General features: G+C 41.4%; 42 protein-coding genes (1 of these 42 only partly in view). 22 read left to right on the top strand and 20 right to left on the bottom strand.

Going from position 1 to position 57,671, the window contains the following annotated elements; all coding sequences use genetic code 11:
- The 5 genes from uppS to rpsB form a co-directional block, all read right to left on the bottom strand.
- Positions 1–417: the 5' portion of a polyprenyl diphosphate synthase gene (uppS, locus tag L2735_RS09830; protein WP_248984534.1), read on the bottom strand. Its footprint begins 408 nt before the window's first position; the window shows 417 of its 825 coding nt (coding positions 1–417); the start codon lies at positions 415–417; its stop codon lies off the left edge, out of view.
- A gap of 83 nt (positions 418–500) precedes the next feature.
- A complete protein-coding gene (gene frr / locus L2735_RS09825) occupies positions 501–1,058 on the bottom strand; it encodes a ribosome recycling factor (RefSeq protein ID WP_248984533.1) in 558 nt (185 codons plus the stop codon).
- 135 nt (positions 1,059–1,193) lie between these two features.
- Positions 1,194–1,919, bottom strand: coding sequence for a UMP kinase (pyrH, locus tag L2735_RS09820; protein WP_248984532.1), 726 nt, complete (start codon positions 1,917–1,919; stop codon positions 1,194–1,196).
- A gap of 67 nt (positions 1,920–1,986) precedes the next feature.
- Positions 1,987–2,838, bottom strand: coding sequence for a translation elongation factor Ts (gene tsf, locus L2735_RS09815; RefSeq protein WP_248984531.1), 852 nt, complete (start codon positions 2,836–2,838; stop codon positions 1,987–1,989).
- 115 nt (positions 2,839–2,953) lie between these two features.
- The gene (rpsB, locus tag L2735_RS09810) at positions 2,954–3,682 is read right to left on the bottom strand and encodes a 30S ribosomal protein S2 (protein WP_248984530.1); all 729 of its coding nucleotides are present in this window, start codon (positions 3,680–3,682) and stop codon (positions 2,954–2,956) included.
- 336 nt (positions 3,683–4,018) lie between these two features.
- Between rpsB and map the strand changes: the two genes are divergently transcribed.
- The 3 genes from map to dapD are packed head-to-tail and all read left to right on the top strand — an operon-like array spanning position 4,019 to position 8,274.
- Positions 4,019–4,810, top strand: a complete 792-nt coding sequence (gene map / locus L2735_RS09805; protein WP_248984529.1) for a type I methionyl aminopeptidase — start codon at positions 4,019–4,021, stop codon at positions 4,808–4,810.
- 39 nt (positions 4,811–4,849) lie between these two features.
- Positions 4,850–7,429: a bifunctional uridylyltransferase/uridylyl-removing protein GlnD gene (glnD, locus tag L2735_RS09800; protein ID WP_248984528.1), complete on the top strand. Its 2,580-nt coding sequence runs from the start codon at positions 4,850–4,852 to the stop codon at positions 7,427–7,429.
- Positions 7,430–7,449: 20 nt separating this feature from the next.
- Positions 7,450–8,274 (top strand): 2,3,4,5-tetrahydropyridine-2,6-dicarboxylate N-succinyltransferase, encoded by an 825-nt coding sequence (gene dapD, locus L2735_RS09795; RefSeq protein WP_248984527.1) that lies wholly within the window; start codon positions 7,450–7,452, stop codon positions 8,272–8,274.
- A 140-nt stretch (positions 8,275–8,414) separates the two neighbouring features.
- Here the strand turns inward: dapD and purU are convergent, their stop codons facing one another.
- From purU to L2735_RS09780, 3 genes are all read right to left on the bottom strand, one after another.
- On the bottom strand, positions 8,415–9,296 hold the full coding sequence (gene purU / locus L2735_RS09790; protein ID WP_248984526.1) for a formyltetrahydrofolate deformylase: 882 nt from the start codon (positions 9,294–9,296) through the stop codon (positions 8,415–8,417).
- 245 nt (positions 9,297–9,541) lie between these two features.
- The gene (locus L2735_RS09785; RefSeq protein ID WP_248984525.1) at positions 9,542–11,011 is read right to left on the bottom strand and encodes a PTS transporter subunit EIIC; all 1,470 of its coding nucleotides are present in this window, start codon (positions 11,009–11,011) and stop codon (positions 9,542–9,544) included.
- Positions 10,966–11,427: a flavodoxin gene (locus L2735_RS09780; RefSeq protein ID WP_248984524.1), complete on the bottom strand. Its 462-nt coding sequence runs from the start codon at positions 11,425–11,427 to the stop codon at positions 10,966–10,968. Before L2735_RS09780 ends, L2735_RS09785 begins: the two co-directional genes overlap by 46 nt.
- A 157-nt stretch (positions 11,428–11,584) precedes the next feature.
- Here L2735_RS09780 and L2735_RS09775 point away from each other — a divergent pair, with 157 nt between their 5' ends.
- The gene (locus L2735_RS09775; RefSeq protein ID WP_248984523.1) at positions 11,585–11,767 is read left to right on the top strand and encodes a hypothetical protein; all 183 of its coding nucleotides are present in this window, start codon (positions 11,585–11,587) and stop codon (positions 11,765–11,767) included.
- A 159-nt stretch (positions 11,768–11,926) separates the two neighbouring features.
- Here the strand turns inward: L2735_RS09775 and truC are convergent, their stop codons facing one another.
- Both truC and L2735_RS09765 read right to left on the bottom strand, forming a co-directional pair.
- Positions 11,927–12,781, bottom strand: a complete 855-nt coding sequence (gene truC, locus L2735_RS09770; protein WP_248984522.1) for a tRNA pseudouridine(65) synthase TruC — start codon at positions 12,779–12,781, stop codon at positions 11,927–11,929.
- A gap of 11 nt (positions 12,782–12,792) precedes the next feature.
- Positions 12,793–13,110: a YqcC family protein gene (locus L2735_RS09765; RefSeq protein ID WP_248984521.1), complete on the bottom strand. Its 318-nt coding sequence runs from the start codon at positions 13,108–13,110 to the stop codon at positions 12,793–12,795.
- Between the two features lie 120 nt (positions 13,111–13,230).
- Between L2735_RS09765 and L2735_RS09760 the strand changes: the two genes are divergently transcribed.
- Positions 13,231–14,256, top strand: a complete 1,026-nt coding sequence (locus L2735_RS09760; RefSeq protein ID WP_248984520.1) for a DUF3549 family protein — start codon at positions 13,231–13,233, stop codon at positions 14,254–14,256.
- Positions 14,253–14,639 carry a DUF3301 domain-containing protein gene (locus L2735_RS09755; protein WP_248984519.1) on the top strand — a complete coding sequence of 129 codons (387 nt, stop codon included), beginning with the start codon at positions 14,253–14,255 and terminating at the stop codon, positions 14,637–14,639. Before L2735_RS09760 ends, L2735_RS09755 begins: the two co-directional genes overlap by 4 nt.
- Before the next feature lie 1,803 nt (positions 14,640–16,442).
- Here the strand turns inward: L2735_RS09755 and L2735_RS09750 are convergent.
- Both L2735_RS09750 and L2735_RS09745 read right to left on the bottom strand, forming a co-directional pair.
- Positions 16,443–16,766: an Mpo1-like protein gene (locus L2735_RS09750; protein ID WP_248984518.1), complete on the bottom strand. Its 324-nt coding sequence runs from the start codon at positions 16,764–16,766 to the stop codon at positions 16,443–16,445.
- An 87-nt stretch (positions 16,767–16,853) separates the two neighbouring features.
- The gene (locus L2735_RS09745) at positions 16,854–17,483 is read right to left on the bottom strand and encodes a GNAT family N-acetyltransferase (protein ID WP_248984517.1); all 630 of its coding nucleotides are present in this window, start codon (positions 17,481–17,483) and stop codon (positions 16,854–16,856) included.
- 130 nt (positions 17,484–17,613) lie between these two features.
- Between L2735_RS09745 and L2735_RS09740 the strand changes: the two genes are divergently transcribed.
- A complete protein-coding gene (locus L2735_RS09740) occupies positions 17,614–17,844 on the top strand; it encodes a DUF2789 domain-containing protein (RefSeq protein WP_248984516.1) in 231 nt (76 codons plus the stop codon).
- Positions 17,845–17,924: 80 nt separating this feature from the next.
- Here the strand turns inward: L2735_RS09740 and L2735_RS09735 are convergent, their stop codons facing one another.
- A complete protein-coding gene (locus tag L2735_RS09735) occupies positions 17,925–18,311 on the bottom strand; it encodes a DUF3192 domain-containing protein (RefSeq protein WP_248984515.1) in 387 nt (128 codons plus the stop codon).
- A 194-nt stretch (positions 18,312–18,505) separates the two neighbouring features.
- Here L2735_RS09735 and L2735_RS09730 point away from each other — a divergent pair, with 194 nt between their 5' ends.
- Both L2735_RS09730 and L2735_RS09725 read left to right on the top strand, forming a co-directional pair.
- A complete protein-coding gene (locus tag L2735_RS09730) occupies positions 18,506–18,838 on the top strand; it encodes a hypothetical protein (RefSeq protein WP_248984514.1) in 333 nt (110 codons plus the stop codon).
- A 129-nt stretch (positions 18,839–18,967) separates the two neighbouring features.
- Complete coding sequence (locus L2735_RS09725; protein ID WP_248984513.1) at positions 18,968–19,741, top strand: Zn-ribbon-containing protein; 774 nt, start codon at positions 18,968–18,970, stop codon at positions 19,739–19,741.
- Positions 19,742–19,818: 77 nt separating this feature from the next.
- On the opposite strand, the gene syd is transcribed toward L2735_RS09725, so the two are convergent.
- A complete protein-coding gene (gene syd / locus L2735_RS09720) occupies positions 19,819–20,472 on the bottom strand; it encodes a SecY-interacting protein (protein ID WP_248984512.1) in 654 nt (217 codons plus the stop codon).
- 59 nt (positions 20,473–20,531) lie between these two features.
- On the opposite strand from syd, the gene queF reads away from it, so the two are divergent.
- Positions 20,532–21,386 (top strand): NADPH-dependent 7-cyano-7-deazaguanine reductase QueF, encoded by an 855-nt coding sequence (queF, locus tag L2735_RS09715; RefSeq protein WP_248984511.1) that lies wholly within the window; start codon positions 20,532–20,534, stop codon positions 21,384–21,386.
- A gap of 68 nt (positions 21,387–21,454) precedes the next feature.
- Here queF and L2735_RS09710 read toward each other — a convergent pair whose 3' ends face one another.
- Entirely contained in the window at positions 21,455–22,165 is a 711-nt protein-coding gene (locus L2735_RS09710; RefSeq protein WP_248984510.1) for an HAD family hydrolase, read from the bottom strand.
- Between the two features lie 326 nt (positions 22,166–22,491).
- Between L2735_RS09710 and L2735_RS09705 the strand changes: the two genes are divergently transcribed.
- The gene (locus L2735_RS09705) at positions 22,492–23,133 is read left to right on the top strand and encodes a pseudouridine synthase (protein ID WP_248984509.1); all 642 of its coding nucleotides are present in this window, start codon (positions 22,492–22,494) and stop codon (positions 23,131–23,133) included.
- On the opposite strand, the gene L2735_RS09700 is transcribed toward L2735_RS09705, so the two are convergent.
- Complete coding sequence (locus tag L2735_RS09700) at positions 23,130–24,113, bottom strand: LysR family transcriptional regulator (RefSeq protein WP_248984508.1); 984 nt, start codon at positions 24,111–24,113, stop codon at positions 23,130–23,132. The two genes, L2735_RS09705 and L2735_RS09700, sit on opposite strands and share 4 nt — an antisense overlap.
- 179 nt (positions 24,114–24,292) lie before the next feature.
- On the opposite strand from L2735_RS09700, the gene L2735_RS09695 reads away from it, so the two are divergent.
- Positions 24,293–26,287 (top strand): alkyl/aryl-sulfatase, encoded by a 1,995-nt coding sequence (locus tag L2735_RS09695; protein ID WP_248984507.1) that lies wholly within the window; start codon positions 24,293–24,295, stop codon positions 26,285–26,287.
- Positions 26,288–26,351: 64 nt separating this feature from the next.
- Here the strand turns inward: L2735_RS09695 and L2735_RS09690 are convergent, their stop codons facing one another.
- On the bottom strand, positions 26,352–27,224 hold the full coding sequence (locus L2735_RS09690) for a 4'-phosphopantetheinyl transferase family protein (protein WP_283104595.1): 873 nt from the start codon (positions 27,222–27,224) through the stop codon (positions 26,352–26,354).
- A 209-nt stretch (positions 27,225–27,433) separates the two neighbouring features.
- Positions 27,434–29,473, bottom strand: a complete 2,040-nt coding sequence (gene fusA / locus L2735_RS09685) for an elongation factor G (protein WP_248984506.1) — start codon at positions 29,471–29,473, stop codon at positions 27,434–27,436.
- A 387-nt stretch (positions 29,474–29,860) separates the two neighbouring features.
- Here fusA and L2735_RS09680 point away from each other — a divergent pair, with 387 nt between their 5' ends.
- The 6 genes from L2735_RS09680 to L2735_RS09655 all read left to right on the top strand — a co-directional run bounded on the left by L2735_RS09680 (position 29,861) and on the right by L2735_RS09655 (position 49,552).
- Positions 29,861–30,733 (top strand): transcriptional regulator, encoded by an 873-nt coding sequence (locus L2735_RS09680; protein ID WP_248984505.1) that lies wholly within the window; start codon positions 29,861–29,863, stop codon positions 30,731–30,733.
- On the top strand, positions 30,730–39,186 hold the full coding sequence (locus tag L2735_RS09675) for a type I polyketide synthase (RefSeq protein ID WP_248984504.1): 8,457 nt from the start codon (positions 30,730–30,732) through the stop codon (positions 39,184–39,186). Before L2735_RS09680 ends, L2735_RS09675 begins: the two co-directional genes overlap by 4 nt.
- A complete protein-coding gene (locus L2735_RS09670) occupies positions 39,183–41,444 on the top strand; it encodes a PfaB family protein (RefSeq protein WP_248984503.1) in 2,262 nt (753 codons plus the stop codon). Before L2735_RS09675 ends, L2735_RS09670 begins: the two co-directional genes overlap by 4 nt.
- Positions 41,441–47,530 carry a hotdog fold thioesterase gene (locus L2735_RS09665; RefSeq protein ID WP_248984502.1) on the top strand — a complete coding sequence of 2,030 codons (6,090 nt, stop codon included), beginning with the start codon at positions 41,441–41,443 and terminating at the stop codon, positions 47,528–47,530. The genes L2735_RS09670 and L2735_RS09665 overlap by 4 nt, the downstream gene beginning before the upstream one ends.
- Before the next feature lie 10 nt (positions 47,531–47,540).
- Positions 47,541–49,169 (top strand): eicosapentaenoate synthase subunit PfaD, encoded by a 1,629-nt coding sequence (gene pfaD, locus L2735_RS09660; protein WP_248984501.1) that lies wholly within the window; start codon positions 47,541–47,543, stop codon positions 49,167–49,169.
- Positions 49,170–49,294: 125 nt separating this feature from the next.
- Positions 49,295–49,552 (top strand): hypothetical protein, encoded by a 258-nt coding sequence (locus L2735_RS09655; protein WP_248984500.1) that lies wholly within the window; start codon positions 49,295–49,297, stop codon positions 49,550–49,552.
- Between the two features lie 104 nt (positions 49,553–49,656).
- Here the strand turns inward: L2735_RS09655 and L2735_RS09650 are convergent, their stop codons facing one another.
- A complete protein-coding gene (locus L2735_RS09650; RefSeq protein ID WP_248984499.1) occupies positions 49,657–50,427 on the bottom strand; it encodes a sterol desaturase family protein in 771 nt (256 codons plus the stop codon).
- A gap of 162 nt (positions 50,428–50,589) precedes the next feature.
- On the opposite strand from L2735_RS09650, the gene L2735_RS09645 reads away from it, so the two are divergent.
- From L2735_RS09645 to yghU, 3 genes are all read left to right on the top strand, one after another.
- Entirely contained in the window at positions 50,590–52,539 is a 1,950-nt protein-coding gene (locus L2735_RS09645; RefSeq protein ID WP_248984498.1) for a winged helix-turn-helix domain-containing protein, read from the top strand.
- Between the two features lie 171 nt (positions 52,540–52,710).
- Positions 52,711–54,288: a methyl-accepting chemotaxis protein gene (locus L2735_RS09640; RefSeq protein ID WP_248984497.1), complete on the top strand. Its 1,578-nt coding sequence runs from the start codon at positions 52,711–52,713 to the stop codon at positions 54,286–54,288.
- Between the two features lie 401 nt (positions 54,289–54,689).
- Positions 54,690–55,553, top strand: a complete 864-nt coding sequence (yghU, locus tag L2735_RS09635; RefSeq protein ID WP_248984496.1) for a glutathione-dependent disulfide-bond oxidoreductase — start codon at positions 54,690–54,692, stop codon at positions 55,551–55,553.
- Between the two features lie 444 nt (positions 55,554–55,997).
- Here yghU and L2735_RS09630 read toward each other — a convergent pair whose 3' ends face one another.
- Entirely contained in the window at positions 55,998–56,672 is a 675-nt protein-coding gene (locus tag L2735_RS09630) for a flagellar brake protein (protein WP_248984495.1), read from the bottom strand.
- A gap of 286 nt (positions 56,673–56,958) precedes the next feature.
- Here L2735_RS09630 and L2735_RS09625 point away from each other — a divergent pair, with 286 nt between their 5' ends.
- Positions 56,959–57,519: a CBS domain-containing protein gene (locus tag L2735_RS09625; protein WP_248984494.1), complete on the top strand. Its 561-nt coding sequence runs from the start codon at positions 56,959–56,961 to the stop codon at positions 57,517–57,519.
- Positions 57,520–57,671: the final 152 nt, after the last annotated feature.

The raw sequence follows: 57,671 nt of genomic DNA, 5'->3' as shown, positions 1-57,671 counted from the left end.
TTGTAAACGAGCAGAAAAACGACTGATATCACCAATGATATTTAATCGAACTTGATTATTGTGCAATAGCTTTATTTCTCTTTGTAAAACTGAGAAAAATAATTCCATCAATAAGCTGACTTCTTTATCAGGTCTACGCCAGTTTTCACTTGAAAAAGCAAATAAAGTTAATGACTCAATACCTAATTGACTAGCGACACTCACAGCACGACGTACTGCTTTCACACCCGCCTTATGACCAAACACTCTTGGCTTTCCTTGTTGCTGAGCCCAGCGACCATTACCATCCATAATAATAGCGACATGCTTAGGTAGCGACTGCTTAACAACATCAGAAAGTTGGCCTGGCAAAATTTCCGAAGTTTCTATATCAGCATTCGATTGTGTTTCTGGCTCATATCCAACAGTGGATGACATCTATTACAACCCTTTCAAATAGACAAACGCCGTGTAGTATAACCTTACACGGCGCTTTAACTCTAGCTTTGCTAGGACGAGAATTAGACTTCCATCAATTCTTTTTCTTTAGCAGCTAAAATTCCATCAATATTCTTGATACTAGCGTCGGTGAACTTCTGAACTTCATCTTCACTACGACGAACATCATCTTCAGTACACTCTTTTGCTTTTTCAAGTTTTTTAACTTCGCTGATCGCGTCACGGCGAACGTTACGGACCGCAACACGGCCATTTTCAGCTTCAGCGCGTACAACTTTAATGAAATCTTTACGACGTTCTTCAGTTAACGCAGGTAATGGAATACGCATTGAACTACCAGCAGTCATTGGGTTAAGACCTAAATCTGAACTCATGATTGCTTTTTCAACAGCTTGAACCATAGTAGCATCAAATACTGTTACGTTTAAGGTACGTGAATCTTCGATACCAATGTTAGCAACTTGCTTAAGTGGCGTCATAGCGCCGTAATATGACACTTGAATAGAATCAAGTAAGCTTGGGTGAGCACGACCAGTACGTACTTTTGCCATTTGGTTTTTAGTAGCTTCAACACACTTAGTCATGCGCTCTTGAGCATCTTCTTTAATTGTATCAATCACGATAAATATCCTTTTGGTCACAAAGACTTATTACTTGAACGATTATCTGAGAATGGCACATAGAATTTTCTATGTCGATACTCGTTCAAATGAAAATTTTCAGCTAAAAAACAAACTAACCAATAAAAGGGTTAATTAATTTTTGATATGTGTGCCTTCTTCTTCACCCATGATAACACGACGTAAAGCACCAGGTTTATTCATGTTGAACACTAAGATAGGCATGTCATGGTCACGGGCTAGCGTGAATGCCGCTAAATCCATCACCTTAAATTCATTTTCTAATACTTCATCATAAGTTAATGAGTCGTATTTTACCGCTTCAGGGTCTTTCATAGGATCGGCTGAGAAAACACCGTCAACCTTAGTTCCTTTTAAAACCACTTCAGCTTCGATTTCAATACCACGTAAACACGCAGCAGAATCAGTTGTACAAAATGGGTTACCAGTACCAGCAGCAAAAATAACTACTCGACCAGATTTTAATAAACTAATTGCCTCAGCCCAGTTGTAATCGTCACACACACCTTTCAATGGAATTGCAGACATTAAACGAGCATTTACATAGGCGCGGTGCAGTGCATCACGCATCGCTAGGCCATTCATCACAGTTGCAAGCATACCCATATGGTCACCAACAACACGATTCATACCAGCTTCAGCTAAGCCTTCACCACGGAATAGATTACCACCACCAATTACAACCCCAACTTGAATGCCAAGTTCCACTAACTCTTTTACTTCTTGCGCCATACGGTCAAGAACTTTAGGGTCAATACCGAAGCCTTCTTCGCCCATTAACGCTTCGCCACTTAACTTTAAAAGAACGCGTCTATATGCAGGTTTTGGATTGGTGCTCATAATTTTTTCCTAGTTATAACAAAACCGCAGCGGTTGCTGCGGCTTTAGGGTATGAAGAGATGTTTAATTACGCTTTTTTAGTAGCAGCAATTTGTGCAGCAACTTCTGCAGCAAAATCTTCTTCTTTCTTCTCGATACCTTCACCAACTTCTAAACGAATGAAGTTAGTTACTGTAGCGCCTTTCTCTTTAAGGATATCGCCAACAGTTTTCTTTGGTTCCATGATGTAAGCTTGGCCAGTAAGAGAGATCTCACCAGTAAACTTCTTCATACGACCGATAACCATTTTCTCAGCGATTTCTTGAGGCTTACCTTCGTTCATCGCGATTTCTACTTGAAGCGCTTGCTCACGAGCAACAACATCAGCAGGAACGTCAGTTGGGTTAACGAATTCAGGCTTAGAAGCAGCAACATGCATAGCAATGTGCTTCAGAGTTTCAGCGTCAGCTTCACCAGTTACAACAACACCGATACGGTCGCCGTGACGGTAAGAAGCTTGGTCAGCACCATCGATGTATTCAACGCGACGAACGTTGATGTTTTCACCGATTTTAGCAACTAGCGCAACACGAGTTTCTTCGAATTGTGCTTTTAAATCTTCAATCGTCACTTTAGAAGCTGCAGCTACTTTTAGTACTTCGTTAGCAAATGCTAGGAAGTTACTATCTTTAGCAACGAAGTCAGTTTGACAGTTAACTTCTAACAATGCTGTGAAACCTTCACCGCTTTGAATAAGGATAGTACCTTCAGCAGCAATGTTACCTGCTTTTTTAGCAGCTTTAGCAGCACCACTTTTACGCATGTTATCGATAGCAAGCTCGATATCACCGTTAGTTTCAGTCAATGCTTTTTTACAGTCCATCATGCCAGCGCCAGTGCGGTCACGAAGTTCTTTAACTTGGGCAGCAGTAATTGCCATTGTTAAATCCTCTATTTAAATTCGTCTAATTTTGCATTTAAAAACAGGGGCCATAAGGCCCCTGCTCACCAATTTCTTATTGGTCAATAAGGGAGATGGAAACCATCACACCTTATTAAACAGTTTCTACGAAACCGTCTTGCTCAGCTTGAACAGCTAAATCTTGACCGCGGCCTGAGTTAGCAGCTGCAGCAACAGAAGAAGTGTACAAACGGATAGAACGCATAGCATCATCGTTACCAGGAACGATGTAGTTAACGCCGTCTGGAGCAGAGTTAGTATCAACAACAGCAACAACTGGGATACCTAAGTTGTTAGCTTCTTTAATAGCAATATGCTCATGGTCAGCACCGATAACGAATAATACGTCAGGTAAACCGCCCATGTTTTTGATACCGCCTAAAGATTTTTCTAACTTCTCTAGTTCGCGAGTACGCATTAATGCTTCTTTCTTAGTAAGCTTGTCGAAAGTACCGTCAACTGACTGGCTTTCAAGCTCTTTAAGACGTTTGATTGACTGACGAACAGTTTTCCAGTTAGTTAACATGCCGCCTAACCAGCGGTGATCAACGTAGTACTGGTCACAAGAAATTGCAGATTCTTTGATAGCTTCGCCAGCAGCGCGCTTAGTACCAACAAAAAGGATTTTACCTTTTTTAGAAGCAACGTTGCTGATGAACGCTAATGCTTCGTTGAACATTGGCACAGTGTGCTCAAGGTTGATAATGTGAACACCATTACGAGCACCGAAGATGAAAGGCTTCATCTTAGGATTCCAGTAACGAGTTTGGTGACCGAAGTGAACACCAGCTTGAAGCATGTCGCGCATTGAAACAGTAGTCATTGTATATACCTTAATTTGGGGGGTTAGACCTCCACGGATCCCATACCTTCGACTCTTGCTTGCTAAAATAGCGCACTAAGAGCACCCCGAAGAATGTGTCGATACGTGTGTGATTTAGTATTTAGTTAAATTGCCATCTATAACATGTATAATGGCCGCCATATTTTACGCTTAGTGGAACAGTAAGTGAAGAAAGTATTTATACTTTATTCAAATTACAGCTTCATTAAGACTTAAACACAACGGCGCGCTTTATACCATAACTAGGTAAAAAGCACAAATTTTGTCAAATTTATTTGCGCCTTTTTTGACTGATACAAGGGTAAGAGAATATTCATGAGCATAGTCATCAAGACAGCAGAACAAATCGAAAAAATGCGTGCAGCGGGCAAATTAGCTGCTGTAGTACTAGAAATGATCGCACCTCATGTCAAGGTCGGCGTAACCACAGATGAGCTAAATGACATTTGTGCAAAATTTACCGAAGAACATGACGCGATTTCAGCGCCGCTAAATTACCATGGCTTCCCAAAATCAATTTGTACTTCGGTAAATGAAGTGGTTTGTCACGGCATTCCGTGTGGTTACAAATTGAAAGACGGCGATATTTTAAATATCGACATCACAGTAATTAAAGATGGTTTCCACGGTGACACATCTAAGATGTTTTTAATTGGCGATGTCAGTCCTAAAGACAGAAGACTGGCTAGAATTGCCCAAGAAAGCCTTTATCTTGCGATTAAAAAAGTACGTCCAGGTGTTAAATTAGGTGAAATCGGCACTGCAATTGAAAAGTTCATTAAAGCCAGCAAATCTGGTTTAGATAAATATTCCATCGTGAAAGATTACTGTGGTCACGGTATTGGCGAAGGCTTCCACGAAGAGCCACAAGTGGTGCATTACAAAAATAATGACAACACAGTATTAAAAGCTGGCATGTGTTTCACCATTGAGCCAATGATTAATGCAGGACGTTATACAACTGTTTTAGATAAAGAAGATAACTGGACAGTCACCACTTCAGATGGTAAAAAATCAGCTCAGTGGGAACACACATTATTAGTCACTGAAACGGGTGTTGAAGTACTGACATTACGTGACGAAGAAGACTTTCCTAGATCAATATAAATAATTACGTAAAATAAAACTTCGTAAATAAGGACATCAATGAACACTGCGCTGGTAGCTAAAAACACGCTTATAGAGTTTAACCAGCGTTTATTGGAGCAGTTCACTGCGAATAAACCAATAACGGAACTTGTTCAGCAGCGCTGTCAATTTGTTGATGACCTTTTAAAAGAAAGCTGGCTTAAATTTGATTTAAACAATCATCACATTAGCCTTATTGCCGTGGGCGGTTATGGTCGCGGCGAACTTCACCCTCACTCAGATATTGACCTGCTACTTTTATCCCAATCTGATATTGCAAGTCAGCAAGCTAAAGATGCCATTAGCCAATTTATCACATACTTATGGGATTCAGGTCTAGAGTTGGGTCATAGTGTCCGTACTATTGAAGAAACATTAGTTCAAGGTGAGCAAGATATCACCACAGCCACCAACCTGCTTGAAGCAAGGCTGCTCATTGGACATGAATCCTTATTCGATGAACTTTACAATGCGATTAGACAAGAAGGTTTTTGGCCGTCAGATACTTTTTTCCTCGGAAAAATAGAAGAACAACACCAACGCCACCTTAAAGCAAACGCTTTTGACTTAGAGCCGAATCTCAAGTCTTGTCCTGGCGGACTTCGTGATATCCAAACTGTCGCTTGGGTGGCAATGCGCCATTTTGATGCTGCCTCGTTGTCTGAACTCGTCGACCATGACTTTCTTGAGCCTGTTGAGTTAAAAGAGCTATTAGAGTGTCAGGACTTCTTGTGGCAATTACGATTCAGTTTGCACATGATTTCAGGCCGCAACGAAAACCGCTTGTTATTTGATTTACAAAGACAAGTGGCTAGCATGATGGGCTACCAGGATGATACTCAACTTGCAGTAGAACAAATGATGAAGCGCTACTACCGCACAGTGCGACGTGTGATGGAGCTTAATGAAATGCTGTTGCAGCTATTTAAGCGTGCCACATTAAGCTTGTCTTCATCGTTAACCATTTACCCTATCAATGATAATTACCAACGCCGTGGTCGTTACATTGAAGTCTTAGATGATCAACTTTTTGAGCAACACCCTGAACAAATTCTTAATTTATTTTTCTTGGTCGCTAAAAACTCAAATGTTAGGCGTATTTATGCCCCTACTTTACGTTTACTGAGACAAGCTAGAAGACGTTTAAAAGCGCCACTGCAAGATAGCCCTGAATGCCGAAAGTATTTTATGGCAATTTTAAAACATCCTCGTGGCATAGCTGCTTTATCATTAATGCATAAGCATGGCATTTTATCTTCATACTTACCGGCATGGCGTAATATCGAAGGTCAGATGCAGTTTGATCTATTTCATGCGTACACAGTTGATGAACATACCCACCGTTTATTGCTTAATATCGAGCGCTTTGCTCAGCCCGATCAAAAAGATGAATTTCCACTGGGTGCGATTATAATTAATCAGTTGCCGAAAAAAGGCTTGTTAGTTCTCGGGGCTATTTTCCATGATATTGCTAAAGGTAGAGGCGGCGATCACAGCAAGTTAGGTGCCACCGATGCTTTGGATTTTTGTAAACTCCATGGATTAAGCGATCATGATGGACGACTTGTGGCGTGGTTAGTTGAAAACCACCTGGTTATGTCTGTTACCGCTCAGCGCCGCGACATATCTGACCCAGAAGTTGTGGCAACTTTTGCAGACCGAGTACAAGATGCGGTGCATTTAAGCTATTTATACTGCCTGACTGTTGCCGATATTTGTGCAACGAACCACAAAGCATGGAATAACTGGAAAGGCTCACTGTTAAGGGATTTATATTTCTCCACCCAGCGCGTGTTATCTCGTGGCAAAGAAAAGCCAATCGATGTCGCTGACAGAGTACTTGAAACTCAACAGAAAGCCCAAAAAGAGCTATTAAGACGTGGAGTGAAACAAAAAGCGATAAATGAGCTTTGGAGTAGATTTAAAGATGACTACTTCTTACGTCATCAACCTAACCAAGTTTCTTGGCACACTGAGGCGCTACTCAAACACGATAAACAAAAACCATTAGTACTTATTTCCAAGCACACTACCCGTGGAGGCAGTGAGTTATTTGTTTACGCCAAAGATAAACCCAAATTGTTCGCGACTGTTATGACAGTGTTGGATAGCAAAAACATTAACGTTCATGATGCTAACATCATGACATCAAATGACGACTACGCATTAGATACATTCGTTATTTTAGAGCAAGACGGCGAACCAATCAGCCAACTTTCTCGCATTCAGTCGATAAAAAAATCACTAGAAAAGCAATTGGCAGCACAAAAACCTAAACCTTCAAAGTTTAGAAAGATGTCACGAATCATGAAACCTTTTAACGTTCGCACTCATGTGAGTTTCTTACCGGGTGCGAAGCATGATACAAGTATGATGGAGCTTATTGCATTAGACAGCCCAGGGTTGTTAGCAAAAGTAGGTGACGTACTTTACCGCTGCGATATCACATTATTATCAGCCAAAATTACCACCATTGGAGAGCGAGCTGAAGATTTCTTTATTTTACAAACTGCTCTCGGCCAAGCACTCAGCGAAGCACAACAAACACAATTATCTGAAGCGCTTTCTGAAGCGCTGACTCAACCTTTACATCAATAAATACAATTTGGGAGAAAGTAATGGAGGCATTACGCCAACGCATAGAAGCTGCATTTGAGGCTCGTCAGGACATCACACCTAGCACGGTAGAGCCAAGTGTTCGTGCAGATATCGAAACTGTTATTAGCATGCTTGATAAAGGTCAAGCTCGCGTAGCAGAGAAGATTGATGGCGAATGGCATGTACATCAGTGGTTAAAGAAAGCAGTTTTACTTTCTTTTCGTATTTTCGACAACGAAGTTGTTGATGGTGGTGACACTAAGTACTTTGATAAAGTGCCACAAAAATTCTCAGACTACACTGCTGAGCGCTTTAAAGAAGAAGCCATTCGTGTGGTTCCACCAGCAACCGTTCGTAAAGGTTCATTTATCGGTAAGAACACCGTATTAATGCCTTCGTACGTTAACCTTGGCGCATTCGTTGATGAAGGCACTATGGTTGATACTTGGGCAACAGTTGGGTCTTGTGCTCAAATCGGTAAAAACGTTCATTTATCTGGTGGTGTTGGCATTGGTGGCGTACTTGAGCCATTACAAGCTGGCCCAACCATCATTGAAGATAACTGTTTCATTGGCGCACGTAGTGAAATTGTAGAAGGCGTTGTTGTTGAAGAAGGCAGCGTAATCTCAATGGGCGTATACATTGGCCAAAGCACACGTATTTTTGACCGTGAAACTGGCGAAGTTCATTACGGCCGTGTACCTGCAGGTTCAGTGGTTGTATCCGGTAACTTACCTTCTAAATGTGGAACTTACAGCCTATACGCTGCAATCATCGTTAAGAAAGTAGATGCTAAAACTCGTGGTAAAGTGGGTATTAACGAAGTTTTACGTATCGTTGATTAAATCACTTTATTAAGAATGTGTAGGTGTTAACTTACTTATTCTAAAAATGAAAAGGCCCAGTATTCGTACTGAGCCTTTTTTATTAATGTTTTGTCGGTATTGACGGTATTATTGTCAATATCGATAGAATCGTCTTAGCTTCAGAATACGACTGTTTTATTGCCGTAAACCACCACTTGCTCTTCAAGCACTAACTGCAACGCCTTACTCAATACGCTTTTTTCCACATCCCGGCCGTTATGGGCCATTTCTTCAGCGCTAAAACTATGATCGACATTAATCACATCTTGTTTAATGATCGGCCCTTCATCTAAGCAGTTATTCACAAAATGCGCCGTCGCGCCGATGATCTTAACTCCCCTCTCCCATGCTTGGCGATAAGGAGAAGCGCCGATAAAGGCAGGCAAAAATGAGTGATGAATATTAATAATTTTATTAGGAAACTCAGCGACAAAATCAGGAGTTAAAATACGCATAAACTTCGCAAGAACAATATAGTCTGGCGAGTATAAGTTTATTTTTTCAAGTATCGCCTGCTCATGTGCTTGTCTATCTAACCCTTGATGACTGACATAATGAAACGGAGTATCAAACTTTTCCGTTAAGCCAGCTAGCGTATCGTAATTACCGATTACCGCTGCAATCTCTACATCTAAACCGCCATAATAGGATTTCATCAAAATATCACCTAGGCAGTGCGCTTCTTTAGTCACTAATACTACAATGCGTTTTTTACCAGCATCAGTTAATTTCATATGGTTTTGTTCAGGCAAAACTTTACGTAAGTCAGCGAGTAATATTTCATCGTTAATTTCACCTTCAAGCACTGTGCGCATAAAGAAGCGGCCTTGCTGATGATCGACAAATTCGGTGTTCTTGATAATATTAAGCTGATGAGCAAAACACACACCAGTGATTTTAGCGATTAACCCTTGGGCATCTTCACAATCTGTGATTAAAATTTTGCGAGGCAATGATGTGAATTCGGTATCACTTTGTTGGCTAATCTGTGTTTTATTCATAAATAAATTACTCATATAGATAAAATAAACGCTGGTACAAAATCATTAATACCACAGCTTTTAAAAAAGTAACGGACACTGGGCTTTTTATTTTGATAGGAAGTGAATAAAGTGGCTTTCTTTAAGGCATTAATAAAAATAAATGCCTTAAGGTGATAATTCTATAATTTAGGAGGCGGTTAACTTAATGCTTATAAGGTTTGATGGGTCAATAAGAGCAAACTAAGAGTGCAACGTTGGATTAATCAAACTCGAGTATCTAAATACTTTTGTAATAGTTTACGCAGACTTTCAGCTTTGGTACCAAATACCACTTGTACGCCCTTACCGACCTTTATGACTCCTTTAGCACCTAAACGCATCAATCTAGGTTTATCTACCTGTTTAGGGTCAACAACTGCGATTCTTAATCGGGTGAGACAGGCATTTAACTCAACAATATTATCTGGCCCACCTAACGCACTGATCATCGACCTTAGGCTTTCTTTATTACCATCATCTTCTATCGCTAAACGACCTGGCGTTTTCAAATTAAACGCTATGATACTGACTCTAAAAATAAGGTAATACACAAAAGCAGTTAACGGCCCTAAGAACCAAAACCAGCTAGTATTAGAGGACTGAGCAAACAATAAACTGAAATCAATTAACCCATGAGAAAACACCACGCTATGGTTAACATCAAGCAAAATACAGACGGTATAAGCAAGCCCAGTTAATATGGCATGAATAACAAACAATACCGGTGCCACAAACATAAAAGCAAACTCAATCGGTTCAGTAATACCCGTTAACCAACTCGTGGCAGCAGCTGAAAGCATAATACCTGCAACACGATTACGTTCAGCTTTATCGGCGCAGCGCCATATCGCCAGTGCTGCCGCGGGGAGCCCCCACATTTTTATTAAATAACCTCCCGCTAAATTGCCTGCTAATGGGTCGCCAGCAAGGTATCTGGCAATTTCACCACGCACTAATTTCCCTTCATGAAAATATTGCCCTACTTCAAGATAAAAAGGCGCGTTCCAGATATGGTGTAAACCTAATGGGATTAAAAAACGCTCAATGGTGCCATATACCCCAAAGGCAATCGCAGGATCTTGATATACTGCCCAAAGTGATAATGAATCAATATAATAAGCAAGTGTTGGCCAAATATGTGCTAATACAAACGCCAATGCCATTGAAAATGGAATAATCAGTAAAGCCGCACTGCGTTGACCTTCAAAAAACGAAAACATGGCAGGTAGTTTTACATCTTGGCTTAATCGCACGATAAAACAAGTTAGTGCGCCGACCAATATCCCACCCACAATCCCCGTATCTATGGTTTCAATTCCCCATATCGGTCGAGAATTTAAATCATAAATAGCAGTAAATGCGCCAAGACTTGAAATAAACACCCCATAACCAAAAACAGCGACAAAAGCAGCAATACCCTGATCTTTGCAAAAACCAATCGCAATCGCGATGGCAAACAATAAAGGCATCATGGTGAAAATAAGATTGCCTACAGCAGAGAAAACCGTTGCAAGTTCAGGGGGAATAAATGGTAAAGGATTAAATGAAAGTCCGAGCATAACGCCCGCAGCTGGTAAAATGGCAATAGGGATAAGCAGCGCCTGACTCAGGCGCTGGGCAAACTTAAACCATTGCAGGCTAAGCCTTCTTAACTGGCGCGAGATTGAACCGCGGCCTGCCAAGTTGGTATCCATTGTGTCGCTTCTGTTTCCGGTTCCATGGTTTCACATGCATCGATTTCTAATGTTTCTGTTAAACTGGTTGCACCAAGCTCAATGAGTAATTCATCAAATTGCTTCGCAGCACCACAAAAAGTTTCGTAGCTTGAATCACCAAGGCCGATAATGCTGTATTGCAGTTTAGGTAAATAAGGAGCAACAGTTTTCAATTCTCCAAACCATAGTGCGATATCATCGGGTAAATCACCTTGGCCGGTTGTTGAAGTCACGATAATCAGTAGTTCATCTTCGCTGGGCACATAGCCTGCTAAATCGCTAGGTTGCAGTAAATTAGTTTTAAAATCGAGTTCTGCAATTTTATCGGTGAGTGTTTCAGCAACAAATTGAGCACTACCATATACCGTACCGAACACTAAATTAACTTTTTCCATGATATACTTCTCTTTAAGTTAACTGACTTCTATAATTCACTAAGCAGTGCGCTGCTCTATGAGGTTAATAACTTCACCATACTGTATTCTAATACTAGGCTGCAAGTATGAAATACAAACAAAAGTAATAACTTACCCAATCGTTAAGGTTACTGTTATGCGTCAGGCCAACAGGCACAGATTGTTCAAACTGCAACACAAATCAGCTCACATAAGACGTAACTTCTATTTTCGTTGTGAACAACAAGACACCAGTAAGCCATTAGAAAAAATTGAAGAGTTTGAAAAACTTAAGTCTGTGTTGCTAGCACATACTAAAGTGCCGCTAAAAGCCAGCTAAAAGCCAATACAGGTTTTGCAGATATATTTAGCTGACAGAAAGAAGCAAAAAGAGATACCTACCGGTGGTATCTCTTATATTATTTAATCTCTATTCTTTCTGTACTTTGATTACACGATTACACTTGATTAGGTTTCTTACCCTGCCTCAAGCACCAAATTAAGCGATATCAAAAGGGCTTGTATTATCAAGTTGCTCTTGCCAGCCAAACTGTTCAAATATCGTTAGCCATTCTTGTTCAAGCTCGGTCTCAATATGCATAAGCTCATTGGTTACTGGATGAGTGAATCGAAGTGATTTAGCAATTAACCACAAGCGATTAATCTCAAAGTGCGATCTAAAAAATTTATTCTGCTTGCCATCACCGTGTGTCGTGTCGCCAATGATTGGATGACGTAGGTGAGCCATATGACGACGCAGCTGATGTTTACGTCCAGTTTGTGGGCTTAATTTAATTAAACAAAAGCGACTGCTTGGGTAGCGACCAGAGCTAAAAGGGATTTCAGTATTTAATAATGGCGCATAGTCGGTTACGGCATCTTGAGGCGGTTTATCTTTGCGCGCTTTTTTATCAGCCACATCATCAAGCTCAACTTTAAGAGCATAATCAAGCCTTGCACCTTCATGCATGTTGCCGCGAACCAAAGCGAGATAGGTTTTCTCAATTTGGTGCTGCTCGAATTGCTCACATAATGCGCGAGCCACTTCGCTGCTTTTAGCAAACACCAACACTCCTGATGTGGGTCTATCTAAACGGTGGACAGGAAATACATGACAGCCCACTAAATCTCGTGTTAGCTGCATAGCAAAAAAACGCTCTTTTCTTGCAAGATAAGAGCGATGAACTAACAAACCAGCAGGTTTGTGAATCGCAACAATATGCTCATCTTCAAATAAAATTTCAAGTTCTGGAGCGACTTCATCACTGTCTTCAATATCAGTAGAATCTATTTCAGCATTACTATCAAAATATTCGTCATCAGCAAATGGGCTAATGTATTTATCTTCAGTCATTTATATACCTATTACTGACGCGTTAAAAAGTCGTCGATCTGCCCTAATAGTGCAGTCAGTCTCGATAAATCTTGATGATTTACCCAAGCTTGCTCAGCCATAGGCGTAAGTGAAATTTGCGTTGGCAATGGAAGGCCCTGGTCTATCAATTGGTTCATTTTTGGAATAAATATAAACTGCAGCCATTGTTCAAAGCGCAACGAGTCACAAGCAAATGGCGCAGTACTGGCAAGGGCCTCTTCAGAAGGCGCAGTTTGCGACCATAAAGCACTTTGAATGAGTTGTTGTTCTAACTGTTTTAAAAATTGAGCGGTTTGAATATGAGGCATAACGGCAAGTTTTCGCTTAAACGGTTTGAATAATCACAGTTGTTTGTGTGACTAATTATATCATCAGGCGCCTATTATCCCTATAATAGCGGCAAAGTTAATCGCGATAAATAAGCTCCCATGACACAACTCGAAACCTTAAGCCAATTCCTAGACACCGCTAACACTCAATTTCAGGTTTATGATTTAGGCCGCAGAGTTGAAAACATTGATCCAGTGTTATTCAACCAAATTGAAGCATTGAATACTCCTTATCCTTTTCCAATTCAAGGCCATGCTCAATTCGCCATCGTGTTTTGGCGAGAAGATGAGATACCGTTTATTTGGTTTTTAAAGCTCCCACTTGATGAACAAGGATTATTGTCTCCAGCTCAACGTAGCCAATTTATCAAAATGATCCTCGAAGCCTTGGGGCGAGATCCTACCAAAGCGCTTTCTGATGAAGAACAAGAGCGTTATGCCAATCATCCGTTTAGCTTCAAACCGAGTCAGGAAAAGCTAGCCTTATTTAACGCATTAGTAAAAAAACAGTTAAGCCAACAAGCGTCGGCGCAGTACGAATATGCTGCTCAGTACTTTGCAAATTTGAATGAAAAAAACGCCCAAGATGACAGCTGGCAGCAACTGGGTTTACAAGGCATCGCCGATGTCTGTGTCCGCTTAGATAAGTTTGACCATGATAAGCATATTAATACGGCAATGAAGCTTGCGCCTCTAGAAGTGCAAGCCGCAATTTGCCAATGCTTAGAACATGTTACGGTTTCAAATACCTTAGCTGAAACCTTATACGATAATTTGTCATCTGCTGAAGTAGAACATAAACATATCTACCTTCGCGCTCTTGCTTCACAGCCTGAATTGACTCAAAAAGCGATTCAACAATTGGTTAATTTACAGCAACTCGATGAGAATTTATTAATCACTATTGCAGCAAGAAGTTGGACGGCTTTAAAAGATGATGCAACTCGCAAACTTTATCTTGAAGTCTTAGCTAACCAACCACAAAACTTCTTTAATCAAGTTTTTGCTGATATCGTAGCTATTCCAAGTCTACGAAACTCACTGCTACTTGATTTAAGAAGTGCTGATCGTAGTGAAAAACTTTCTTCCGCTATCGGCGGATTATTTAGGGCCGTTAGCCAATGATGTCAGACTTTATTTTAATCGTTGCTGTTGTGGTTGTTGCTGCATTCTTTTGGCAGTTACGCCAGATGGCTGAAATCAGTCGCCGATACGCTGAGAGATCTTGTGCTAATCAAAAAGTACAATTACTCGCTATTGCGATGGAATCAGCGAGACCTAGTATTGGCGGTTCAACAGGTTTATGTTGGCGAGCAAAATTTATGTTTGAATTCAGCACCGATGGTATTAACCAATACCGCGGTCATATCAACATGCACAGCAAAAAAATAGAGAAAATTAATTGGCCTATTTTCCCTGAGCCCGAATGGATGGATGCGCCAATGGCAAAAGGAAAATTCGGTGGTTGTGGCGGCGCATCGAGCTGTAACTCAGATAAGTGTCGTTAAGCCTCAACAACTGCCTAATCAGCGAGTCATTGTAGAGTTAATGTCACTCGTATTTACTCAAAATATAGTGGCAGCAAATACTGATTTTTAACGCTTTAAATTAAACGCTATTAGGAGAATTGCTCTCTTAATGGCGTTTTTTATTGGCTAAGTGATTTTATTGCGCGGTTGTTGGAAAACACACAAGTCAAAATATACTTCACTTAGGGTTATTATATTTAGCCCAAAAGAAAGACCGCGGCAATAAATTGTCGCGGCCTCTTGTACTTTTGTTAAGCCATCCAGCTATATCTGTGCTCCCTGCACCATCCATGCGTCTAACTTGCTCCGTGCGCTATCCGTATTCGATCCTTGATGTTCCATGTACATTTAAGTACTGTCCTTCTTACTCGATTATCCTTTGACCGAGCCTGCTCAAATCCTTAAGCGTGTCCTTTAATTCGTCCGTGGTTTTCTTCCATGACATCCTTGATTCAATTTACTGCATCCATTGCAATCACTGTTTTCCGTAACAGCTCAAATCCATTCTATTGATGTCCAAATTATAAAAATCCATTTAACCATAAAGTCTTTCATCATCTTCGATGTCAGTGTCATCCATGAACACTGTCGTTTTCCTTAACGACGCTTTATCGTCCGCTTAATTAATGTGCTTTAGTCATCATCCTGATGAGCAACAACAACAATAACTAAGGTTCATCCTGAGCAAGTCATCACAACAATCTATTGTAACGTTTTGTTGTAACAATCTTATGTTACAACCACCTGCGAAAATCCTATTCAGCTGCAGTCTATATTCAAACTGCTAAACACTTCCTGTGCTTATTTGATTCCTTGTGATTAATTCTAATCGATATGTGAGCAAATAAATATGCACAAAACACACAGTTAACATCGCACCAACAAACAACCTTCACACCATGGAAAATAAAAACATAAAATACAGCAACTTAAATAAAAACACTTCCATATCGTTATGGTTAAAGCGTTTAATCTCACAACTCTTGTGAGATATATCTCACAAAGAGTATGGAAAAGATAGAAGGTAAGACTTTTGACCGATTCACATATTTAACATTTGTTAGGTGAAAGTGCATAAATATTGATTTGAACTGAACATAAAAAAGCCCGACCTTATAAATAAGGTCAGGCTCATTTTACTCTTTGTTAGCTATCCTGCTAAATTGTGCTCCCTGCTCCATCCATGCGACTATATGTGCTTCCTGCTCCATTTATCCATTTCAACTCAATTTCCTTGTATTGCCCTAAATAGAACATTACATGAGTTTTCATTCCTTTGAATCAGTCTATCCATTTGACTGAAAGTCTTGCTCCTAGATATACCATCCTGGTATTTGCTTCCTGTAATCCTTCATCTTCCTGATGAGGGTCATCCTTGTTTCAGTTAATCATTAACTGAGCTTATGCCCATTCCTTGAGCGTGTCCTAACTTCATCCTGAATTGGTTGTTACTCACCCAGTATTTACTCGATAAATAACTAAATTCACTTAAGCAGCAATATTCACTTAAACCAAATAGTTAATTAACTGTTCTTGCGGCTACTTCCTGTAACTCACTAAGTTAATACATTGATTGCTTAATGAGTTCATTGTAATAAATGGATGAAATAGAGATAGGTAAAAAACTAGCAGAAACAAAAACTTCACAAACCTGAAATTCAGACCAGAAACTCAAGCACTTGTTTTATATCCATAAATTAATAAAAAGGTAAGATATTGAGTATTTGGGCTAAACGAATACCTACATCAATGTGAGATAAGTCTCACAAACGGAAGTAACAGTTAGCTTGAATAATTTCCCAACTTAAACTGTTTTTTTAACATTTGTGCAAACATCACCCAATCAGCTAATAGACTATAAAACGGGTACTCGAACGTTGCAGGTCGGTTTTTCTCAAACACAAAATGGCCAACCCACGCAAAACCATAGCCAATCACGGGTAAAAGCCACAATTGCCACCACTGCTGATTAATGAGCGTTAGAACAATCAATATTATGATTAATCCACTTCCAACATAATGCAGCCTTCTACAAGTGGCATCTTGATGTTGTGATAAATAGAAAGGGTAAAACGATTTAAAGTCTTGGTATTTTTTTTCGCTCATCTTATCGTCTCCACTTATATATTATTGTTTTTGAGAAAGATGCTAAACAGAACTGTAGACAAAATATTGTTCACAACAATGACAGTTTTATTTACTTGGATAAATGAGAATTTCACCATCGACACTGCCAATTGTTAATTCAGACAAATGATTAAAGCCTTCACGAGCAAATAATTCTGCATGCTTAGGGTTATTCACGAAAACACCGATACCATCAAGTTCTGGCTGCTCATCACACCAACTTAACACTGCCTGGATCAGCTTAGCGCCATTACCTTTACTTTGCTCAATTGGCGATAAAGCAATAAATTGCAAAATACCATACTGCTTACTCGGCAAGCTTTCTAAGATAATGTGCTCTTTTTTCATGAGTGCTTGGGTCGAGTTCCAACCGGTACCTAACACCATTTTCAAACGCCAATGCCAATAACGGCTCTCACCTAATGGCACTTGATGAGTTATGACACAGGCGACTCCAATGAGCCTTTCACCATCGAACCAGCCAATTAAAGGTTGTTCTTGTTGCCAAAGCTCCGTTAATTCCTCGCGAATAGAGGCACGTAGTTTTTGCTCGTAACTAGCTTGGTTAGTAGTAGCAAGAGCTTCAATAAAGAAAGGATCATCATGGTAAGCGTTATAAATAATTGATGCAGCTACGCGTAAGTCTTCTGCCGTTAAATAAACAGCTCTGTGTTCTGCTAACGTGTTTTGTTCCATGTTTACACTCTTTACTAAACCAAGTTAATAGTTACAACTTAACAAGTTTAAAACATATTGCAATTTTAATGCTGTCACCTAGGCTTAAAGATATTTCAATAGCCAAGTACACGATAAATTGGGGATGAAAATGGATACAACTTCGGCAACACTTGTTCACTTGTTTGAACAGCTAGGATTGGATTCATCAGATGCTGGAATAAGCGTTTTTCTATCGCAACATACCATCAATGCAAATACGAATTTAACTGAGGCTGACTTTTGGAATAATGCCCAAAGAGCATTTTTAGAAGAGAGTTTAAAAGATGACGCCCAGTGGTCAGAACTGGTAGACCAACTGGACGTTTTATTAAGGCAATAGCTAAAGCTTTTAATACGGCAATGACCAAAATCTAAGGCCACTCTTTAACAGATTAAAAAGTGACAGTGCTTAATCGCTTTTTAAATCTTTTGATACGCAGTGTCACCCCAACCCACTAGCTTATTGTCACTAATGACAACTGGCGTACACTCATCTTTCGTGGTTTTACCGTCACCTTTACTCCATTGAGTACGATAAAACAGTACGTTTACTTCTTTTTTCGGGCTTTCGGCGCCTGCCTGAGTAACGTATGCCTCACTAAAATCTGCAGTTCCCATTAGTATAGTGACTTGATCTCTCGCCATACCCATAGTGAGTTTGGATAAATTGGCTCTGTTAGTTTGTTGCTGTGTTTCCCAATAAGAATCACTATGGTTACCTTCGCTGCCACCAACATGAAATACACAACCACTTAATGTAAGGCTACTTGCAGCCATTAAAAATGCTAAACCCAATTTTGCTTTCATGATACTTCCTTATTATTAAAATGATTCTCACGTAATTTCTACTCAAACTGCTTTTGAGATACGTTATAATGTTGTCTATTATCATTAAGCTAAAAACATGCCAAAGTTTATACTTCTGATTTTATTGAATATTATTTAATGATTATTAATAAGTAAGTATTTTCACTAATCCATATTGAGGGTTTTCACCAATTATGAGTCCAATCGAACAAGTCCTCGCGGCAGCGAAAACCATTGCATTGAATGGCCGTACACCGACGATGGCATTAGTTAAAGGTAAGCTCGGTGGCAAAGTGCCCATGCCTTTGCTTATCCAAGGGTTACAACAATTTAAAGCTATTCCAAAGGATCAATGGCAGACCTTGCCAGATTTAGGCAACGCACTTGAATCAACCAAACCCTCAGCCAATTCAGAATCACAGCTCATCGAACAAAAGTTGCTTGCTCAGATGCAACAAATGAAAAACGAATTTGAGGCTAAGATTGATTTACTAAAGCAACGAATTAGCCAGTTAGAAAACCAATAGCATTGTTTAAGTGTAATAAGCGAATAAATAGCAATCAGTTAAAAACTAGATGTAAGAAGTTAATCGCTTGCAATAAAGTAAGCCACGCTAATTCATCTCATGAACCACCCAAAAGTTAAACGGAACCCCATGTTTGTCACAGAGCTAAGATTTGAATGTTTTGCGGATACCACAATCACCGCAGCCGAAAAAGCCATTAACCATTATCTCGAATCTTTGCGAGCAAACGGCCAAGTATTGGGAAGAGAGTTCGCCGTCGCATTTAATGAAGGTGAGTTTAAAGTTCGGTTATTAATGCCAGAAAAAACCAGTCTATCGACTCGTCATAATAGTCCTTGGACGAAACAAGCGTTGAACCAGCTCACCGAAGCTAAGTTACTTGCCCCTCGTGAAAAGTTTATTGGCCAAGATATCAACTCTGAAGTCAGTAATTCAGAAACACCTAGCTGGCAGGTGCTTTATACTAGCTACGTTCATATGTGCTCGCCTATAAGAAGTGGCGATAACTTGTTGCCTATTCCGCTTTATCAGATCCCAGCCAGCTTTAATGGCGATCATAAACGGGTTATCCGCTGGCAAACAGAATGGCAAGCTTGTGATGAATTACAAATGGCTGCAGCCACAAAAGCCGAGTTTGCCGCTTTAGAAGAGATCACCAGCCATAAAAGTGACTTATTCAGACGAGGTTGGGATATACGCGGTAGAGTTGAGTTCATCACTAAGATCCCGACTTACTATTATCTATACCGAGTAGGCGGCGAAAGCTTAGCCAGTGAAAAAGAGCGCGCCTGCCCTCGGTGTGGTTCTAAAGAATGGCGTTTAGATGAACCATTACTCGATATGTTCCATTTCAGATGTGAGCCTTGCCGCATAGTATCTAACATCTCTTGGGATCATCAGTAAGTTGTTATGAAATCCAAATAATAAAGCCAGACATTTGTCTGGCTTTATTATAATTAATCATTCATCAACTGATTAGATTAAGGCTTCTTACCTTTAATCAAATCAGCCCACATCATTTTCATACGTTGCCAAATGCCTGGGTGCGCGACATAGTTATCTTCAACAATAGGTTCAACAGGTGGCATCACGCGCGGGGTTAATCCATCAATAAATTCAGCTAAACTGTCAGCGAGTTTATCTTTAGGCTTATCACCAGGAATTTCAATCCACACACTGCCATCTTCATTATCAACAGTAATCATTTGATCGCCATCACCTAATACGCCAACAAACCAAGTGGGTGCTTGTTTGAGCTTTTTCTTCATCATCAAATGACCAATCACATTTTGTTGCAAAGATTCAAAGTCTTGCTGATTCCAAACTTGCAGTAGCTCACCTTCGCCCCAAGTTGAATCGAAATACAAAGGCGCAGAAAAATATTCGCCATAAAACGCATTGATATCTTGGTGCAACTTAAGCTCTAAAGCATGTTCTACATTACTGAAATCTGAGCTATTTTTACGTTTAATCGCTTTCCAAAAAACTGCATCATCTGATTCAAGATCATACTTACCTTCAATACAGGCGGATCCTTGCCCAAGTGGGAAATAACGGGGGAACTCGCCTAATACATCCTGATAAGCTTGAATATAACGGCTAGAAAAATGATCCAATGAAGTTGAACAAGACACTTAAGATGCTCCAATTTTGGGTTATAATATAAGTCTATTTTGACACGGAAACAGACTAGATGACACACAATCACGATCCCTATAGTGATGCAGATGCACTTAAAGGACTGACTTTAGGTCAAACGACGCAATATCAAGCAGAATATGACGCTTCACTGCTACAAGGGGTTCCTCGTAAACTCAATCGTGATGCCATAGCATTAACTGATTCGCTCCCTTTTCAGGGCGCAGATATCTGGACAGGTTATGAATTGTCTTGGCTAAATGCCAAAGGCAAACCAATGGTTGCCATTATTGAAGTTTACCTCGCTATCGAAAGTGATAATTTAATCGAATCTAAATCGTTTAAACTGTATCTCAACAGCTTTAACCAAACACGTTTTGAATCGGTTGAGCAGGTACAGCAAACATTAGTCACTGACTTAAGCCAATGTGCTAATGGCGAAGTGACAGTTAAAGTGATTGAACCTAAACATTTTAATACTCAACGCATTGTCGAATTACCAGGTAATTGTATCGACGAACTTGATATTGAGGTGGATGACTACGAGTTTAATCCTGACTATCTACAAGACAGTACCGAAGATAAAAACGTTGTCGAAACACTCACATCTAACTTATTGAAATCAAACTGCCTTATTACCTCTCAGCCAGATTGGGGTAGTGTCATGATCCGTTATCAAGGGCCAAAAATTAATCATGAGAAGCTGCTTCGCTACTTGATTTCTTTCCGCCAGCATAACGAATTCCATGAGCAGTGTGTTGAACGTATATTTACTGACTTAAAGCGCTACTGTAACTGCACTAAACTCACAGTTTATGCCCGTTATACTCGACGTGGAGGTTTAGATATAAATCCTTTCAGAAGTGATTTTGAACAACCACCTGAAACCCATCGTTTAGCAAGACAGTAATGGGGTTCTAACAATAAAAAAGCCTGCAGTTGCAGGCTTTTTATTGTTCAAAGTCGGGACTAAAATTTTTACGCGTAATGCCCAATAATAGCCGCTAAATCTTCTACCGTATTGGCAATATGATCAGGTTTAACATCCCAGCTTTCTGGCTCTGATTGGCTATAAGCTGCTGCAACAGAAATGACCTTGGCATCGCTGCCTAATTCTAATTGCAAATTACGGGCAAATTGTGCATCCGCTTCATGATCCCCGATGTACATCAGTAAGTTACTATTTGCGTGACCCAGTATTGATTCAACACATTTTAGGCCGCCGAATGGATGTGGTTTTTGATTACCGTTAGGTACATCGTCATAGCCAATAATCGCTTTAAAAGGTGCACCAATTTCATTGTTATTGAGTACACGGCGAATATTATTTTGCGAATTTTGCGAACAGATCCCGTGATCAAAATGAGAAAACTGTTCAACAACCCCCTTAATCCCGTCAAATAGCATGACTTCTGTTTCATTCTTTTCTTGAAACTCAGCCCACATGCTTCCAGCTTGAAGCATTTCATTTTCAGTTAACCCATAGAAATCAACATAGAGTTGCTGCCAATTTTTAGCACCATGATTAGCTTCATGGTAATTAGCTTCGCTTAGTAAGTACTTAGGCAAGTTTTCGCCAGTTAAATGCGGTGCAACGATAGACAGTATTGCTTTGGTGATATCAATATTTTTCGGTACAGAATTGACTAGAGTTCCATCATAATCCCAAAGTATTGCGTCTAATTTCATTGCATCATCTCATTGTTTAATAAACGGTATTAAGCAGTACACTGTTGGTGTAAAAAAGTGGCTCAGATGAATCTCGTTAAATACCTTTAAATTATGTAACGAGAAATCTGGCGATTAAAATAAACTTCATCGTGTTAAAAAACAACTGTTATCACCTCAGTCTGAGCTACCTGTTAAGTTTTTACTGCTCGCGTCATCATCTTAAAAAATTGGTTAAAACTGACTTCATGAGGGTTCAGTGCATCTCCTGCAAATGGACCATATAATAAGGAACCGTATAATATAGCCTCATTGAGGTTTATAGATTAAGAGCAATAACACTACTCATGCCAAAACCAACCTGTTTAACGGAATTAAATCAAGAGTCGCTCAATGACTCTCAAGAGCATCAGCACTTTAAAATATTTAAACCCTATGGATTTTTGAGCCAGTTTGTTCCTGAAACACGAAAGAAAAAGCACTTACTTGCAGAGCTCTCAAACTTCCCTGAAAAAACCATGGCGATTGGTCGCTTAGATCACGATTCCGAAGGTTTACTGTTACTGACAACAGATGGCATGATGAGTCATAAAGTAAGAAGCAAAGGCATCGAAAAAGAGTATTACGTGCAAGTGGATGGCGATATTAACGATGAGGCTGTATCTCTGTTACAAAATGGGGTTGAAATTGGCATCAATGGCACAAAATATCTTACCCTGCCGTGTAAAGCCTTTAAATTGGCACAAGAGCCACAACTTCCCTGCCGAGGTCGTAAAATTCGCGATCCAAGACATGGGCCAACCAGTTGGGTATCAATCACCTTATGCGAAGGTAAAAATCGTCAAATAAGAAAGATGACAGCAGCAGTAGGTTTTGCCACATTACGGTTAGTTAGAGTCAGAATTGGCGATATTCATATTGATGCCATGCAAGCAGGCGATGTTATTTCTCTGAGCAATTTTGACGCGGCTATTAATAGCGATAATTAACGGTCACTTTCTAGCAGATACACCTTTTCCATTGCAGTTTCAACTAACTCACGTAACCACTTCGTTGCCGGATCTTGTTGATTACGGGTCGGCCAAATGCTGTAAATTGAAATCAATTGGCTTTCGAACGGCAAATCCATCAAGGTTAAATTGAAAGTAGATTGATAGTTTTTAGCATAGGTATATGGCGCAATGCAGATTGCATCAGATTTACTGACTCCCGATAACATAGTAAGCAAAGATGATTTTTCGCCATACATATGTCGTTCAGGCAAATGCTCAGTAGAAATAATCTCTGCTACCCGCTGGTTATGCCGATGAAATCGATAAAACAAATGTTTAGCAGCAAAATACGACTGTTCATCAATACCGCTTTTAAATTGAGGATGATTCGCCCTCGCGACACAAACGAGCTTTTCGGTAGCAATTTGTTTGCTGGAAAATGATGCTTCGCTCGGCGCCACAATATCTAACGCTAAATCAATATGCTGTTTTTGAAGCGCTTGATATAAATTACCTTCATCAATAATCGCTTCAGTAAAGATGATTTCAACGCCTTTATCAGCCACCGATTTTTCAATATCTGCCTCAATCAAATCAATAATTGATTCATTTGCACTGACATGAAAAATACGTTTTGATTGCTGCGGGTCAAACACTTTAACGCTATTAATACATTGCTCTATATCGATTAAAGAAGGTCCTAAGGTTTGGTGTAAATGTTGACCTATTGCGGTAAGAGCAATACCTCGACCTTGCCTGACAAATAACTCAGCCCCAACAAGGGTTTTAAAGCGGTTAATTGCATTGCTGACAGAGGATTGGGTTAGTGAAAGGTGCTCTGCTGCAAGTGTAATTGATTGATAATCACATACACTACAAAATACCCTAACAAGATTAAGATCGAGCTTATGCAGCTCTTGTTGGCTCTTTTCTTGTTGCAGCTTTTCTAATTGTAATTGCCCTAAACCTTGCTTCACTTTTACCACCTTAATACCTCATTTGAACAAATAGACTTCCAACATAAATGCACATTCAATCCATTCATTCGCACCTTATACATTCACACAGTAAATGTATTAACCATTCTTAGCCATAGTTATCTTTAGCATTTTTGTTGTTAACTTATATTCAACAACAATACATCCTCGAGGCTTACATGAGAAAAACATTACTTGGTTTAGCAATCACCTTAACGTTTACCACCCAGGCTATGGCTGCTCAGCATGAACATGACCACATCACTGTTGATTACCATGGCAAGCCCGCAACCCCTATCACTGCTGAACATAATAAATCAGTAGCAAAAACCTTAAACTTTGATGATAAAGCCGCTTTTGAGCGATTTAGCAAAAACAAAATCGCCTCATTTGATGAAGCTACAGCCAAAATTCTACGAGCAGAATTTAGCTTTATTAGTGAAGAATTACCGGACTCTGTAAACCCGTCATTATATCGTCAAGCACAGCTAAATATGGTGCCAAACGGACTATATAAAGTCACAGATGGTATCTACCAAGTCCGTGGTACAGACTTATCTAACCTAACCCTTATCCGAGGCAAAACTGGCTGGATTGCTTATGATGTTTTGCTTACTAAAGAAGCTGCGCAGCAATCGTTAAAGTTTGCTTTTGCTAATTTACCAGAAGGTCAGGATTTACCTGTTGTCGCGATGATTTACTCTCATAGCCATGCCGACCACTTTGGCGGTGCCCGTGGAGTGCAAGAGCTATATCCTGATGTCAAAGTCTACGGCTCAAACAATATCACCTCGGAAATTGTTGATGAGAATGTTCTTGCTGGTAATGTGATGAGCCGCCGCGCAGCATATCAATATGGTGCAACATTAGGTAAACACGACCACGGTATTGTGGATGCAGCACTTGCCAAAGGTTTATCAAAAGGTGAAATCACCTACGTTAAACCCGACTATGAACTTAACCATAAAGGTAAATGGGAAACCTTAACCATTGATGGTCTTGAAATGGTATTTATGGATGCCTCTGGCACTGAAGCCGCCAGTGAAATGATCACCTACATTCCGTCAATGAAAGCACTATGGTCAGGTGAATTAACTTATGATGGCATGCACAATGTGTACACCTTAAGAGGAGCGAAAGTACGCGACTCTTTAAAATGGTCTAAAGACATTAATGAAATGATTAACGCCTTTGGTGAAGACGTAAACGTATTATTTGCCTCTCATTCAGCGCCAGTTTGGGGCAATAAAGAGGTTAATCATTACCTTCGCATGCAGCGTGATAACTATGGTTTAGTTCATAACCAGTCAATGCGTTTAGCCAATGACGGCGTAGTTATTCAAGATATTGGCGACGCTATCATGGAGACCATACCTCAAAACGTTCAAGACGAATGGTACACCAATGGTTATCACGGCACCTATAGTCATAATGCCAAAGCTGTATACAACATGTACTTAGGCTACTTTGACATGAATCCAGCCAATTTAAATCCATTAACCACTAAAGCAGAAGCAACAAAATTTGTTGAATATATGGGCGGTGCAGATAACGTGGTGAAAAAATCAAAACATGATTTTAGCCAAGGAGAGTATCGCTTTGTTGCCACAGCACTTAATAAAGTCGTTATGGCAGATCCACAACACGATGCAGCCCGAGAGTTACTTGCAGACACCTACGAACAGCTAGGTTATCAAGCTGAGGGGGCTGGGTGGCGTAATATTTATCTCACTGGTGCTCAAGAGTTACGAGTGGGTATTAAGCCTGGCGCGCCAAAGTCGGCCTCTGCTGATGTGATTAGCGAAATGGACATGTCGACCTTATTTGATTTCTTAGCAGTAAAAGTCGACAGCATTAAAGCTGCGGCACTTGGCAACATTACCTTGAATGTAGTGACACAAGATGGAAGCCAAACCAACACCTTATTTGTTGAGTTAAGTAACGGTAACTTAAGCAATATTGCTGTCGAGTCTCCAAAACAAGCTGATGCAACTCTGACTGTAAATAAAGCTGATGTGGTTGGCATACTATTAGGCAAGACGAATATGAAAGCGCTGATGCAATCAGGTGCGGCGACAATGGAAGGTGACAAACAGGCTTTCGCTAAAATCGCTTCGACTCTAGTGCAATTTAATCCAGACTTTGAAATCGTTCCATTAAAACATGCTCATTAATTAGGGCTTGTTAAATGATGAGAGTCTAGTGGCTCAGAATAAACAGTTTTAAAACGAAACAGTTTTACCTATCAGTTGGTTTGAAGGCGTGATTTACAACTTCAAGCCAACTGATTTTTTTTGCTTTCAGTTCCGGAGGTAACTCGTCTAAAAATGAAGATGCACCACCTATACTCACGGCAAAACGATACAAATCATCAAGCTTTCCTAAATAACAATGCCACTGCGGGGCAATGACAAAATCCTCTAATAAACCATCAGAGTCACTCGCCTTTAGTAAGCTTAACGGGACACCTTGTTGGATGGTAATTGTCTCATCGTTAACTTGTAGTTCGCCCAAACTTGCGGCAGATAAATCAAACGCAAAAGATTTTAGCGATAAAGCTAAGCCTAAGCCTTTCGCTTTTATATAGGACTCTTTAAGCGCCCATAAATCAAAAAAGCGTTCTCTGTGTTTATCTTCAGTTAGAGCGAGTAATGCACTCTCTTCTGGTTTCGAAAAATAGTGATTTAGAATCGAATGAATATTCGTCGTTTCACGGCGGCGCTCAATGTCTACACCAAGTTCTATTTCTGTATGTTGTTGAGCTGTTCCATAAGTGTTTGCCACACCGATTAACAACCAGTCACCACTGTGACTCAGATTAAACTGCAAACCGGTTTCCGCAAACTGTTCAGCCGTTAATCTCGGCTTGCCCTTCTCACCATATTCAAATTGCCATTGCTGCGGTTCAACACTAGCAAAGCGCGATAACACACTGCGTAAATAGCCTCGCACCATTAAGCCTTGGTCTCTAGATGATTGCTGAATAAAACGATCAACCTTTTTGACCTCATCTTCAGGCAGCCACGAACGCACAATAGACGCAGTCGATTCATCTAATAAATCAGTATTAAGGGGACAGAAAAATAATTGAATGGCGGTTGGCGACTTCAAACTAGGCTCAGGCTAAATTGGCAATGTACCATTGTCGCTTGTTTTAGGAAGCGATTTCAACAAGCAAGGTCACTTATCAATGTCGTTGTAGAGATAACATGCTGATGTGTAAATACCAAAGCGCATGCTGACTGAGCTACCTTTTGAAAAAAAGGGTTGAGCAATGCTCAACCCTCTATGGCTTTTATCCTATAACAGGCATTTAAAAATTACTCTGCCACTGCTTTTGCCGCCTTTTGAGGAAGCACATCGTAGTGACTAAAGTGCATCGAGAATTGCCCTTCGCCACCTGTCATCGATTTAAGGCGAGTGGAATAATTACTCACGTTAGCCAGTGGCGCTTCAACACTCACTTCCACTAAGCCATTGCTACTTGCTTGGGTACCGCAAACAATACCTCTTGAAGAGCTAATATCCCCCGTAATTTCACCCACATGGTTTTGAGCCACATGTATTTGCATATCAACGATAGGTTCTAAAATAACCGGCTGAGCCAGTTTTACCGCTTCCATAAAGGCTTTTTTGCCCGCCATCACAAAAGCAATCTCCTTTGAATCGACACTGTGATGCTTGCCATCAAGCAAAGTGACTTTCACATCCTGTAATGGGTATCCACCCACTTCGCCCGCTAACATGGCTTCGCGTACACCTTTCTCAACCGCCGGAATGTACTGGGTTGGCACAGATCCACCCACCACTTTGGAGACAAACTCAAAACCTTGTCCACGCGCTAACGGTTCAACTTTTAATTCAACTTCGCCAAATTGGCCAGAACCACCAGACTGCTTTTTATGACGATATCGATACTCTGCCTCAGCCATAATGGTTTCACGGTAAGCCACAGCCGGCGTATCAGTTTCCATATCGACATTAAATAAATTTTGCGCTTTCTCTAAGGCAATTTGAAGGTGTAAGTCACCTTGTCCTTGCAACACGGTTTGACCTTCAGCTTCGTTGCGACTGATTTGTAAACTTGGATCTTCGGCCACCAGCTTATTTAATACTTCCGATATTTTCTGTTCATCACCACGGCGTTTAGCAGATACTGCCAAGCCAAAAATAGGTTGCGGGAATTTAAGCTCGGGTAAATGGAATTCGTCTTCATCATGACTATCGTGAAGCACAGCTCCAACAGATAACTCTTCAAGCTTAGCAATGGCGCAAATATCACCAGGTAAAGCTTGATTGACATTAATTTGTTTGTCGCCTTGAAGTTTCATTAAGTGAGACACTTTAAACGGCTTGCGTCCGCTACCAATAAACAATTTCATTCCCACAGAAATCGTACCTTGATACAAGCGGAAAACCCCCATACGTCCAAAGAACGGATCTATCGCCACCCTAAATACATGTGCTAAAACATGATCAGAGGCTTTTTGAGTGACATCAATCGGCTTAGCTTCATCGCCGTAGCCTTTAATAAATTGCGGCGGATTCGCTTCAAGTGGATTGGGCATTAACTTAACCAGTATCTCTAATAACGAACTGATGCCAATATCTTGCTCTGCGCTAGTAAAACAAACTGGCACCAAGTGCCCCATTCTTAACGCTGTTTCCAATGGAGCATGCAGTTGCTCTGGCGTAAGTGATTCGCCTTGCTCTAAATAAAGCTCCATTAAAGCTTCATCTTCTTCAAGTACAGTATCAACCAACTCATCTCTTGCAGTAGCGGCATTACTAAACAAAGTATTGAAAGTTTCATCACAATGTAAGTAGCAGTCAACCACATCATCGACCAAACCATCAGCTGTAACATTGGGTAAATTAACCGGTAAGCATCTGTGGCCAAATTGATGTTGAATATCCATCATCACATCAGATACCTTAGCTTCATTTCCATCCATGTGATTTATCGCAATGATGACTGCTTTACCTTGGCTTCGAGCAGCTTCAAATGCTCGCTTAGTGACGGATTCAATGCCAACACTTGCATTCACCACCAATAATACTGATTCAACACCAGGTAATGGTAATAGTGCACGTCCAAAGAAGTCAGGTAATCCGGGAGTGTCGATGAAATTGATGTGGTGAGATTGATAATCAAGATTTAAAAATGAAGGTTCTAAACTATGTCGATGAGATTTTTCTTGGGCAGTGAAATCAGCATGATTTGTACCCTTATCGACCCTGCCTTTTAAACTTATAGCATCAGCGCTAAAGAGTAACGCCTCAAGTAACGAGGATTTACCTGCGCCTGTGTGTCCGAGCACTGCCAGATTGCGGATTTGCTCAGTGGTAAACTCAGCCATGATGGCCTCCTTTGTTCACATTATTAAACTATCCATATCTTTGTCTTACTATTATTTGTCTTACTATGTTTACATTTGGCGATAAAATACCCATAAATTCAGTATAGATCGGTAACATTGTTGAATAATTGACACAGATCACTCTTTACACCCGCAACGTTTTTTATAACAAAATCACCCATTCAGCTTACAAGTGTTAGCTCTTTCTGGTCGTATCAGTAATTAATTAGTTTCGGGTGATTGTATCGACCTGAAACCTCAGGTACTCTGCATGCTCGATTGTGATAAAACGCTAATAATGAAGATGAACAAACGTTAATCTTCAGTATTTTTTAGAGAGTCCCAATAGATTGTACGGAGTGTTCATTCTGCTATGGCCGTCCTTAAATGACTGCAAACCGACAAGCTAAATCCACCACTAAAACAGTGGTAAAAAAAACCTCTTCCGATTGTGATGTTGCGAGCACACCTGTGCGCCATCGTAATGCGACAACGACCCCCGAAATGCGTCAATTTATCCAAACTTCCGACTTTAGTGTCAGCCAGTTGGCTAAAATTCTTAACATATCAGAAGCCACGGTAAGAAAATGGCGCAAACGTGACTCCATCAGCGATACACCCAATACGCCACATCACTTAAAAACCACCCTTTCACCTATGGAAGAGTATGTGGTTGTTGGCTTGCGTTATCAGCTGAAAATGCCGTTAGACAGATTGCTAAAAGTCACCCAACAGTTCATCAATAAAGACGTTTCTCGTTCAGGACTTGCCCGCTGCTTAAAACGCTACGGTGTATCGAAACTCGATGAGTTCGAAAGCCCGTATGTGCCAGAACGCTATTTCAACCAATTACCGATTGTTCAGGGTACAGATGTAGCGACTTATACACTGAACCCTGAAACTCTTGCTAAAACCCTGTCATTGCCTGAAGCAACACCAGACAATGTGGTGCAAGTGGTATCCCTAACGATTCCACCTCAACTGACTCAAGCAGACAGCTATTCCATTTTACTCGGTGTCGACTTTGCAACCGACTGGGTGTATCTCGACATTTATCAAGACAACCACACACAAGCAACCAATCGCTATATCGCTTATGTGTTAAAGCACGGACCGTTCCATTTACGTAAATTACTCGTCAAAAATTACCATACTTTTTTAGCCCGTTTTCCTGGTGCAACAGTGTTGCACTCTGTGGAAGCGGCGAACCAAAAAAATAAATCAGCTAAGGATCAGCTGAACACTGGAGACTCAAAATGAGCCAAGCCCCTACAAATCCTGAGACCTCATCTCAAGATAACAACGAGTCGCAAGATACAAGACTGAACAAACGTCTTAAAGACATGCCTATTGCCATCGTCGGCATGGCAAGTATCTTTGCTAATTCTCGTTACCTGAATAAGTTTTGGGACTTAATCAGCGAAAAAATTGATGCCATCACAGAAGTGCCTGATACTCATTGGCGCGCTGAAGATTACTTTGATGCCGATAAAAGCACCCCAGATAAAAGCTACTGTAAACGTGGTGGATTTATCCCAGAAGTTGATTTCAACCCAATGGAATTCGGCCTGCCACCAAATATTTTAGAACTAACTGATACTTCGCAATTGCTATCATTAGTGATTGCCAAAGAAGTGCTTGCAGATGCGGGCGTTACCTCTGAGTACGATACCGATAAAATTGGTATTACGCTGGGTGTGGGTGGCGGTCAAAAGATCAATGCAAGCTTAACCGCACGCCTACAATACCCAGTACTTAAGAAAGTATTTAAGAGCAGTGGTCTAAGTGATGCTGACAGCGATATGCTGATCAAAAAGTTCCAAGACCAATACATTCACTGGGAAGAAAATTCATTCCCAGGCTCACTAGGTAATGTTATTGCTGGTCGTATTGCTAACCGCTTCGATTTGGGCGGCATGAACTGTGTAGTAGATGCTGCATGTGCGGGCTCTCTTGCTGCAATGCGTATGGCGTTAACTGAGCTAGTTGAAGGCCGCAGTGAAATGATGATCACAGGTGGTGTGTGTACCGATAACTCACCATCGATGTATATGAGTTTTTCAAAAACCCCTGCCTTCACCACCAATGAAACCATTCAGCCATTTGATATTGACTCAAAAGGCATGATGATTGGTGAAGGTATCGGCATGGTAGCCCTTAAGCGCCTTGAAGATGCTGAACGTGACGGCGACCGTATATACTCAGTCATTAAAGGTGTTGGCGCTTCATCAGATGGTAAGTTCAAAAGTATTTATGCTCCACGCCCAGAAGGTCAAGCTAAAGCATTAAAGCGTGCTTATGATGATGCAGGTTTTGCCCCTGAAACAGTTGGGCTAATCGAAGCTCACGGCACAGGTACTGCTGCAGGTGATGTTGCCGAATTTAACGGCCTTAAATCTGTATTTGGTGAAAACGATCCAACTAAGCAACACATCGCTTTGGGTTCAGTGAAATCACAAGTGGGTCACACTAAATCAACTGCGGGTACTGCTGGCGTGATTAAAGCAGCCCTTGCACTGCACCACAAAGTGCTGCCGCCAACCATTAACGTCTCTAAGCCAAACCCTAAGCTTAATGTTGAAGATTCACCATTTTTCGTTAATACCGAAACACGCCCATGGATGCCTCGTCCTGATGGTACGCCGCGTCGAGCAGGTATTAGTTCATTTGGTTTTGGTGGAACTAACTTCCACTTAGTATTAGAAGAATACACCCCTGAGCACAGCCGTGATGAGAAATACCGTCAACGCCAAGTGGCTCAAAGCTTATTAGTTAGTGCAGATAACAAAGCAGCCTTGATTGCAGAAGTGAATAAGCTAACTGCAGACACCAGCGCGCTTAAAGGCACAGATAACAGTAGCATTGAACAAGCTGAACTTGCTCGCATTGCTAAACTATATGCTGTTCGCACCTTAGATACTTCTGCAGCCCGTTTGGGTCTAGTGGTATCAAGCCTTAATGAATTAACCACTCAGCTTGGTTTAGCGTTAAAGCAGTTAAGTAATGACACTGATGCATGGCAACTGCCATCAGGTACTAGCTACCGCTCTTCAGCACTCATCACGATCAATGCAAACCAAAAGGCGACTAAAGGTAAAAAAGCGGCTAACACACCGAAAGTTGCAGCATTGTTTGCAGGTCAAGGTTCTCAGTACGTCAACATGGGGATTGAAGTCGCTTGTCACTTCCCTGAAATGCGTCAGCAATTAATCAAGGCCGATAAAGTATTCGCAAGCTTTGATAAAACCCCGCTGTCTCAGGTGATGTTCCCAATTCCAGCCTTTGAAAAAGCAGATAAAGATGCACAAGCTGCTTTACTCACCAGCACTGATAACGCGCAAAGCGCCATTGGTGTAATGAGCATGAGCCAATACCAATTGTTTACTCAGTCTGGTTTCAGCGCGGATATGTTTGCAGGTCACAGCTTTGGTGAACTGTCGGCTTTATGTGCTGCTGGCGTTATCGCTAATGACGATTACTACCAGTTATCATTTGCTCGTGGTGCAGCTATGGCTTCATCAGCAGTTGATAAAGATGGCAATGAGCTAGATAAAGGCACTATGTATGCCATTATCTTGCCAGCCAATGAAGCTGATGCAGCTAATAGCGATAACATCGCTAAGTTAGAAACCTGCATCAGTGAATTTGATGGTGTAAAAGTCGCTAACTACAACTCTGCGACTCAATTAGTAATTGCTGGCCCAACTGACTCTTGTGCAGCTGCAGCCAAAGCCATTAGCGCTTTAGGCTTTAAAGCCATTGCATTACCAGTATCTGGAGCTTTCCACACTCCACTTGTGGGACATGCGCAAAAGCCATTCGCTAAAGCCATCGATAAAGCCAAATTTACCGCTAGCAAAGTTGATTTATTCTCTAATGCGACAGGTGAAAAGCATCCTGCTGATGCTAAATCAATTAAAGCGGCGTTCAAACAACACATGTTGCAATCAGTGCGTTTCACTGACCAATTAAACAATATGTATGATGCTGGTGCCCGTGTATTTGTTGAGTTCGGACCTAAGAATATTTTACAAAAACTGGTTGAAGCAACGCTAGGTAATAAAGCTGAAGCTGTATCTGTGATTAGCATTAACCCTAATCCTAAAGGCAATAGCGATGTGCAATTACGTGTCGCTGCTATGCAACTTAGCGTATTAGGCGCTCCGCTTACTGAAGTTGACCCTTACCAAGCTGAAATCGCAGCCCCTGCTGTACCAAAAGGTATGAACGTCAAGTTAACTGCGTCAAACCACATCAGCGCACCAACTCGTGCCAAGATGGAAAAATCATTAGCAACAGGCCAAGTCACTTCGCAAATCGTTGAAACGATTGTAGAGAAAGTTATCGAAATGCCAGTTGAAAAAGTAGTAGAGAAAATCGTGGAAAAAGAAGTGATTAAAACTGAATATGTTGAAGTTGCCACATCTGGCGCAGCAACAGTACCTAACGCCGCTGCACCAGTGACTCAAGCTTCTCAAGTAATAGCACCTCAAATGCAAGTTCAGGCAACGCCTGTTGCTGGCAGCTTAGAAGCGTTCTTTAATGCACAACAGCAAGCCGCTGATTTGCATCAGCAATTCTTAGCTATTCCGCAGCAATATGGTGATACCTTTACACACTTAATGGCCGAGCAAAGTAAAATGGCCGCTGCAGGACATGCTATTCCTGAGAGCCTACAACGCTCAATGGAGCTATTCCACCAACATCAAGCTCAAACACTACAAAGTCATACTTTGTTCCTTGAGCAGCAAGCACAATCAAGCCAAAACGCATTAAGCATGCTGACAGGTCAAGCACCAGTTGTTAATCCCCCTGTAGCCGCCAAACCTGTCGTTACGACTCCAGTGATTGCTGCGCCAGTAGTTGAAGCGGTGAAAGTAACGGCTCCTGTGCAAGCTCCGACGGCACAAGCTCCAGCTGTTCAAGCGTCAATTACTCAAACTGCTGCCAAACCAGCCGCTATGGCCGCTCCAGCGCCACGTATTGAACCAGTAAAAGCACCTGCCCCAGTTGCCGCTCCTGTCGTTGCGCCAGCAGTTGCAGCACCTACAGGCTTAAGCGCAGAAACAGTTCTGAATACTATGTTAGAAGTGGTTGCAGAAAAAACAGGTTACCCAACTGAAATGCTTGAATTAAGCATGGATATGGAAGCTGATCTTGGTATCGACTCCATCAAACGTGTTGAAATTCTAGGTACGGTTCAAGACGAACTACCAACATTGCCAGAGCTAAGCCCTGAAGATTTAGCTGAGTGTCGTACCCTGGGCGAAATCGTATCTTATATGGGAAGTAAACTCCCCGCCGCAGGCGCTATGAACAATAAACTTCCTACAAGTGCCGCAGCAGGTTCTGCCTCAGTTGCATCACCAGTTCAGTCTGCAGCTCCTGCATCTGGTCTTAGCGCAGAGACAGTTCTGAATACTATGCTAGAAGTCGTTGCTGAAAAGACAGGTTACCCAACTGAAATGCTTGAATTAAGCATGGATATGGAAGCAGACCTTGGTATCGACTCAATCAAACGTGTTGAAATATTAGGTACTGTTCAAGACGAACTGCCAACACTGCCTGAACTAAGTCCTGAAGATTTAGCTGAGTGTCGTACCCTTGGTGAAATCGTATCTTATATGGGTAGTAAACTACCCGCCGCAGGCGCTATGAACAGCAATACTGCAAATGTGACTCACACAGCCGCAGCAGCTCCAGTTACTCAAGCTTCTGGTTTAAGTGCTGAGACAGCCCTGAGCGCGCAAGAAGTTCAAAGCACAATGATGACAGTAGTTGCTGAAAAGACTGGTTACCCAACTGAAATGCTTGAATTAAGCATGGATATGGAAGCAGACCTTGGTATCGACTCAATCAAACGTGTTGAAATATTAGGTACTGTTCAAGACGAACTGCCAACACTGCCTGAGCTTAGCCCTGAAGATTTAGCTGAGTGTCGTACTCTTGGTGAAATCGTTGACTACATGAACTCTAAGCTTCCTGCAAGTTCAGCCGCAGGCGCTAATACACAGGCTGTAGCTCCAGTTGCTCAAGCATCAGGTTTAAGTGCTGAAACAGCCTTGAGCGCGCAAGAAGTACAAAGCACTATGATGACTGTAGTTGCTGAAAAAACTGGTTACCCAACTGAAATGCTTGAATTAAGCATGGATATGGAAGCCGATTTAGGCATCGATTCAATCAAGCGAGTTGAAATTCTAGGTACAGTTCAAGACGAATTACCAACACTGCCAGAGCTAAGTCCTGAAGATTTAGCTGAATGTCGTACCCTTGGCGAAATCGTATCTTATATGAACTCTAAGTTACCAGCTGAAGGCTCTAAACTACCCGCCGCAGGCGCTATGAACAGCACAGCCGTTGTAGCTCCAGTTGCTCAAGCTTCTGGTTTAAGTGCTGAGAAAGCCTTGAGCGCACAAGAAGTTCAAAGCACTATGATGAATGTGGTTGCTGAAAAAACCGGTTACCCAACTGAAATGCTTGAGCTAAGCATGGATATGGAAGCTGATTTAGGCATCGATTCAATCAAACGTGTTGAGATTCTAGGTACAGTTCAAGATGAACTCCCAACGCTACCAGAGCTTAACCCTGAAGATTTAGCTGAGTGTCGTACGCTAGGTGAAATCGTGAGCTACATGAACAGCAAGCTTCCTGCTGTTAGTGCGACAACTGCCGCAGGGACTCAAACACAAGCAGCCGCAGGCGCTACTCAAGCTTCTGGTTTAAGTGCTGAGCAAGTGCAAAGCACTATGATGACTGTGGTTGCAGAAAAAACCGGTTACCCAACTGAAATGCTTGAGCTAAGCATGGATATGGAAGCAGATTTAGGCATCGATTCAATCAAACGTGTTGAAATTTTAGGGACGGTTCAAGACGAACTTCCGGGCTTACCTGAATTAAACCCTGAAGATTTAGCAGAGTGTCGCACCCTAGGCGAAATCGTTTCTTATATGGGTAGTAAACTCCCAGCCGCAGGCGCTATGAACAGCAAACTTTCAACAAGTGCAGCTGAAGGCTCTCAGCCAACGCTAAGCTCAACTGACACTTCACCTGCAACAGCCACAGCAGAGTTAGCAACAGACTTACCTCCTCATCAGGAAGTTGCTCTAAAAAAGCTACCAGCGGCGGATAAGTTAGTTGACGGTTTTTCAAAAGACGCATGTATCGTTATCAATGATGACGGCCATAACGCAGGTGTTTTAGCTGAAAAATTAGTAGCAACAGGCCTAACCGTCGCCGTTATTCGTAGCCCAGAGTCTGTGACATCTGCGCAATCACCGCTTAGCAGTGATATTGCCAGCTTCACTTTATCTGCGGTCAATGACGACGCGATTAGCGATGTCATTGCTCAAATTAGCAAGCAACATAAGATCGCCGGCTTTGTTCACCTGCAACCTCAACTAACAGCACAAGGTCCTTTGCCATTAAGTGATGCAGGTTTTGTAGCAGTAGAGCAAGCTTTCTTGATGGCTAAACACCTACAGAAACCATTTGCTGAACTAGCAAAAACTGAGCGTGTTAGCTTTATGACTGTTAGCCGTATCGATGGTGGCTTTGGTTACTTAAACAGTAACGAACTTGCAAAGGCTGAGCTAAACCAAGCTGCATTATCTGGTTTATCTAAAACATTAGGTCATGAGTGGCCAACTGTGTTCTGTAGAGCATTGGATATTACCCCAAGCTTTGAGGCAGTTGAGTTAGCACAAGCCGTTATTGAAGAGTTATTTGATCTTGATACTGCAACTGCTGAAGTGGGTATTAGCGACCAAGGTCGTCATACTTTATCTGCTACGACAACTGCTCAAACCCGTTACCAAACCACCTCATTAAACAATGAAGATACAGTGCTGGTGACTGGCGGAGCCAAAGGCGTCACATTTGAATGTGCCTTAACTCTTGCTAAGCAAACCCAGTCGCACTTTATCCTAGCGGGTCGCAGTGAGCATTTAGCCGGTAATTTACCGACTTGGGCTAAGAGTGTCATAGCGGCTGCGCCTAACGTTAGTGAAGTAAACACAAGTCAGTTGAAAGCTGCTGCAATTGGATTTATTCAATCTCAAGGTAATAAGCCAACACCAAAGCAAATTGATGCCTTAGTTTGGCCGATTACCAGCAGTTTAGAAATTGATCGCTCATTAGCAGCATTTAAAGCTGTCGGTGCAAGTGCTGAATACATCAGCATGGATGTCAGCTCAGACGCAGCCATCAAGCAATCACTTGCTGGCCTTAAACCGATTACAGGCATCATTCATGGTGCGGGTGTACTCGCCGATAAACACATTCAAGACAAAACATTAGCTGAGTTAGGCCGTGTATATGGCACTAAAGTCTCGGGCTTTGCCGGCATCATTAATGCGATTGACGCAAGTAAATTGAAGCTAGTTGCTATGTTCTCATCAGCAGCGGGTTTCTATGGCAACACTGGTCAAAGTGATTACTCAATGTCGAATGAGATCCTAAACAAGACAGCACTACAACTTGCAGCTAACTACCCGCAAGCAAAAGTGATGAGCTTTAACTGGGGACCTTGGGACGGCGGTATGGTCAGTTCAGCGTTAAAGAAAATGTTTGTTGAGCGCGGCGTATACGTTATTCCACTTGATAAAGGCGCAAACTTGTTTGCTCACAGCCTATTGTCTGAATCTGGCGTACAGCTATTAATCGGTTCAAGTATGCAGGGCTCAAGTTCAGCAGCTAAAACAGGCGCTGCTGTAAAAAAGCTTAATGCGGACTCTTCGCTTAATGCCGAGGGTTCGCTGATTCTTTCTTTTACTGCTCCAGATAACCGTGTTGTTAACAACGCGGTTACTGTTGAACGAGTACTAAACCCTGTTGCAATGCCCTTCCTTGAAGATCATTGCATCGCGGGTAATCCAGTACTGCCGACAGTGTGCGCTATACAATGGATGCGTGAAACTGCGCAAAAACTGTGTGGCCTACCTGTTACGGTTCAAGATTATAAATTGCTGAAAGGCATTATTTTCGAGACTAAAGAGCCACAAGTATTAACGCTGACATTGACGCAAACAGAATCAGGCTTAAAAGCACTGATTGCGAGTCGAATGCAAAATGATGCCGTTGATAGCTTGCTTAGACCTCAGTATCAAGCAAACCTGATTGTTAACGAGAAGATTGTTAACGAGAAGGTTGCTAAAGAAGCGGTTTCAACCACGCTACCAACTGCAGCAAAAAATGCGCAGCAATTAGCAAGCTCAGGTAAAGTCATTAGCACTGATAGCGAGCTATATAGCAATGGCAGCTTATTCCATGGCCCTCGCCTTCAAGGAATGAAGCAGCTGTTAATTGCCAACGATGAGCAATTGGTTTGTTCAGTTGAATTACCTCAAATTGATGCCAAAGATTGTGCAAGCTTTACCCCGCAAACAGGTTTAGGTGGTAGTCAGGCTTTTGCTGAAGATTTACTTTTACAAGCCATGTTAGTGTGGGCGCGTATCAAACACGATGCAGCGAGCTTACCGTCAACCATTGGTGAATTAACCACTTATGCGCCGTTCACTTCAGGTGATAAAGGTTACTTAGTGTTGAATGTGCTTAAAAGTACTAGCCGCTCGTTAACGGCTGATATTACACTTTATCACCAAGATGGCCGCTTAAGCTGCACTATGCTAAGCGCAAAAACGACCATCAGCAAAAGCTTGAATGAGGCATTTTTAGCCCCAGCCAAAGCATTAGCTGATTTGCAGGAGTCTGTGTGAGTAATCTACTGCCTCCTTCAACGTCTGCCATTAAAAGCATGCGAATAGCCTTAAAGCTGGTTGCGAATGAGCAAGTCTCATTCGCAACATCTTCAGGCAATGATTTTAGTGCCAATAGCTTTGCAGCGATTAAGCCTTGTTCATTAGCTGAGGCCATTGGCGCTTCAGCAATTGATCTTGAAATTGATGTTTCAAGCCTAGATGCGAGCTTGAGTGAGCATGTTGTTAGCGAAAGTGCTGTTAGCAAAAGTGCTGTTAATACAGCACATAGCTTTAATGACTATTTCGCTCAAGCCATCACCCATATTGATCAGCAACATACGGTATTACTCAGTCACCCTGAATTACCGTATCGTTTATTAATGATGCCTGCGATTGTAGCAGCTAAACATCGCTGTCACCCTCATGCCTACTTAACCGGTTTGGGTGAAGCTGATGATATGCAAAGTGCAATAAATGCGGCTTTAGTTCAAGCCAAGCGTGCACATATTCAGCCTACTCATGTCGATGCGACTCAATTAACTTGTTATAAAGATAAATTTGCCCAGTTGGTTATGATGATAGGCAGCATTGCCACTCGCAGTGTGCCAAATGCAGTTTCAGACAATCAGTCAGCTGATGCTCAATACTGGTTTACTGAAATGCACCAAAATCGCGTTGCCAGCTTTAATTTTAGTGAAGGCAACAAGCAACACAGTGCCGTCTTTGTTCAAGGCACTGAGCTTGCTCAAGCAAGTTCTTTGGTAGATGACAATCGACTATTTTTGCCTGTATCAGCCAATGACCTATGGTCGATGAAACAGCAGCTGCAAGAATTAAGCACTCAATTGGCAGCGCTGCCTGAACAAAATGACAAGAGTGGCAGCACAGCTATCTCCTTCATGCTTAGCCAGCTAAAGCAATTTGATCAGACCCAGCCTTTATCGGCAGTTGTTATGGCAAATTCAGTGACTAATGCAGTAAGTGAAATCAATGTCATGCTTAGCACGATTGGTAAAGCTGAAGCCACTGCGGCAAATGAAGTTCAAGCTAAAAGCAACTTAAGCATTGAACACAAAACCCCGTCAGGAAGCTGCTTTCATCTCACTTCAGATAAAGTACTTGGCAATAATGGCCTGTGTTTTGTTTACCCTGGCGTGGGCACGGTATACCCGCAAATGTTTGCTCAACTGCCGCGCTACTTTCCAGCATTATTTGCCCAGCTAGAGCGCGATGGTGATGTCAAAGCCATGCTGCAAGCTGATAGTATTTATGCTGAAAATGCTAAAACCGCTGACATGAGCTTAGGTGAACTGGCTATTGCAGGTGTAGGCGCAAGTTACATTCTAACCAAAGTGCTCACTGAGCATTTCGGCATTAAACCTAACTTTGCCATGGGTTACTCAATGGGCGAAGCATCAATGTGGGCCAGTCTTGATGTGTGGAAAACACCCCACAATATGATTGAAGCAACGCAAACCAACAGCATTTTCACCACTGATATTTCGGGCCGCTTAGACTGCGTTCGTCAAGCATGGCAGCTAGAACATGGCGAAGACATTGTATGGAATAGCTTTGTGGTTCGTGCAGCGCCTGCTGATATCGAAAAAGTATTAGCTGATTTCCCACGTGCTTACCTTGCTATCATCCAAGGTGATACTTGTGTGCTTGCAGGCTGTGAGGAAAGCTGTAAAGCATTGCTAAAACAAATCGGAAAACGTGGCATAGCAGCGAATCGAGTAACCGCAATGCACACCAAACCTGCGATGCTTATTCGAGACAACGTACAAGCCTTTTATCAGCAGCCTTTGCATGATCAAGATGTTATTACATCTTTCGCAAGCCAAATTAAATTTATTAGCGCAGCTAGCCAATCGCCGATTAATTTAACCAGTGAATCGATAGCAGCATCCATTGCCGATACCTTTTGTCAGCCGTTAGATTTTACCCAATTAGTCAATAATGCACGTCAACTGGGCGCCTCGCTTTTTGTCGAAATCGGCGCTGACAGACAAACGACAACACTGATTGACAAAATCTCTCGCACCTCTGAAATGGCGCAAACATGCCAAGCCATTTCAGTGAATGCAAAAGGCGATGACCAAACTGCGCTACTTAAATGTATTGCTCAACTGATTACTCATAAAACCCCAATTTCGCTCGATTATCTTACTGAGACCTTGTCGAGTTTACTGACGACAACATTGGCGGCAGAAAAACGAAGTAGTCACCACACAGACAATATGTTGGCCCCTCAATTAGAAGGAGAACAATCTTGAGTTCTCAATCAACTAATCTAAATACAACAGTCCCAAAGATTGCCATTGTAGGTTTAGCGACTCAATATCCCGATGCGGATACGCCCGCTAAATTCTGGCAAAACTTATTAGACAAAAAAGATTCTCGCAGCACGATTAGCAGCCAAAAGCTCAATGCAAACCCAGCTGACTATCAAGGTGTGCAAGGTGAGTCAGACCGTTTTTATTGTGATAAAGGCGGCTACATTCAAAACTTCAGTTTTGATGCAAATGGCTACCGTATTCCTGCCGAGCAATTTAGCGGCCTTGATGACAGTTTTTTATGGGCAACCGATACAGCGCGTAAAGCATTGAATGATGCTGGTGTTGATATTACAAACCCACAAAACAATGGCGCATTAAACCGCACCGGTATTGTCATGGGAACACTATCGTTTCCAACGGCTAAATCCAATGAACTGTTTGTACCGATTTATCACAGCGCAGTAGAAAAAGCGTTGCAAGATAAACTGCAACAACCAAGTTTCACATTGCAGCCATTTGATAGTGAAGGATATAGTCAACAAACAACGTCAGCTTCTTTGTCTAATGGCGCCATTGCTCATAACGCATCTAAACTAGTAGCTGATGCGCTAGGCCTAGGTGCGGCGCAATTAAGCCTTGATGCAGCTTGTGCAAGCTCAGTTTATTCATTAAAGCTTGCCTGTGATTACTTACATACTGGCAAAGCTGACATGATGCTTGCTGGCGCTGTCTCTGGCGCTGATCCATTCTTTATTAACATGGGTTTCTCCATTTTCCACGCCTACCCTGACCACGGTATTTCAGCGCCTTTTGATAGCAATTCAAAAGGGCTATTTGCAGGAGAAGGTGCTGGTGTTTTAGTCCTTAAACGCCTTGAAGATGCTGAGCGCGATGGCGACCATATTTATGCACTCGTTAGCGGTATCGGTTTATCGAATGACGGTAAAGGCCAATTTGTACTGAGCCCAAACAGTGACGGCCAAGTTAAAGCATTTGAACGTGCTTATGCTGATGCTGCTATGCATGATGAAAACTTTGGCCCAGACAACATAGAAGTGCTTGAATGTCACGCCACTGGCACTCCTTTGGGAGATAAAGTAGAGCTGACTTCAATGGAGCGCTTTTTTAGCAACAAACTCAAAGGCAGTAACACGCCGTTAATTGGTTCAGCTAAATCCAACTTAGGTCATTTGCTCACTGCTGCTGGTATGCCAGGGATCATGAAAATGATTTTTGCGATGCGCCAAGGTGTTCTACCGCCAAGTATTAATATCAGCGCACCGATTGCATCACCATCAGAAATGTTTGGCCCTGCAACCTTGCCTAATGATGTTCTCCCTTGGCCTGATAAAGCTGGCAATACTGCTCGTCATGCTGGTGTGTCAGTATTTGGTTTTGGTGGTTGTAATGCCCATTTATTGGTGGAGTCATACTTTGCGAAGAGTCCTGATGCAGCGCTCAGCACGCCCAACAATGCAAGTGTAACGCCTGCAACAACCATCAATGCGCAAATGCCGATGCACATTACCGGTATGGCATCGCACTTTGGTTCATTGTCGACGGTTAATGCGTTTTCCGATGCGGTAAATAACAATCAAAGTGCATTTACGACTTTACCAGCTAAACGTTGGAAAGGCTTAGATAAGCACCCAGAGTTATTACAAAAATTTGGACTGAGTCAAACAGCGCCAACAGGTGCTTATATTGATCAATTTGATTTCGACTTCTTACGCTTCAAAGTGCCACCTAATGAAGATGATCGTTTAATCTCACAGCAATTGTTATTAATGAAAGTTGCTGATGAAGCGATTCATGACGCCAAGCTTGAGTCTGGTAGCAAAGTGGCTGTTCTGGTTGCGATGGAGACTGAGCTTGAATTACATCAGTTCCGTGGCCGCGTTAATCTGCATACTCAAATTGCAGCAAGCCTAAATGCCCATGGCGTAAGCTTGTCAGAGAGTGAATATCAAGCACTTGAAACCATTGCGATGGACAGTGTGTTAGATGCCGCCAAGCTTAACCAATACACCAGCTTTATTGGTAATATTATGGCGTCGCGCATCTCATCATTATGGGATTTTAATGGCCCTGCCTTCACCATTTCAGCAGGCGAGCAATCAGTTAACCGCTGTATTGATGTGGCGCAAAACTTACTGGCGATGGAGTCTCGTCAAGAGCCTTTAGATGCAGTGATTATTGCCGCAGTGGATTTATCTGGCAGTATTGAAAATATCGTGCTTAAAACGGCAAGCATTGATAAAACAGGCTCAACTGAAGCACTCAATATTGGTGAAGGGGCTGGCGCAATAGTGTTGCAAGCAGCTGCTATTGATAGCGAGCACTGCGACCTAATACATCAAGGTTTAGGCGCGTTAGATACTCTAGATTCAGCAAGCACCCATAGTTATGGCACCATCGACAGTTTGGCGTTTGGTCATACAGACCAGCTTTCAACCATTAGCGATGACGTGTTAACTCCTGTTGGATTGGCTGCAACTGATATTGATTTATTAGAGCTAAACCAAGCACCTGATTTGCGCAGTATCGATAGTGCTCAAATGTTGTCTCAAGTATTTAGTCACTCAGCGACTAGCAAAGCGCAATCTTGTATCGGACATACTTTTGCCGCTTCAGGTATTGCTAGCTTATTGCATGGCTTATTGAAAACTCGATTGAATGCTTCTGTACAGAACGCTCACTCGGATAGCAAACTGAGTAATAAGCCCAACCAAAAGGCCATTATCGCTACTTTGAGCGAAAACCAGTGTTCGCAGCTTCTTATCAGCCAAAACGCTGAACAAGCAAGCGCGATGAGCACTCGTATTAACACTGATATACAAGCGCAAACGGCCAAGAAATTGAGCCTAGTTAAGCAAGTCAGTTTAGGTGGTCGTGACATCTACCAGCATATTGTTGATGCGCCACTGGCTAACATTGACAGTATTCGAGCGAAAGTTGCCAAGCTTAACCCTGTTGCACCTACAACTGTGATGAACTTACATGACCGCGGCCAATTTATCGCGCCAGCTCATGCCAATTCAGCGCCTATGTCCGCTAACAATAATTCAATGACTACAGAGACTTCTATGCCGTTTTCTGATCGTTCAACCCAGTTTAACCCTACACCTAAAGTGGCTACGCCTACTGCCCAAGCAGCTCAGGCAACTCAGTCAGCTCAAACGTCTTCAGTGACGAGCTCTGTCTCAGCAATTAGCCAAGTGCCACCTGCACATTTAAGCGCTTTTGAGCAAAATCAATGGTTAGCACATCAAGCGCAATTAGCATTTTTAAAGAGCCGTGAGCAAGGCTTAAAAGTCGCTGATGCCCTTTTAAAACAAGAGTTAAAACAGCAGGTAGCACAAGCAAATGGTCAGCCTTATGTTGCACAATCATTTTCACAAGCTGTTGCACCAGTTCAAGCGACAAACGTGTTAGCTCAGCCTGTTGCATCTGCGCCAATCTTGCGTCCAGATCATGCCAATGTGCCGCCGTACACAGCGCCTATCCCAGCGGATAAGCCATGTATTTGGAACTACGCTGATTTAGTAGAATATGCAGAAGGTGATATTGCCAAAGTATTTGGCCCAGATTACGCCGTGATCGATAACTACTCTCGCCGCGTACGCCTTCCTACAACCGATTACTTATTGGTATCTCGTGTCACTAAACTCGATGCAACGATGAACCAATATAAGCCTTGTAGCATGACCACTGAGTATGACATCCCTGAAGATGCACCTTACTTAGTCGATGGCCAAATTCCTTGGGCGGTTGCCGTTGAGTCAGGCCAGTGTGATTTAATGCTGATCAGTTATTTAGGCATTGATTTTGAAAACAAAGGTGAGCGTGTTTACCGTTTACTTGATTGTACGCTGACCTTCTTAGGCGACTTACCTCGTGGCGGCGACACATTGCGTTACGACATTAAAATCAACAACTTCGCTAAGAATGGCGAGACACTATTATTCTTCTTCTCTTACGAATGTTTCGTCGGCGATAAGATGGTATTAAAAATGGATGGCGGCTGCGCTGGCTTCTTTACCGACCAAGAATTAGATGATGGTAAAGGGGTTATTTACACCGAAGATGAAATTAAAACTCGTGAAGCTGCGTTAAATACGCCAAACAAACCGCGTTTTGAGCCGCTATTACATTGTGCTCAGACCCAGTTTGACTATGGCCAAATCCATCATTTATTAAATGCAGATATTGGCAGCTGTTTTGCTGGCGAACATCATAACCATCAACAAGCATCAGGTAAGCAAGACTCGTTATGTTTTGCCTCTGAAAAATTCTTGATGATTGAGCAAGTGGGCAATTTAGATGTCCATGGCGGCGCTTGGGGCTTAGGCTTTATTGAAGGTCATAAACAATTAGCACCTGATCATTGGTACTTCCCTTGTCACTTCCAAGGTGACCAAGTAATGGCTGGCTCATTAATGGCTGAAGGTTGTGGTCAATTGTTGCAGTTCTTCATGCTGCACATTGGTATGCACACCTTAGTTGAAAACGGTCGTTTCCAGCCACTTGAAAATGCTTCACAAAAAGTCCGTTGTCGTGGTCAAGTATTGCCACAACATGGTGAACTGACTTACCGCATGGAAGTCACTGAAATTGGTACTCACCCTCGCCCATACGCCAAAGCCAATATTGAAATATTGCTTAATGGTAAAGCAGTTGTAGACTTCCAAAATCTTGGTGTGATGATTAAAGAAGAAAGTGAATGTACTCGTTACACTGCCGACTCTACTGAAGCAAGTGCTATTACTTCAGGTGCTAATACTTCAGAAGCAATGACAAAAAACAACAGCCACAACACGCCTGCATCATTAAATGCACCGTTAATGACGCAAGTGCCAGACTTAAGCGCACCAACCAATAAAGGCGTTATTCCGCTGCAACATGTTGAAGCGCCTGTATTACCTGATTATCCAAATCGTACTCCTGATACACTTCCGTTCACTGCGTACCATATGTTTGAGTTTGCAACTGGTGACATTGAAAACTGTTTTGGCCCTGACTTTAGTATTTACCGTGGCTTTATCCCGCCGCGCACACCTTGTGGTGATTTACAGCTAACAACTCGTGTTGTTGATATTCAAGGTAAGCGTGGCGAACTTAAAAAGCCGTCATCGTGTATTGCTGAATATGAAGTGCCAACCGATGCTTGGTATTTTGCTAAAAATAGCCATGCTTCAGTGATGCCTTACTCGGTATTGATGGAAATATCACTGCAACCAAACGGATTTATCTCTGGTTACATGGGCACAACCCTTGGCTTCCCAGGGCAAGAGTTATTTTTCCGTAACCTTGATGGTAGTGGTGAATTATTGCGTGATGTTGATTTACGCGGCAAAACCATTGTTAATGATTCTAAGCTGTTATCTACCGTTATTGCTGGCAGTAACATCATCCAAAGTTTCAGCTTTGATTTAAGTGTAGATGGCGAGCCTTTCTATACTGGTAGCGCTGTATTTGGTTACTTTAAAGGTGATGCACTTAAAAACCAGCTAGGTATTGATAATGGCCGTATTACTCAGCCTTGGCATGTTGAAAATAACGTCGCGGCTGATATCACCGTCGATTTGCTTGATAAGCAGTCCCGTGTATTCCATGCTCCAGCAAACCAGCCACATTATCGTTTAGCTGGCGGTCAACTTAACTTTATCGACAAAGCTGAAATCGTTGATAAAGGTGGTAAAAATGGTTTAGGTTACTTGTCCGCCTCACGCACCATTGACCCAAGTGATTGGTTCTTCCAATTCCACTTCCATCAAGATCCTGTAATGCCAGGTTCATTAGGCGTTGAAGCAATTATCGAGTTAATGCAAACTTACGCCATCAGTAAAGACCTAGGTAAAGGTTTCACTAACCCGAAATTTGGTCAGATTTTGTCTGACATCAAATGGAAGTACCGTGGCCAAATCAACCCACTGAATAAGCAAATGTCGCTGGATGTGCACATCAGTGCAGTCAAAGATGAAAACGGCAAACGTATCATTGTCGGTGACGCAAACCTCAGCAAAGACGGTTTACGTATTTACGAAGTAAAAGACATCGCTATCTGTATCGAAGAGGCATAAAGGAATAATAATGACTATTAGCACTCAAAACGAAAAGCTTTCTCCATGGCCTTGGCAAGTAGCCCCAAGTGATGCCAGCTTTGAACATGCCGCTATCGGTAAAAAACTAAAAGAACTGACTCAGGCTTGTTATTTAATTAACCACCCTGAAAAAGGCTTAGGTGTATCTCAACACGCCCAAGTAGTGACTGAAAGCATTAACAGTCAGCAAGACTTACCTGTTAGCGCATTTGCGCCAGCACTAGGCACTCAAAGCTTAGGCGACAGTAACTTCCGCCGCGTTCACGGTGTAAAATACGCCTACTATGCTGGGGCGATGGCCAATGGTATTTCATCTGAAGAGCTGGTAATTGCACTAGGTCAAGCCGGTATTTTATGTTCATTTGGTGCAGCTGGATTAATTCCATCACGTGTTGAACAAGCCATTAACCGCATTCAAACCGCACTGCCAAATGGCCCATACATGTTTAACTTAATCCATAGCCCAAGTGAGCCAGCATTAGAACGTGGCAGTGTTGAGTTATTTTTAAAACATAAAGTGCGCACGGTTGAAGCTTCTGCATTTTTAGGCTTAACCCCGCAAATTGTCTATTACCGCGCTGCAGGTTTGAGCCGTGATGCCCAAGGTGAAGTGGTTATTTCCAACAAGGTTATTGCTAAAGTGAGCCGCACCGAAGTGGCTAGTAAGTTCATGCAACCAGCTCCCGCTAAAATGCTACAAAAGCTGGTTGATGAAGGGCTGATTACCCCTGAACAAATGGAACTGGCACAATTAGTACCAATGGCAGATGATGTGACAGCAGAGGCTGATTCTGGTGGTCATACTGATAACCGTCCATTAGTGACGCTATTGCCAACAATTTTGGCGCTTAAAGACAAAATTCAAGCCGAGTACCAATACAAAACCCCTATTCGAGTTGGTTGTGGCGGCGGTGTCGGCACCCCTGATGCAGCATTAGCGACCTTTAACATGGGCGCAGCGTATATCGTTACCGGTTCAATCAACCAAGCGTGTGTTGAAGCTGGCGCCAGTGAACATACCCGTAAGTTACTTGCCACGACAGAAATGGCCGATGTCACCATGGCACCTGCTGCTGATATGTTTGAAATGGGCGTTAAACTTCAAGTCGTTAAGCGCGGTACACTATTCCCAATGCGTGCTAACAAGCTTTATGAGATTTACACCCGTTATGAATCAATTGAAGCGATTCCAGCTGAAGAACGTGAAAAACTAGAGAAACAAGTTTTCCGTTCAACCCTTGATGATATTTGGGCAGGCACTGTGGCGCACTTTAACGAGCGCGACCCTAAGCAAATCGAACGTGCAGAAGGTAACCCTAAACGTAAAATGGCACTGATTTTCCGTTGGTACTTAGGTTTATCAAGCCGCTGGTCAAATTCGGGTGAAGTCGGCCGTGAAATGGACTATCAAATTTGGGCAGGTCCAGCACTTGGTGCGTTCAATGAATGGGCAAAAGGCAGCTATTTAGATGATTATACCCAGCGAAATGCGGTAGACTTAGCCAAACACTTGATGCATGGCGCAGCTTATCAAGCCCGCGTTAACTTATTAACTGCTCAAGGCGTGGCACTGCCGGTAGAATTACAACGCTGGAGCCCGCTAGATCAGGTTAAGTAACTGAGCGGTTAGTTTTGGCATAAGCTGTAATTCTTGCCATATTGCGATCAAGTTAACCATTACTATTGTGCCACTCACTCAACATGAGTGGCACATTGATATTTAGTTTGCAGTTAGGTAACAGTATGAGCGAAACCCAAAAGTTAGATTTTTCAGCGGTAAATGGCACAACACTAGCCTCGTTTAATCAGCATAAAAACTTGATCAAACGTATGCTAAAAGGCAACAGCGCTGAATGTAGCGAGTGTAAAAAACCACTCACTTTGCAATTGCCGCCAAACTCAAACAAAGCTAAATCAAGTGATAAAGCACCAGGCATATATTGTGCAAAAGGCTGCACTGATATCGAACTAGATATAGAAGCTGTGGCGTTAATGAAATAACACCATAATAAGGCATTGTAAAATGCCTTATTTAAATCACTCCATACCGCTCAAAAGACATGGCTTACCCTACCCACACGGTTACCTTAAAGCTTAACCACTCATTAGCTTCCATAACTAACAGTTTTTTGCTTAGCAATATCCTTAAACAATAAAGCATCTACCACCCGATCAGATCCCCCTGCATAAAAGCCACACTCATCTACAAAACCAACTGGATTTTTAAAAGTACCAAACATGATGTCAAAAATCGGCAAGTCAGAATAATTATAGGCGTGCACCCCTTTCTCATGATGAACCGAATGGCTTTCAGGGCGTTGTATAAAGTAGCCAACCCATTGCGGAGTATTTATATTGGTGTGCTGAAATACAACTAAAAACATCGTGATATATAAAAACCAACTAATGGCTTGTGGCGAAAGTCCAATGACTAATGCCAGCGTTAAAGAACCAACAAAAGTAAACCCAATCATATCAAGTGGACTCAAATAAAAAGCACCGATACTATCTAACCGCTCGGCACTATGATGCATTTGATGAAACGAACGCCATAGAAAATTCACCTTGTGCATAGTTCTATGCCAAATATAAATAAGCAGTTCAAATACAAAGATCGCGATAATGGTACTAATATAAGGGTTCATGTGTTGTAAATCGAACAATTGAAATGGCAGTAAATATTGATCCCATATAAGGGGTAAGTAGCTTGATAGATAGAAATAAAAAATAAAACATAAAAGTGATTTAGCTAACCAGCCTTTGACTTTTGGCAAAGGTCTAGCTGGCGATAAAAATTCAACAAGTGCTAACGAACACAAAATTAGCAATAGGATGATTGATATCGGATCAATCAGGATTTCAAGTGGAGTAGGCATTTAAATTTCCTTTCAAAATGAACTCAGCTTTATTTGTAGCCAATATTCCAATGCTCTACTTGAAGGTTTGATAACGATTGCATCACCATTTGATAATGTATTACTCATCAACAATGTTTAACTGCAGTTAAACATTAGGTTACACGCGATAAGGGATTGAGTGTGATTTACCAATGTAATGATTTACAAATAGATTTAGTTCAATATCAAATACGGCGAACTGGAAAGTTATTATCAGTTGAGCCCAAAGTGTTTGATCTCATCATTTACCTTATTCAACACAGAGAGCGATTGATTTCTCGAGAAGAATTACTCGAAAACATTTGGCATGGGCGAAATGTAACTGATACAACATTAAGTAACCATATAAAAAGTGCTCGAAAACTTTTTGGAGATAACGGTGAACAACAAAATGTAATTAAAACTATTCGCACACGAGGCTATCAATTTATAGCAGTAGTCACAATTGTAAATTCAGCTAGCAACCAACCTATTATACACAAAGAAAACATAGAGTTACAGAATAACGTCACAACAAAAAAAACTGAACATGAATTTGATTCAATGACACTTTCTTCTCCCGTCATCGACTCAACCGGCTCAACCGTCACTAGCTATGTAAATTTAAAAGTAATGTTGATTGCTTTCACCTGTATTTGTTTACTCGCCATATTTTGGAAAATAGCCCAGCCAAAACCAATATTAACCCAACCATATTTATTGATACTACCCATTTCCGTCTCTAGCCGAACTCCAGAAAAATGGGAGCCTTTTGCTGAACAAATAACGCGTGAGCTTATTCAGGGTTTAAGAAAAGTGCCTCATATAAGCACAGTCCCGCCACCAACAGCCTTCACATTTAAAAACAATAAAACACGCTCCTTTATTAAAGAACAACTTCCGAATACACAATTTGTACTCGACGGTATGATCAAGGAAGGCATTAACGGACAATTTCAAATTTCTGTAGAGCTCGAAAATCTAACGGATAGTAAGCTGATATGGGATGGAAGCTTTGATATTAAACTAAATAATCAAAACCAGTTTTCGATTCAAAATAATATTGCGTCTTCAGTGTCTAACTCCTTACAAAAAGTGTTAACGTCTAAAAAAATTAATACTTTAGTCAGTGCCCCGACCTCAAATATGCAAGCCTATAAATTATATGTCCAGGGGCAACATCAACAATCATTAATGACTGGTAAAGCGACTCATAAAGCCATCGAATTTTTCAATGCTGCAATTCAATTAGACCCTAATTTTACAGATGCATACATAGCTAAAGCTAATGCATATCGGATTGCCATGGTCACATTTGATATTCCAAGGGATGTATTACCAGAGGTCATCTCTTCAGCCACTGAGGTCATCACAATAACGCCTAATGCATCTGAAGCCATATCGTCATTAGGGCTTGCTTATGTCCATGCTTGGCAATGGCCACAAGCTTGGAAAATGTTAATTGCAGCTCAAGAGAAAGACCCTGACTTAGCTTTAACTGAACTAGGTTTTACCCTTTACCATTCAGCAATGGGCAATATTGAGGGATTAAAAAAATCATTATTGCGAGCCGATGAATTAGACCCATTAAATATGGAGATAGCAGATTGGGGAATGTGGGCATTACTTATGAATAATCAAATAGATTTAGCTAAATCTTGGGGGAGAAAGAAGTCATATCTTTTACCAGATTTTGCTTATTTATTTTTAAGTTTATCCGTAGCTGAATACCTTTCAGAGAATTATGAACAGAGTTTAAACATGGCTCAAAAAGGCGTTTCTATAAGTAATCGATCGCCATACTCTTTAATTATCCTTGCTCAAGCTTATGCCGCTTCAGGTAAAGCAACTAGAGCAAAAGAGCTGATTGTCGAAGCCGAAGCACTTGTACAATATACCTGCCCTTACGAAACAGCCATTGTATATGCGCTACTTAATGAGACTGATAAAGTCTTTTCACTGTTAAATGAAGCAGTTGAATACCACTCGAATTGTTTAATTTTCACACGCCAAGATCCAAGACTTTCTCAATACAAATTAGATAAGAGATTTCAAACTTTACTACAAAAAATCAAACTTGATGACGAGAGCATAAAAAAATACCATCGATAAACACATATTTAAAGTGAGCCACTTTAATCAACAACTAACAATAAAAACCGGTAAGCAAGTCTCAGTTTTACCAACAAAAATAATACGTTAACATTTTTTGACCTATATCAATAATGAGTCTTATTAGCTAAGGCACTATGCCTCATTATTTTTAATGTGGTTATATTTTTTATGAGTCAAATCAAGGCTAACAACAATATTGAACAAGCGCTAACTGACGATTGTATTCTTTTGTCGACCACAGTTCTAAATGGCAACATAAAATACGCCAATAAAGCATTTGCCGATATCTCAGAATACAGCACCGAAGAGCTACATGGACAGCCACATAATATTGTTCGCCACCCAGATATGCCTAAAGTTGCATTTAAAGCCCTTTGGGATCGTGTAAAAGGTGGCAACCCATGGTGTGGCATTGTTAAAAATAAAACCAAAACGGGTAAATATTACTGGGTGAATGCGTATATTTCACCAGTTTTTGAAAATGGCCGTTTACATGAACTTCAATCCGTCAGACGTAAACCATGTCCGGCACATATCAAATCAGCAGAAAGCATCTACCAACAACTTAATGAAGGTAAAGAGCCTGCAGCGATAACACCACCACTATTTAGCTTTACGGGTGCACTCTGCCTATGGGCAGTGTTTATCTCGTTAATTGGCGTTATTTCTTCGTTATTAATGCCAACGCTAGTTGCAGCATTTTTTATCCCGTTACTAGCAGGTTTTGGGATTTATTTTCTAACAAGACCCCTTAAAGATCTTGAAACTAAAGCCACCAATATTATTGATGATCCTATTGCTTGCGGCATTTTCTCATCCAGTCAAAATGAAATCGGCAAAATTGATTTGGCATTAAATTACCTTGTCACTGAAATGGGCGGTGTCGTTGGACGTATGGCTGATTCAGCCACATCAATTAGTGAAGAAAGCCAGCAGCTAAATGAAACGATTGCTAACACCCGTGAAAGAGTTCAGGAACAAACACAACAAACTAGCCAAGCAGCAACGGCAATGGAAGAGATGACCACCAGCTTTGCCGAAGTTAACGAGAACACTCGACAAACCGCCCAAGAAATCACCACAAGTCAGACCGCAGCTAATTTAGGCCATAACAGTATGGTTAAAGTGGTGTGCTCAATTGGCGAGCTACGAAAAGAAGTCGTTCACTTTTCTACAGTGGTTAACACGATTGAACGTGATAGTAAGTCAATTGTAGGCGTGTTAGGCGAAATCAAAGGTATCGCAGAGCAAACCAACTTACTTGCCTTAAATGCCGCTATTGAGGCTGCAAGAGCTGGTGAAAGCGGCAGAGGGTTTGCTGTAGTTGCCGACGAAGTGAGACAGTTATCAAAAAGAACCAGCGACTCAACGGCAGAAATTGAGAATATCGTGTCTAATTTTCAGCAAAGCACTAAAAAAACCACTGAAGCCATGGAAGCGGGTCAACGACAAGCTGACACTTCAGTCGCCCTTGCTGAAGAAGCTGATGGCGCTTTCGATAAACTACTCGTATCTATCAATCGCATTCAAGAAATGGCTGAGTTAAATGCTGCAGCAATGAGCCAGCAAACCACTGTTGCAGGAGAAATTAGTCGCTCCATTTTACAAATTGATGAGCTTTCAAATCAAAGCCTGACGCAAACAGAAAATACACAAGTGAAGTGCGAGCAAATGAATAGACTGTCGAATAAAACCAGTCACCTGTCTAAACAGTTTTGGAAACAAACGATAGAAAGGGCAAGGTAAATCATCACTCTAATACATCTTCGGCCAAGATTTCCCCCAAGCTAGCCTGCTGTTTAGGGCTAGCTTTCTTAACTCTTAACTCTTAACTCTTAACTCTTAACTCTTAACTCTTAACTTTTAACTTTTAACTCTTAACTCTTAACTCCCAAAAGTAAAATAGATAATTTCAAATTATCCTTTAAGCTGGCTCCATTGTGGCACCTTATCTCTTTAAGCTTATTTGACTTATTCTTTAAAAACGTTAGCAATAACTAAAGCAACTAAACGATTTTATTATTAAGGCTTTTATACTTAATATTTGCCCTAATATTGTTTTTATAGCGTTATGCTAGCGTAAACAGCACCGTCCCATGATATTCGATATATAAATTTTACTAGTTTCATATTAATGAGGTTTTACAATGACTAATAAGTTCACTCCACCAAAAGTGTGGCAAATGGAAGATGAAAATGGCGGTAAGTGGGCAAGTATCAATCGCCCTGATTCTGGTGCTCGCTTTAATAAAGATTTACCGGTTGGCAAGCATGCACTTCAGCTTTATTCAATGGGCACACCTAACGGCCAAAAGGTCACCATAATGCTTGAAGAGTTGCTTGCAGCTGGAATTACTGAGGCAGAATATGATGCCCATATGATCAATATCGGTGACAGCGATCAGTTCTCCTCAGGGTTTGTTGCCGTAAACCCAAATTCTAAGATCCCTGCATTATTGGATAACAGCACAGATTCGCCAATTAATGTATTCGAGTCTGGCGCCATTTTAGTTTACTTAGCTGAAAAGTTTGGTCACTTTTTACCAACTGAGTTAGCCGCTAAAACACAGGTGATGAATTGGTTGTTTTGGTTACAAGGCGCTGCACCTTATTTAGGTGGCGGTTTTGGTCATTTCTACGCGTACGCCCCTGAAAAGTTTGAATATCCAATTAATCGTTTTTCAATGGAAGCTAAGCGTCAGTTGGATGTGTTAGACAAACAGCTTGCTAATAATCAATATCTTGCAGGTGACGAATATAGTATCGCTGATATTGCAACTTGGCCTTGGTACGGCAATTTAGTATTAGGAAATTTATACGATGCTGCCGAGTTTTTAGATGTTGAAAGCTACCCGAACTTACTACGGTGGGCAAAACAAATCGAGCAACGCCCAGCAGTTGAACGAGGAAGAATCGTAAATCGCTCATGGGGAGAAGAGTGGGAGCAGCTCGCTAATCGATATAGTGCGCAAGATATTGATAATGCATTAAGTCTTAAACCTAAAACTTAAAAATCGCCAAGATAAATGTTCATATTCTGATATTTAAATCGCCATCAGTACGAAGACGACAAAGTCATATTTACTTGTCGTCTTTTTTATTACTTCTCCAATCTCTGTCACACCAAGATATATACCCAAACAACTTGAAGATATGTGTTTCAGAGCTTCACCGTGTTTTCAATACTAGGCGCGTTAATTCGGTAATGTAGGTACCTTATAAATTAGCGCAACAACGTAGTGGGAACAAGGTGAAACTCCCTGAGGGCAAGTTTTACACGCGTTTATGCTGCGTTATTGATTTTGAAAAGGGAATAACCATTACCCGCAATCAATGCCTTGCCTATACGCGTGTAAATTCTTGCTGAAATCGAGCATCTTCAGGTTGTTTGGGTATACATCTATGTTTAGTAAACTGACTATTTAACAGCATTTAACTTGGTCTCTTTAAAAAAACTATTTCTCGGCTAATAACGCCAAGTGAACAATTTTTTCAATTTGCGCTTCTTGCTCACTGATAAACTGGCACCCTAACTCAACACCTTGATCAGAAACTTTTGCATTACAAATTCTGGCTTCTAACGATATCTGGGCTTCATCTTCCCCATTGACTGTAATGTTAATGGTTTCACCTTCAATCAGTTCGTCTTCAGCCCCTCCACTCGCCTCTAAGTGACAACCTGTCAATGAAACATCAGTTAACATTGCTTGCAAAGGCTGATCTCTGGCTTTAACTATTGCATCAAGTTCCGTTAATACCCGCTTAGTTGATCGTAAGTTATGAATGACCATTTTTTCAGGGAAATTAAGTGCCATCATTCTGGTGGGAGTACTTAAGGTTTGCTTTATGGTGGTAGAAAAAGCAATCACAGATGCCTCATGGCCTTCTACTAATCCACGAACAATAACCTCATTCCCTTGTACAATATATTGGCCAAAGTTACCTAACTTATTGTTTTCAGGAAATTGAATTAATATGAATTGTTCTGGTAAATAGCCAATAAAAATCGTTCTAAAGCGTCCTTTTTGTCCTGCAGGGGTCAAAATATCAATGTTAATAGGCGTACCTGCTAGCAAAAATTTGAACTCCTTCGACAAACCTTCTTTTGTATCGACTTGTTTAGTTGTCATTAAACTTCCTTATTAAGACTATTAACCAATGAAAGGTTAGCACAAAATTTAACAATAACAGCAATAACTTAACCTAAATTAAATGTTATTCATCTACTTGCATCAGTTGCCTTTACAGGTCTATGGTGTGTATTCAAGGTTAAGGTTTTATTGATGCAATAATTAAGTCAAGCACCAGTAGTCATACCGATAAGGTTATATTTTTATTTTGCGTTGTCGGTAGCAAGTTTAACCAAAGCTATGTTCAGTGCCCTGAGCTATTTAATACTGTAACGGAGTTTTCCCCATGAGAAATTTAGAACTATTTAGTACTGCATCTATCGATCATCTTTTATGGTCATCAAAACCAGCCACACCAAGTTTAGATTCATCTGCTTTAGATATTTTTACTGATTTTGATGTATCTAGACCCATTATTGTTGACGCATCAACCAGTGCAGTTGGTACAGCTAAAATCATGGAAATGACCCATGCGTATATGCGTTTAGTCGTTGATAAAAATGATAGATTCCTTGGTATTATTACCCAGAAAGAATTATCACACTACAACCTAATGCTTACCGCTAAGCGGTTAATGTTGACTATTGATGAGTTATTAGTCACAGAGGTTATGGTGCCTAGAGAAGAGTTACAAGCATTCGATTACAATCAAATTGCGACCGCTAAAGTCAGTGATATAGTACGATTATTGCAAGAAAATAATTTACACCACATGTTAGTCATTGATCAGGATTTACATCATATCAGAGGGTTAATTGCTGCAAGTGACTTAGCAAGAAAGCTAAACCAACCAATTGAAATAAACAAACGCCCTTCTTTTAGCCAGGTATTTTCCCAAGCTCATTAAGCTAAAGATTAAGGTTTAGTATATTGGTTAAATCACCGGCAATAATGATACAACCGATGTTATGGCAAAACGCTATACATCGGTTTTTATTTTGTATTACCTCATAAGGGCCTAAAAAAACTTTTTAAACACTAAAACTAGATTGACCTTAG

Source organism: Shewanella olleyana (assembly GCF_023283825.1).
Taxonomy (GTDB): domain Bacteria; phylum Pseudomonadota; class Gammaproteobacteria; order Enterobacterales; family Shewanellaceae; genus Shewanella; species Shewanella olleyana.
This window is presented reverse-complemented; position numbering and strand designations above follow the sequence as displayed.

Excerpts from the sequence above, each read along its gene's own strand:
- L2735_RS09695 (WP_248984507.1), top strand. The coding sequence starts at position 24,293 with ATGAGAAAAACATTACTTGGTTTAGCAATCACCTTAACGTTTACCACC.
- L2735_RS09740 (WP_248984516.1), top strand. The coding sequence starts at position 17,614 with ATGGATACAACTTCGGCAACACTTGTTCACTTGTTTGAACAGCTAGGA.
- L2735_RS09680 (WP_248984505.1), top strand. The coding sequence starts at position 29,861 with ATGACTGCAAACCGACAAGCTAAATCCACCACTAAAACAGTGGTAAAA.
- L2735_RS09655 (WP_248984500.1), top strand. The coding sequence starts at position 49,295 with ATGAGCGAAACCCAAAAGTTAGATTTTTCAGCGGTAAATGGCACAACA.
- L2735_RS09630 (WP_248984495.1), bottom strand. The coding sequence starts at position 56,672 with ATGACAACTAAACAAGTCGATACAAAAGAAGGTTTGTCGAAGGAGTTC.
- pyrH (WP_248984532.1), bottom strand. The coding sequence starts at position 1,919 with ATGAGCACCAATCCAAAACCTGCATATAGACGCGTTCTTTTAAAGTTA.
- truC (WP_248984522.1), bottom strand. The coding sequence starts at position 12,781 with ATGACTGAAGATAAATACATTAGCCCATTTGCTGATGACGAATATTTT.
- tsf (WP_248984531.1), bottom strand. The coding sequence starts at position 2,838 with ATGGCAATTACTGCTGCCCAAGTTAAAGAACTTCGTGACCGCACTGGC.
- L2735_RS09785 (WP_248984525.1), bottom strand. The coding sequence starts at position 11,011 with ATGGATACCAACTTGGCAGGCCGCGGTTCAATCTCGCGCCAGTTAAGA.
- L2735_RS09730 (WP_248984514.1), top strand. The coding sequence starts at position 18,506 with ATGAGTCCAATCGAACAAGTCCTCGCGGCAGCGAAAACCATTGCATTG.
- L2735_RS09650 (WP_248984499.1), bottom strand. The coding sequence starts at position 50,427 with ATGCCTACTCCACTTGAAATCCTGATTGATCCGATATCAATCATCCTA.
- L2735_RS09735 (WP_248984515.1), bottom strand. The coding sequence starts at position 18,311 with ATGAAAGCAAAATTGGGTTTAGCATTTTTAATGGCTGCAAGTAGCCTT.
- L2735_RS09775 (WP_248984523.1), top strand. The coding sequence starts at position 11,585 with ATGCGTCAGGCCAACAGGCACAGATTGTTCAAACTGCAACACAAATCA.
- L2735_RS09755 (WP_248984519.1), top strand. The coding sequence starts at position 14,253 with ATGATGTCAGACTTTATTTTAATCGTTGCTGTTGTGGTTGTTGCTGCA.
- L2735_RS09780 (WP_248984524.1), bottom strand. The coding sequence starts at position 11,427 with ATGGAAAAAGTTAATTTAGTGTTCGGTACGGTATATGGTAGTGCTCAA.
- rpsB (WP_248984530.1), bottom strand. The coding sequence starts at position 3,682 with ATGACTACTGTTTCAATGCGCGACATGCTTCAAGCTGGTGTTCACTTC.
- L2735_RS09760 (WP_248984520.1), top strand. The coding sequence starts at position 13,231 with ATGACACAACTCGAAACCTTAAGCCAATTCCTAGACACCGCTAACACT.
- pfaD (WP_248984501.1), top strand. The coding sequence starts at position 47,541 with ATGACTATTAGCACTCAAAACGAAAAGCTTTCTCCATGGCCTTGGCAA.
- L2735_RS09675 (WP_248984504.1), top strand. The coding sequence starts at position 30,730 with ATGAGCCAAGCCCCTACAAATCCTGAGACCTCATCTCAAGATAACAAC.
- L2735_RS09705 (WP_248984509.1), top strand. The coding sequence starts at position 22,492 with ATGCCAAAACCAACCTGTTTAACGGAATTAAATCAAGAGTCGCTCAAT.
- yghU (WP_248984496.1), top strand. The coding sequence starts at position 54,690 with ATGACTAATAAGTTCACTCCACCAAAAGTGTGGCAAATGGAAGATGAA.
- dapD (WP_248984527.1), top strand. The coding sequence starts at position 7,450 with ATGGAGGCATTACGCCAACGCATAGAAGCTGCATTTGAGGCTCGTCAG.
- glnD (WP_248984528.1), top strand. The coding sequence starts at position 4,850 with ATGAACACTGCGCTGGTAGCTAAAAACACGCTTATAGAGTTTAACCAG.
- queF (WP_248984511.1), top strand. The coding sequence starts at position 20,532 with ATGACACACAATCACGATCCCTATAGTGATGCAGATGCACTTAAAGGA.
- L2735_RS09765 (WP_248984521.1), bottom strand. The coding sequence starts at position 13,110 with ATGCCTCATATTCAAACCGCTCAATTTTTAAAACAGTTAGAACAACAA.
- L2735_RS09750 (WP_248984518.1), bottom strand. The coding sequence starts at position 16,766 with ATGAGCGAAAAAAAATACCAAGACTTTAAATCGTTTTACCCTTTCTAT.
- purU (WP_248984526.1), bottom strand. The coding sequence starts at position 9,296 with ATGAATAAAACACAGATTAGCCAACAAAGTGATACCGAATTCACATCA.
- L2735_RS09710 (WP_248984510.1), bottom strand. The coding sequence starts at position 22,165 with ATGAAATTAGACGCAATACTTTGGGATTATGATGGAACTCTAGTCAAT.
- L2735_RS09725 (WP_248984513.1), top strand. The coding sequence starts at position 18,968 with ATGTTTGTCACAGAGCTAAGATTTGAATGTTTTGCGGATACCACAATC.
- L2735_RS09745 (WP_248984517.1), bottom strand. The coding sequence starts at position 17,483 with ATGGAACAAAACACGTTAGCAGAACACAGAGCTGTTTATTTAACGGCA.
- map (WP_248984529.1), top strand. The coding sequence starts at position 4,019 with ATGAGCATAGTCATCAAGACAGCAGAACAAATCGAAAAAATGCGTGCA.
- L2735_RS09625 (WP_248984494.1), top strand. The coding sequence starts at position 56,959 with ATGAGAAATTTAGAACTATTTAGTACTGCATCTATCGATCATCTTTTA.
- L2735_RS09640 (WP_248984497.1), top strand. The coding sequence starts at position 52,711 with ATGAGTCAAATCAAGGCTAACAACAATATTGAACAAGCGCTAACTGAC.
- fusA (WP_248984506.1), bottom strand. The coding sequence starts at position 29,473 with ATGGCTGAGTTTACCACTGAGCAAATCCGCAATCTGGCAGTGCTCGGA.